This window comes from Paenibacillus oryzisoli, assembly GCF_001653565.1.
Lineage (GTDB): Bacteria > Bacillota > Bacilli > Paenibacillales > NBRC-103111 > Paenibacillus_E > Paenibacillus_E oryzisoli.
In genome coordinates, this window is record NZ_LYPB01000064.1 from 1 (window position 1) to 57,671 (window position 57,671).

Annotated in this window: 42 protein-coding genes (1 of these 42 running past the window's edge); 31 read left to right on the plus strand and 11 right to left on the minus strand. The window is 47.1% G+C overall.

Features of this window, described 5'->3' with window-relative positions; all coding sequences use genetic code 11:
• Positions 1 to 90 precede the first annotated feature (90 nt).
• Positions 91 to 306 (minus strand): hypothetical protein, encoded by a 216-nt coding sequence (locus tag A8708_RS13785; protein WP_068664288.1) that lies wholly within the window; start codon positions 304 to 306, stop codon positions 91 to 93.
• A 148-nt stretch (positions 307 to 454) separates the two neighbouring features.
• Here A8708_RS13785 and A8708_RS13790 point away from each other — a divergent pair, with 148 nt between their 5' ends.
• On the plus strand, positions 455 to 1,867 hold the full coding sequence (locus A8708_RS13790; protein ID WP_068664290.1) for a hypothetical protein: 1,413 nt from the start codon (positions 455 to 457) through the stop codon (positions 1,865 to 1,867).
• A 261-nt stretch (positions 1,868 to 2,128) separates the two neighbouring features.
• On the opposite strand, the gene A8708_RS37080 is transcribed toward A8708_RS13790, so the two are convergent.
• Both A8708_RS37080 and A8708_RS13795 read right to left on the minus strand, forming a co-directional pair.
• Entirely contained in the window at positions 2,129 to 2,284 is a 156-nt protein-coding gene (locus A8708_RS37080) for a sporulation protein Cse60 (RefSeq protein ID WP_082927498.1), read from the minus strand.
• Positions 2,285 to 2,598: 314 nt separating this feature from the next.
• Positions 2,599 to 2,970, minus strand: a complete 372-nt coding sequence (locus tag A8708_RS13795) for an iron chaperone (RefSeq protein WP_068664292.1) — start codon at positions 2,968 to 2,970, stop codon at positions 2,599 to 2,601.
• A 190-nt stretch (positions 2,971 to 3,160) separates the two neighbouring features.
• On the opposite strand from A8708_RS13795, the gene A8708_RS13800 reads away from it, so the two are divergent.
• The 3 genes from A8708_RS13800 to A8708_RS13810 all read left to right on the plus strand — a co-directional run bounded on the left by A8708_RS13800 (position 3,161) and on the right by A8708_RS13810 (position 5,113).
• Entirely contained in the window at positions 3,161 to 3,940 is a 780-nt protein-coding gene (locus tag A8708_RS13800) for a sporulation protein (RefSeq protein ID WP_068664294.1), read from the plus strand.
• A gap of 178 nt (positions 3,941 to 4,118) precedes the next feature.
• Entirely contained in the window at positions 4,119 to 4,694 is a 576-nt protein-coding gene (locus A8708_RS13805) for an NUDIX hydrolase (protein ID WP_068664296.1), read from the plus strand.
• Positions 4,695 to 4,741: 47 nt separating this feature from the next.
• Positions 4,742 to 5,113 carry a DUF1284 domain-containing protein gene (locus tag A8708_RS13810; protein WP_338044200.1) on the plus strand — a complete coding sequence of 124 codons (372 nt, stop codon included), beginning with the start codon at positions 4,742 to 4,744 and terminating at the stop codon, positions 5,111 to 5,113.
• A 31-nt stretch (positions 5,114 to 5,144) separates the two neighbouring features.
• Here A8708_RS13810 and A8708_RS13815 read toward each other — a convergent pair whose 3' ends face one another.
• Both A8708_RS13815 and A8708_RS13820 read right to left on the minus strand, forming a co-directional pair.
• The gene (locus tag A8708_RS13815; protein WP_068664300.1) at positions 5,145 to 5,792 is read right to left on the minus strand and encodes an SOS response-associated peptidase; all 648 of its coding nucleotides are present in this window, start codon (positions 5,790 to 5,792) and stop codon (positions 5,145 to 5,147) included.
• A 134-nt stretch (positions 5,793 to 5,926) separates the two neighbouring features.
• Positions 5,927 to 7,039: a GGDEF domain-containing protein gene (locus tag A8708_RS13820; RefSeq protein ID WP_068664302.1), complete on the minus strand. Its 1,113-nt coding sequence runs from the start codon at positions 7,037 to 7,039 to the stop codon at positions 5,927 to 5,929.
• A gap of 155 nt (positions 7,040 to 7,194) precedes the next feature.
• Here A8708_RS13820 and A8708_RS13825 point away from each other — a divergent pair, with 155 nt between their 5' ends.
• From A8708_RS13825 to A8708_RS13910, 19 genes are all read left to right on the plus strand, one after another.
• Positions 7,195 to 9,399, plus strand: coding sequence for an ATP-binding protein (locus A8708_RS13825; protein WP_068664304.1), 2,205 nt, complete (start codon positions 7,195 to 7,197; stop codon positions 9,397 to 9,399).
• A 230-nt stretch (positions 9,400 to 9,629) separates the two neighbouring features.
• Complete coding sequence (locus A8708_RS13830) at positions 9,630 to 10,208, plus strand: Pvc16 family protein (RefSeq protein WP_275667892.1); 579 nt, start codon at positions 9,630 to 9,632, stop codon at positions 10,206 to 10,208.
• A gap of 13 nt (positions 10,209 to 10,221) precedes the next feature.
• Positions 10,222 to 11,025 (plus strand): beta-sandwich domain-containing protein, encoded by an 804-nt coding sequence (locus A8708_RS13835; RefSeq protein ID WP_068664306.1) that lies wholly within the window; start codon positions 10,222 to 10,224, stop codon positions 11,023 to 11,025.
• Positions 11,026 to 11,151: 126 nt separating this feature from the next.
• Complete coding sequence (locus A8708_RS13840) at positions 11,152 to 12,885, plus strand: phage tail sheath family protein (protein WP_068664308.1); 1,734 nt, start codon at positions 11,152 to 11,154, stop codon at positions 12,883 to 12,885.
• Positions 12,886 to 12,926: 41 nt separating this feature from the next.
• Entirely contained in the window at positions 12,927 to 13,361 is a 435-nt protein-coding gene (locus A8708_RS13845) for a phage tail protein (protein ID WP_056612231.1), read from the plus strand.
• Between the two features lie 238 nt (positions 13,362 to 13,599).
• On the plus strand, positions 13,600 to 13,971 hold the full coding sequence (locus tag A8708_RS13850; RefSeq protein WP_068664310.1) for a hypothetical protein: 372 nt from the start codon (positions 13,600 to 13,602) through the stop codon (positions 13,969 to 13,971).
• 20 nt (positions 13,972 to 13,991) lie between these two features.
• The gene (locus A8708_RS36985; RefSeq protein WP_312886413.1) at positions 13,992 to 14,165 is read left to right on the plus strand and encodes a DUF6760 family protein; all 174 of its coding nucleotides are present in this window, start codon (positions 13,992 to 13,994) and stop codon (positions 14,163 to 14,165) included.
• A 16-nt stretch (positions 14,166 to 14,181) separates the two neighbouring features.
• Positions 14,182 to 14,631 carry a phage tail protein gene (locus tag A8708_RS13855; protein ID WP_068664312.1) on the plus strand — a complete coding sequence of 150 codons (450 nt, stop codon included), beginning with the start codon at positions 14,182 to 14,184 and terminating at the stop codon, positions 14,629 to 14,631.
• A 35-nt stretch (positions 14,632 to 14,666) separates the two neighbouring features.
• Positions 14,667 to 20,462: a hypothetical protein gene (locus A8708_RS13860; protein WP_068664315.1), complete on the plus strand. Its 5,796-nt coding sequence runs from the start codon at positions 14,667 to 14,669 to the stop codon at positions 20,460 to 20,462.
• Between the two features lie 57 nt (positions 20,463 to 20,519).
• Positions 20,520 to 21,146 carry a CIS tube protein gene (locus A8708_RS13865; protein WP_068664317.1) on the plus strand — a complete coding sequence of 209 codons (627 nt, stop codon included), beginning with the start codon at positions 20,520 to 20,522 and terminating at the stop codon, positions 21,144 to 21,146.
• 4 nt (positions 21,147 to 21,150) lie between these two features.
• Complete coding sequence (locus A8708_RS13870) at positions 21,151 to 22,239, plus strand: phage late control D family protein (RefSeq protein ID WP_068664319.1); 1,089 nt, start codon at positions 21,151 to 21,153, stop codon at positions 22,237 to 22,239.
• Positions 22,239 to 22,964 carry a phage baseplate assembly protein V gene (locus A8708_RS13875; RefSeq protein WP_057309158.1) on the plus strand — a complete coding sequence of 242 codons (726 nt, stop codon included), beginning with the start codon at positions 22,239 to 22,241 and terminating at the stop codon, positions 22,962 to 22,964. Before A8708_RS13870 ends, A8708_RS13875 begins: the two co-directional genes overlap by 1 nt.
• 26 nt (positions 22,965 to 22,990) lie before the next feature.
• Positions 22,991 to 23,392 carry a GPW/gp25 family protein gene (locus tag A8708_RS13880; RefSeq protein ID WP_068664321.1) on the plus strand — a complete coding sequence of 134 codons (402 nt, stop codon included), beginning with the start codon at positions 22,991 to 22,993 and terminating at the stop codon, positions 23,390 to 23,392.
• A gap of 50 nt (positions 23,393 to 23,442) precedes the next feature.
• The gene (locus A8708_RS13885; protein WP_068664323.1) at positions 23,443 to 26,517 is read left to right on the plus strand and encodes a baseplate J/gp47 family protein; all 3,075 of its coding nucleotides are present in this window, start codon (positions 23,443 to 23,445) and stop codon (positions 26,515 to 26,517) included.
• A gap of 84 nt (positions 26,518 to 26,601) precedes the next feature.
• Positions 26,602 to 28,809, plus strand: coding sequence for a putative baseplate assembly protein (locus tag A8708_RS13890; RefSeq protein WP_204787531.1), 2,208 nt, complete (start codon positions 26,602 to 26,604; stop codon positions 28,807 to 28,809).
• A gap of 517 nt (positions 28,810 to 29,326) precedes the next feature.
• Positions 29,327 to 31,444, plus strand: a complete 2,118-nt coding sequence (locus tag A8708_RS13895; RefSeq protein ID WP_068664327.1) for a phage tail protein — start codon at positions 29,327 to 29,329, stop codon at positions 31,442 to 31,444.
• Between the two features lie 29 nt (positions 31,445 to 31,473).
• Positions 31,474 to 33,162: a hypothetical protein gene (locus tag A8708_RS13900; protein ID WP_068664329.1), complete on the plus strand. Its 1,689-nt coding sequence runs from the start codon at positions 31,474 to 31,476 to the stop codon at positions 33,160 to 33,162.
• 161 nt (positions 33,163 to 33,323) lie between these two features.
• On the plus strand, positions 33,324 to 35,192 hold the full coding sequence (locus tag A8708_RS13905) for a StlD/DarB family beta-ketosynthase (protein ID WP_068664331.1): 1,869 nt from the start codon (positions 33,324 to 33,326) through the stop codon (positions 35,190 to 35,192).
• Positions 35,189 to 36,064, plus strand: a complete 876-nt coding sequence (locus A8708_RS13910; protein ID WP_068664333.1) for a DUF6999 family protein — start codon at positions 35,189 to 35,191, stop codon at positions 36,062 to 36,064. Before A8708_RS13905 ends, A8708_RS13910 begins: the two co-directional genes overlap by 4 nt.
• Before the next feature lie 97 nt (positions 36,065 to 36,161).
• On the opposite strand, the gene A8708_RS13915 is transcribed toward A8708_RS13910, so the two are convergent.
• The 3 genes from A8708_RS13915 to A8708_RS13925 form a co-directional block, all read right to left on the minus strand.
• Entirely contained in the window at positions 36,162 to 39,296 is a 3,135-nt protein-coding gene (locus tag A8708_RS13915; RefSeq protein WP_167355887.1) for a S8 family serine peptidase, read from the minus strand.
• Between the two features lie 108 nt (positions 39,297 to 39,404).
• Positions 39,405 to 40,805: an MFS transporter gene (locus tag A8708_RS13920; protein WP_068664337.1), complete on the minus strand. Its 1,401-nt coding sequence runs from the start codon at positions 40,803 to 40,805 to the stop codon at positions 39,405 to 39,407.
• A 63-nt stretch (positions 40,806 to 40,868) separates the two neighbouring features.
• Positions 40,869 to 41,468, minus strand: a complete 600-nt coding sequence (locus A8708_RS13925; RefSeq protein WP_068664339.1) for a TetR/AcrR family transcriptional regulator — start codon at positions 41,466 to 41,468, stop codon at positions 40,869 to 40,871.
• Positions 41,469 to 41,840: 372 nt separating this feature from the next.
• Between A8708_RS13925 and A8708_RS13930 the strand changes: the two genes are divergently transcribed.
• The 7 genes from A8708_RS13930 to A8708_RS13960 all read left to right on the plus strand — a co-directional run bounded on the left by A8708_RS13930 (position 41,841) and on the right by A8708_RS13960 (position 54,429).
• Positions 41,841 to 45,521 carry a polysaccharide lyase family 8 super-sandwich domain-containing protein gene (locus A8708_RS13930; protein ID WP_068664341.1) on the plus strand — a complete coding sequence of 1,227 codons (3,681 nt, stop codon included), beginning with the start codon at positions 41,841 to 41,843 and terminating at the stop codon, positions 45,519 to 45,521.
• A 155-nt stretch (positions 45,522 to 45,676) separates the two neighbouring features.
• A complete protein-coding gene (locus tag A8708_RS13935; protein ID WP_068664343.1) occupies positions 45,677 to 47,974 on the plus strand; it encodes an AraC family transcriptional regulator in 2,298 nt (765 codons plus the stop codon).
• Positions 47,975 to 48,176: 202 nt separating this feature from the next.
• Positions 48,177 to 49,169: an ABC transporter permease gene (locus tag A8708_RS13940; protein WP_068664345.1), complete on the plus strand. Its 993-nt coding sequence runs from the start codon at positions 48,177 to 48,179 to the stop codon at positions 49,167 to 49,169.
• Position 49,170: 1 nt separating this feature from the next.
• Positions 49,171 to 50,049, plus strand: coding sequence for a carbohydrate ABC transporter permease (locus A8708_RS13945; RefSeq protein WP_068664347.1), 879 nt, complete (start codon positions 49,171 to 49,173; stop codon positions 50,047 to 50,049).
• A gap of 96 nt (positions 50,050 to 50,145) precedes the next feature.
• Positions 50,146 to 51,693, plus strand: coding sequence for a type 2 periplasmic-binding domain-containing protein (locus A8708_RS13950; protein WP_068664349.1), 1,548 nt, complete (start codon positions 50,146 to 50,148; stop codon positions 51,691 to 51,693).
• 79 nt (positions 51,694 to 51,772) lie between these two features.
• The gene (locus A8708_RS13955) at positions 51,773 to 52,954 is read left to right on the plus strand and encodes a metallophosphoesterase family protein (RefSeq protein WP_068664351.1); all 1,182 of its coding nucleotides are present in this window, start codon (positions 51,773 to 51,775) and stop codon (positions 52,952 to 52,954) included.
• Between the two features lie 41 nt (positions 52,955 to 52,995).
• Positions 52,996 to 54,429, plus strand: a complete 1,434-nt coding sequence (locus tag A8708_RS13960) for an alpha-L-fucosidase (protein ID WP_068664353.1) — start codon at positions 52,996 to 52,998, stop codon at positions 54,427 to 54,429.
• A gap of 65 nt (positions 54,430 to 54,494) precedes the next feature.
• Here A8708_RS13960 and A8708_RS13965 read toward each other — a convergent pair whose 3' ends face one another.
• Genes A8708_RS13965 through A8708_RS13975 form a run of 3 tightly spaced genes read right to left on the minus strand, consistent with a single transcriptional unit; the run spans position 54,495 to position 57,177 of the window.
• Positions 54,495 to 55,328, minus strand: coding sequence for an alkaline phosphatase family protein (locus A8708_RS13965; protein WP_068664355.1), 834 nt, complete (start codon positions 55,326 to 55,328; stop codon positions 54,495 to 54,497).
• 17 nt (positions 55,329 to 55,345) lie between these two features.
• Positions 55,346 to 56,209: a GRP family sugar transporter gene (locus A8708_RS13970; RefSeq protein ID WP_068664357.1), complete on the minus strand. Its 864-nt coding sequence runs from the start codon at positions 56,207 to 56,209 to the stop codon at positions 55,346 to 55,348.
• 26 nt (positions 56,210 to 56,235) lie between these two features.
• On the minus strand, positions 56,236 to 57,177 hold the full coding sequence (locus A8708_RS13975) for a metallophosphoesterase family protein (protein WP_068664359.1): 942 nt from the start codon (positions 57,175 to 57,177) through the stop codon (positions 56,236 to 56,238).
• A 392-nt stretch (positions 57,178 to 57,569) separates the two neighbouring features.
• On the opposite strand from A8708_RS13975, the gene A8708_RS13980 reads away from it, so the two are divergent.
• Positions 57,570 to 57,671, plus strand: the 5' end (the start) of a protein-coding gene (locus A8708_RS13980) for a DeoR/GlpR family DNA-binding transcription regulator (protein ID WP_068664361.1). It continues 669 nt past the right edge of the window; the window shows 102 of its 771 coding nt (coding positions 1–102); its start codon is at positions 57,570 to 57,572; its stop codon lies beyond the right edge, outside the window.

Below are 57,671 nucleotides of genomic sequence, written 5' to 3' on the forward strand. Positions count from 1 at the left end.
CATCGGAAAGCCGTATGAGGGAAAACCTCACGTACGGTTTGATGAGGAGGGGCTGAAATATTTCAGCCCTTTACTCTAGAAGGGGGCAATCTACCTTCTTTTCATCTCAAAAAACTCGCAAGCCTCACGGTCATAGTAAGTCAAGTCGCTGACATGTGTTTGCACGACGACGGTCGTATCACTGAACCGAAGAACAACCGCATTGGAATCGACGATATGGTCATCTTTGAATATACGAACAACCGCTTGCCGATCAATCGCCTCCTGAAAGTCTGCATCGGTATATAAACGTTGATTTCTGGCCATGGTGAGCATTCCCCTAACGTCAAAAATATTGTTCCCTTTATTGTACCACAAGGTGGCAAAATGCCCGAATGGAGATGAACGCCTACGCCTAGCCGAGCATAGAATGTAGCACCAATTGTGCTTGGGCTGAGAGGGTGTGTGGTGCAGGATGGATATTCAACTTTTACCGATTCATTGGGTCTATTTAGTGTTTATTGGTTTTATTCTTACGCTTCTGGTTAAACGTAGAGATACGACGATGATTTGTGTGGTGGGTATTTTTACATTAGGGTTGTTAGCGACGGAAACGTTGAGCGGCTCTGTATCGGGCGTGTTTAACAGCTTTATTTATGCGACCAAAGAGTTGATGGGAACGATTATGATTATCTCGATTATCGTTGCCATGAGCCGTGTCCTGATTCGGACGGGGATTAATGAAACAATGGTGGCACCGCTGACTAAGTTTCTGAGAACGCCAGCACTCGCTTTCTGGGGAATCGGCATCATCATGATGGTGACGTCTTGGTTTTTCTGGCCTTCACCTGGCGTTGCGTTGATTGGCGCTGTGCTATTGCCAGTTGCCGTTCGCGTAGGGTTGCCGGCACTCGGCGCGGCGATGGCGATGAATCTCTTCGGACATGGGATTGCGCTGTCTGGGGATTACATTATTCAGGGGGCGCCCAAATTAACAGCGGATGCAGCCGGACTGCCGGTATCCTCTGTCATGGAAGCGAGTGTTCCACTTGTCATTGTGATGGGTCTTGTTACAACGATCACAGCTTTCTGGTTGATGCGGCGCGATATGAAGAACGGCAAATGGCGCAGCGGTCTCGTCGATAGCCGTTTAGAAGAAAGCGGCGGGCTTGTTCCTGTAGATGAAGAGAGTAAAGTGCTGATCGGGGATCGTTTGAAACGAATTCTAGCTATTGCAATTCCGATATTGTTCGCGTTGGATGTCATTGCGATGTTCGTCTTGAATTTGCAAGGCGGAGATGCAACCGCTCTCGTGGGTGGCACGGCGGTGTTTATCCTTATTGCGGTCACGTTAATCGCTCATCGCAATGCAGGCGTGGAGAAAATCACTTCCTATTTAATAGAAGGCTTTGTATTCGGCTTCAAAGTCTTCGGCCCCGTCATCCCGATAGCGGCTTTCTTCTATTTAGGTGACTCTGCGATTACGGATCTATTCGGCAAAATATTACCCGAAGGTTCACACGGCATCGTGAACGATCTAGGCGTGGCCCTTGCAGGCGTCGTGCCGTTGAATGGGGCCATCGGCGCCGTGACGCTAACCGTCGTCGGTGCGATTACCGGCCTCGACGGTTCCGGCTTCTCGGGCATTTCCTTGGCGGGCTCCATCGCGCAGCTCTTCGCGACCGCCATTGGCTCTGGCGCAGCTGTGCTGACTGCGCTAGGGCAAGTAGCCGCCATCTGGGTCGGCGGCGGCACCTTGATCCCGTGGGCGCTCATTCCAGCCGCGGCGATCTGCGGTGTGAGTCCGTTCGAGCTAGCGCGACGGAATCTGAAGCCTGTGCTTATCGGCTTAGCGGTGACAACGGTCGTGGCGATGTTTTTGGTTTAGGCAGCAGGCGCGGGAGGAAGCGCACGACAGAGAAGAGGCCCCAAGCCATGCGGCGGGGGCTTCTTTGCTATTGTAACCTTCGGCTCCTGACGGTGAACCAGAACCCGTACCAGAGAGAACCCGTACCAGAGAGAACCATACCAGAGCAAACGCAACTCTGATGTCCTCTGCTGTAACGACAACCGCTGCGCCGCTACCGTCCCTCTACCGCTACCTGAATTCGGAGACATACATGTTGCCCGAACCGTAGCCCTGCCCGAGCTATGATTTATAAGTTACTAAGATATCAAAAGTACCTTCTGCTGAGGAAAACTTAACATCAACAACTGAAGAGTCTGACAATGTCGCCAAGAATTTATTGGCATCATCTTGAACAAGCATCTTATTCGAGCTAGAAAACACCCTAACTTGAATCATTGTATTCACCTCACTTAAATGGTCGTTTGTTCCATTATACTTCGCGTAAATACCTCATGTCGAACATGCGCCTGTACCTCATGAAAAGTGCAAAAAGGCAACCTTTTTGGCTGATTTCTCCTCTATTTCTGAAATGCGTGCAAAAAGGCAACCTTTTCTGCCATAACACGGAAATTTGGTCCATTTCGGTCCAAAAGGGTGCCTTTTTGCATCAATTTGCCAATCCAGAGCCGTTTACTCTGAAAATAAGTGTATTCTCGCATTTTTGCCCCCACAGCGGAACCGGAGCGGCTTATCTAGAAAGGCATGTACGCCTATTTGCGCCAAAAAGTTGAACAATCTGCTTTTTCCGCCACATTAAAGGCAATCATTCTCTCAAGTAATGAATAGTCAACTGGACTACTCCACTTAATCCGCACCAATTCCTTGGTATGATCATAGCCGGCTTGTACAATATCATCAGCGAATTGAAGAATTCCAGCCTTTTCTGGGGCAATAGCCAAATGTGGTTTCGCTACGCTAAAGCCGATAATGAATGTGCCATGGTCGGTAAACATGGGCTGATTCCATGCGATTTTTGGCTCCAAATGCGGGAACTTCTGTGCTACCCAAGTTAAAACTTCTTCCGTTCGCTCCCGATGTTGCGGGTTATCGATACGTCCTACAAATTCTGCGAAAACCTCCATGATAGTCCCTCCAATTAGGTGATGTGCCTCACAGGCCATAAGTATTTCCTCATTACGAGAAGGATAACATGAAATTTATATAATAGCACTTGAGCCTTACGCAACGTAAGGTGGGCAACTGGTAAATATGAAACCACTTGAGCCTCATTTCGTATCATGAGTATATGAATGACAAGGAGGCAATTTACACATGTCCATGTTCAAACGAATGCTCGCAAGCGTCGGGATTGGCGCGGCCCAAGTAGATCTCATGCTCCATCAAGATATAGTGAATGCCGGGGATGAAATCAGTGGCGTTGTCCGTATTCAAGGGGGGCGTGTCGATCAGCAAATTAATGACGTATATGCCTTCGTGATGACACGTTACTTGAAGGAACAGAACGATACCAAGATGCAAGTTGAGGCTCCGGTGGCCAAATTCCAGCTTACTGGTGAATTTACCGTCCAAGCAGAGCAGATCTATGAGTTTCCAGTCTCGTTCCAGCTACCCAACATTACGCCTGCAACCCTAGGAAGAACCCCTGTATGGATACAAACAGGACTTGATATTACAGAAGCGAGAGATCCGAAGGATCAAGATCAGCTGCAAGTCAGCCCACATCCTCATTCCGAGATTATTTTGGAGGCTGTGAATGACCTTGGATTTCGACTCCGCGAGGTGACTTGTGAATACGCACCAGCTATTGGGAGGGAGAACGGATTGCCTTTCGTGCAAGAATTCGAATTCGTGCCGACGATGCAATTCCGGGGCCAACTGGATGAGTTGGAAATAATCTTTTTCCCTGACGAAGACGGTGTCGACTTACTCCTGCAGATTGATCGCAGAGCTCGCGGTCTTGCCGGTATATTTGCCGAAGCGACAGGTACGGATGAAACATTTGTAAGGATACGATTCGACCGTAGTCAACTAGATTCCGGAACAGGTTACGTTGCCGATGAACTAGCTGAGTTGATCCGTAGGTACTTATAATAAGATGTCATGTAACGCTAAGAGGCCTTTCCCGTTAGGGAGAGGCTTTTTTTCGCATCATATTCATGGGGAATCAATGGTCAGTAAACCCATTAATATAGGGTTGCCTATGTCTATCTTTCGCAGTATCCTAGCATATAGATGATTAGACGATGATTGACCAAGGGAGCTGAGGAAGATGGAAGCCAAATTTTGCATGAGCTGTGGAGCTGCCATGGAGACACGTGATGTGGATGGAACAGAGAGACGGGCCTGTACGACGTGCAGTTTTGTTCACTGGGGGAACTACAGCATCGGTGTTGGTGCACTTGTGATGAAGGATGAGAAGATATTGCTTGTGCGTAGAGCGCAAGAACCAGGAAAAGGGCGATGGACAAACCCTGGCGGCTATATAGAGCAGCATGAATTGATTCAAGATACGATTGTTCGAGAAGTTATGGAAGAATCGGGAATCGAGGCATCTGTCACGCGACTAGTTGCTGTGCGCGATCTGCCTAGAAGCATTCATAATGTGTACATAGCTTTCGAAATGACTTACATGAGTGGAATCCCTCAGCCAGACGGCGTCGAGGTAGATGCGGCAGGGTTTTACAGCCTAGAAGAAATGGCTTCCATGCCTGTGGCGGATTTTACCAAGTGGCTCATTGATGTTGCCCTGCATGCCAAAGGGGATGGTCTTATCGAGGATAAAGAACCTGTTATTCCGATGGCTGGATACGGCTTGTACCGTGTGCCCAAGGTTAGCAACATATGATTGGGCTTCGCGGACATCACTTGCTCTGTTTGTTAGGCTACCGAGGAATGGGGTATTCCCCATCGTTTTGTGAAAATATGTCGACGGTCTATGAACAACTGCGTACAGAGCCTGCAACGATGATTCGCGTCGTGCTCGGACCAGATGATCTGTGCGCGGAATATCCGAAGGATGAAGTTGCGCATTGCGAGAACCGCACGGTGTATCAACGGGATGCGGAGATTGTTGCCAAGCTTGGCTTGGAGGTAGGAATGGAGCGGGCCTGGTCCACCATTTGCAGCCAAGTTGCACTTGAAGTAAAGCCAACAGATATCAGCAATCTCTGTGCGACATGTCGTTGGGAGCCTTACGGCGTTTGCGCGGAAGGTGTAAGGATTATAGGGGAGGGTGGCGTATTGCCGCCTGTACCCAAGAAATAAAAGGACCTGCGCGTAAGCGCAAGTCCTTTTTTTATACAAAAATACTGACATCAGAGCCCATTTCCAGCTTCTCAGCCGGGGAACTGAGAATATTAGCGACCATCCGCATCTCATCAATCGGGTGTAGATAGGATCTTAACTGACGGCTATCCTTCTGATCGGGTTGCAGCCACTTCTCCATCTGTTCCTCATCCAGAATAGCTGGCATGCTTGCATGATACGGTGAGACAACGGAGTTGGATTCCGTCATAAGCATCATACATGTACGAAGCTCCTCTCCGCCTGATGGGGCTTGCCAAATGTCATACAGCCCGGCAATGCCGAACGTACCGCTCCGCATTTTGAAACGAATCCACTCCGTCTCTTTCCCCTCGGTTCGCCCCACATAGAAAGAGCTGCAAGGGATGACACAACGTTGTTTTTTGACGATGCGCTCGAACACGATATTGGAGAAAATGGAATTGCGATCACCGCATACGGCATCTTTCGCCCAGAAAGGCATTAAACCCCATCGGAATTCATCTAATAGGCGTTCCCCCTTGCGATTGATCATTACAGCCGAAACTGACTCAGTTGGACGCACCTCATACCGATTGGAACTGTAAGATAAGAGCCGATCTACGCGGAATTGCTTCATGACTTCGTGAACATCAGCCAATATGGCTATGGAATGACACATGATTAGCACCTCATTTGATTTTGGTTCTTCTCATTATTTTCCTAATGCGACTAATTCATGTATGAGTCATAACACTTTTTTCCACAGCGGCCTAAATGAAAAAACCAGAAGCACTTGGCTCCTGGTTGGGAAGATTATTCAGCTAGCGGCATTTGAATGTCGGCAGCATGGACATGTATGCGGTTCTTGCCGTTGCGTTTGGCGGTGTATAAGCATTCGTCGACAAGTTGGAACCACGCCTTTTTCATCGTATTCCGATTATAGGTGGCAAGTCCAATACTCATCGTCAGTCTCTGACCCGGCATTTCAGGAATAATCGTATCGCGTACGGATTCCATGATTTCTTCGCAAATGGCTAGCACATCTTGTTGCGATTTCCCTACGAACAACACGGCGAACTCCTCACCGCCATAGCGAAAGGACATATCATCGGGACCCAACACGTCTTTGAGAATGGTGCCGATCGTTTTGAGCACAACATCTCCAACCCAATGACCGTAATTATCATTAATGAGCTTGAAATTATCGATATCCATCAAGGCAAGCTCCAAGGGTGTATCAGGGGGCATATGTGAGATGAGATGGTCAGTATGCTCCTGAAAAGAACGATGATTGAACAATTCGGTAAGCGCATCGACCTTGGAAAGACGGTCAATCATGACATTGCGAATTAGCAGATCTTGCTCGCGTATGACGGAGTGTTTAAGCTTGGCAATTAGTTCAAGCCCACGGCCCATAATGGCAAAACAAAGCACGGAAGTAGCAGTCAAGGAGGTCAAAGAAACAATAACTTCGTAAGGGTTTGTTGTTTGTCCTTGTAGCATCGGTACAAGCATTAGAATGGCTAAATAGACAATACCCAGACTGAATGCGAAAACAACATATTTTTTATGAAAATAAATAGAGGCTAGTAAAATCGGCATGCAAAGCAGCTCATAACTGTGTGTCATTTCAGGAATACAAAGGATGAAAATACTAACCATGGTCATAGTCCATACGATCATGATAAACTCACTATAGTTCTTTAAATAGTGGATGGCCAAATAACCTAAGCCCATAAGAAGAAGCTGTAACGTCGTAGGGAGAAGTTGAAACCGGATAAAGCTATTCCACCAATTCGACGACTGCTGGGTAATTTCATAGCCTAAGGCAATCGTAGCAGCTACTTCATAAATGATGAGGATCCACCATAACGTTAGAATAAGTTTGCGATTCCAAGTTGGATCATGTGCTGGAAATTGTTCCATTAAAAGGTGGCCACTTTCCTTTCAGGGCAGAAGGTGTCGAAATGAATTGTGCCTTATCCTGATATTGTAAAGAATAACCCCCTCTTTACGCAAGCTATTAATCATGAGCTCAATTGAATTGTTTGTAAAAATATATGTAGTCATTGGGGAGGCCTATGTCAGCACTAGGGTATGTCCATGCATGGGAGCATTATAAGGATGAGCTTCAACTGCTAGATAAGAAGCTGGAACTTCTCTATAAACGCCGTCAAAAGCTTACGCCAGATCCGCAAACGGATTCATTTCGCGGAATGTTCGTATCGGAAGACGAATTTATTCGTCTCATTGGCGGGTTTGGCAGTGAAGAAGAGATGGATGAGGAAGAGCAAGATGTACTGGGTATGATAGAGTCTCTAGAAAAATCTATTGAGAGCCGCCTTGCGGAAAGCCGTACGGCAGGTGTGTTTCTGCCTTTGGCTTATTTATCTACTGTATTCGGCTTCTCTTCTATAGAAGAACGGATCGTCATGTTGGGGCTTGCCGTAGAATTAGATCGGAAATATGAGCGGATTTTTGGCTTTCTACTCGACGATCTAACTAACAAAACGCCGAATATTAGCTTGGCGCTGCAAATTGCATGCCCAAGTCCGGAGGATATGCGGGCTGCGCGTACGACCTTCATGGCACCTAACGGTAGATTGGCACGCTATGTGCTGCACCCCGATACATTGGTCAGCAGTGGCCAAACATTGTTATCCAGACCTTTGCAGCTGGACAAACGGATTGTGACTTTCTTATTGGATTCGGGCGAACTCGATCCCAAACTGGGTCCAGCCGTTCAGATCATCTATCCGGATGATGAGATCTCACCCCTGCTTGTGCAGGAAGAATTCCAGCAACGGCTGCGTGGTTTTATTACAGATGTGTATGAAGCACCGGCAGCTGAACGCAAACGCCTTGCCTTTCATATCTGGGGGAATGCCGGCGCTGGCAAAAAGCTGCAGGTGAAGCATCTCAGCCGCTCCTTCCATAAACCGCTGCTAATAGTAGATCTTGCTGATGTGCAGCTGCATGCGGCAAGCTTTGAAGACCAGATTAGCGTTATTATTCGCGAAGCGATTCTTCATCAAGCCATCCTGTGCTTCACAAGGCTGGAGGTGCTTTACCCCGCAGAGCCGGACTTGGCTGCCCAGCAGCGGCTGGGGCGATTCCATGAGGAGCTCGACGGCTATGGCGGGATGGTCTTTCTGTTGGCCGGGCGGTTCAACCGGCTGAGCTGGAAGCCCAAAGAGCGGCTGCTCCTTGAGCATGAACTTGCCGTGCCGGACGAAGGCGGGCGCGAGCGCCTTTGGCAGACATTCGCGCAGGAGATCGGCGCCGGCTCGGATGTGGACTATCGGGTGATGAGCGGCAAATTCCGCTTCACCCCGGGGCAAATACGCCGCGCGCTGTCGCTGGCGCGCGGGTATTCCTCCTGGCAGGCAGCTGCTGCTGGAGAGGGCAGTTGGGGCGCGTCGCTGCGCAGCGACGCGCTGTATAAGGCGTGCTACCAGCAGGTGCAGCACAAGCTGGAGCGCAAAGCGACGCGCATTGAGCCTCGCTATGGGTTCGGGGATGTCATCCTCCCTCCCGAGCAGAAGGATCAGCTCCGCAACGCGTGCAATCAAGTGAAGTATCGTGGCGTCGTGTACAACGATTGGGGCTTCGAGAAGAAGCTGGCCTACGGCAAGGGGCTCAGCATGCTCTTCGCCGGTCCGCCAGGCACGGGGAAGACCATGTCAGCACAGGTTGTAGCTGGCGACTTGCAGCTTGAGCTGTATAAGGTTGATCTCTCGCAGGTAATCAGTAAATACATTGGTGAAACGGAGAAGAACCTGCACGAAATCTTCGAAGAAGCACAACTTAGCAATGCGGTGCTTTTCTTCGATGAGACGGACGCGCTTTTCGGTAAACGTTCCGAGGTGAAAGATTCACATGATAAGTACGCAAACATTGAAACCGCGTATTTACTCCAAAAAATGGAGGAGTACCAAGGTATTACTGTGCTCGCTACCAATCTATTAAATAACATTGACGAGGCCTTCCTGAGGCGGATCAATTATGTCATTAAATTTCCATTCCCGGATAGTGAATATCGGGAGAAAATATGGCAGTCGATGTTTCCGCCAGCGGCTCCCCTTAGCGATGATGTTGATTTCAAATATCTCGCACAACGATACGAGATTGCGGGAGGGAACATCAAGAATGTCGTTCTTTCTTCTGCATTTTTGGCTGCGGAATCGGGTGAACCCATTCGCATGGGGCATATTATCAAATCGATTCGACACGAGCTGCAGAAATCGGGTAAAATCCTCGCGCGACAAGAGTGGGAGGATTACTAGAATAGTAAAATAATAGACAAAGGACAATCTCACATTTTGGTGAAATTGTCCTTTGTCGGTTATATACGCCGATTTTCAGGCAAAAATCGTCATTTTCCGGGAAGAAAGGATAAATAAATACAAGAATCCTATAGTCAACCCGACGGTTTACATTTATAATAGAAAAAGATACACAAAGTGACAGATTAAGCATCTTTTTTACATGATTTATAGGTATTTAGAGGTAGGAAGTGACACTCATAGGTAATTATTCTGTCATCGCTGATGTAAGTGCATCTTTACTCAAGCTACTTAGAGAAAACATGACCCCAGATCCTATTCCACAACCAGAAATGATAGGTCTTGCATCACCTGTAGATAAAGGGGATTTCTATCTCTCACTCTATCTATATAACGTTCGTGAAAGCGGCAATAATCGACAAACGCATATGATTGCTAGGGGAACGAACGAGATTCAGTTTCCTCCTATGGTAGTCGATTTAAGTTATCTGCTTACCGTACAATCGCCAGCTGAACTTTCATCCAGAGCACTAGATGAACATCGGATTCTAGGTAGAGCCATGCAGGTATTCTACGATCACTCCATCCTTCGAGGTTCGATGACAGTAGGCACATTAGCTGAGCAAGATGAAGAAGTTCGTATCATTATGGATCCTTTCAAAGGCGAAAGTATTATGAATATGTGGAATTTCTCAGACACCCCATACAGATTATCAGTCGCTTATACGGTTGGACCTGTACATATTGACTCAACACGTATCAAAACAACAAAAAGGGTTTCGGAAACCGATTTTCGCATTCAAGGTTAGGAGGATTCCACTCGTGGATCAGATACGAATATCACACTTGAGATCCCGTGTTTCCCTGGTTGTGTGTGTGATTGATGCACTCACCTCTCAAGCTCCTCTTGGCAACAAGACCACAGTTCACCTAGAAGGCACCCGTTCGAAAGCAATTCGCAAAACGAATGGTTCCTATATATTTAATGATTTAGCTCCTGGCGAATACCGATTATCGGTACATAGCGAATATTATTTTCAAGAACAAACAAACATCACGGTTAACACACACAATTTTATTGAAGTTGTTCAAATGAAACCGTTACCTTCGTACCCTTTTTCTCAAGGGGCAGGACTGATTCGCTTCATGCTTCAGAACGCAGTTGGCTCTCCGATTCGTGATGCTCACTTGCAGTCGACCGTGTTGACGGAAGATTGCGCGCGAGCGCGAGTAATGGTTGATCAAGCTGACAAAGGTGCTAGTGAAATGACATTAGGTTCATTTACAGGAGGCATCGTAGTTGGTGATGTATACCTGCTGCGCGGGAGAGGATCCCAACCAGCGGAAGAAGTCATCCGCATTTCCGAAGTGCTGGAGCACCAGAAACGGTTTCGACTAGCGAGTCCATTAACGCAGTCGTATACGCGCGGTGCTTTGCTGCTCCCCATCCAAGAAACCCGAAGTACCGAACGAGGAGAGGTCGCGATTGCTTTTCGAGGTAATCGGATCCCAACGTTTCATACCGAATTGGTAATTGCTTATGGGGCGAATAGCGAGCATACGATCAAGGATCTCGCAGTAATAGAAGGAACAACCACTAACCTTGGCACGATACTTCTCGCGTAACCCTAATTAGTAGAATGGACACGTCCATCTTCTATACAAAATGACAAGCAGAAAGGAGAGAACTGGTTTCATGTCTTTGGCCATATTTAATGAGTAAGCAGTGCCATCTGACTGAACTGGGGAACAATGGCTGACTATTTATCACCTGGAGTCTATGTGGAAGAGTTTGACAGCGGAGCACAACCGCTTGAAGGTGCAAGCACAAGTACGGCCGGGTTTATAGGGCTTGCGCAAAGAGGGGAAATTGAAGGTGTCCCTCAATTGGTTACGAGCGTAGCTGATTTCCACCGTTTATTCGGGAGCTACTTGTCCGAGAATGAATTCGGCGAATACCGTTTCCTTTCTTATGCTGTAGAGCATTTCTACTTAAACGGAGGTAATCGCTGTTTCGTCATGCGTGTAGCGCCAACTGACGCGAAAGTAGCAACGAACAAAGCGGCTTCGAATAAAGAATCGGCAATTATTGAAATTGCTTCCAAGAACCCTGGAACATGGGGGAACCAAGTTCGTATCGTTGTTGTGCCAGCTAGCAAAGCAAAGACTCAAATCTATGAAGTGCTAGGTGAATCACAATATCGTGTGAAAAACAATGCTGGCTTTAACGTTGGCGACGTAGTTGCTTATGAAGCAGCAGGTGTGAAGCAATACAGTAAAGTAGTAGCTTCCCAAGATAACATTATCTCATTGTCTGAAGCTCTTGATGGCGATGTTGTAGATAGCGGATTGCTGCCTGCTAAAGTTCTAACAACAAGTGAATTTACACTTCACGTATTCTACGGTGATGAGGCTGAAACGTATGAGCGGGTATCCCTGAACATTACGGCAGCGAATCACATTGAGAAGATCGTTTCCCGTTCGAACATTATTACGGTGAAGGATTTGACTGAAGGTCAAGATCTTGGCGCAATTGCTCCTTTCGAGGTGCTTTCTGGCGAGAACGAGTCTGTTGGCAAATTCCAAATCGCTTTGTCTGGCGGCAGCAACGGTTCCATCGCGAATGTAACGCCTGATATTTACATGGGTGTTGATCGTGGTCCTGGTAAACGTACAGGGATTCAGTCCTTCATCGATAACGATGTTGTGTCCATCATTGCGATTCCTGGTGTAACTGAGCCTACGGTTCAATTATCCCTAGTAGCGCACTGTGAAAACTTGGGCAGCCGTTTCGCGGTTCTTGATATTCCACGCGAGAAAACCAAAGTAACGGATGTTATGACACACCGCAACATCTTTGACAGCTCTTATGCAGCGATGTACAACCCATGGTTGCAAGTATTTGATCCATTAGACAAACGCAACATTTACATACCGCCATCTGGTTCTGTCATCGGTATTTACTCCCGTTCTGACCAATCCCGTGGCGTTCAAAAAGCGCCTGCGAATGAAGTTGTACGCGGTGCAGTTGGCCTGGATTGTCAATATAACAAAGGCGAGCAAGATATCCTGAACCCACAAGGCGTTAACTTGATCCGTCATTTCGCTGGACAAGGTATTCGTGTATGGGGTGCTCGTACAACATCGTCGAACGGTTTATGGAAATATGTGAACGTTAGACGTTTGTTCATCTTTATCGAGGAGTCCATCAAGAACGGCACGAACTGGGTTGTCTTCGAACCGAATGACGAACAGCTTTGGGCACGTGTACAGCGGACAATTGATGCGTTCTTAACGCGCGTGTGGAGAGATGGAGCTTTGATGGGCGGAAGTCCTTCGGAAGCGTTCTACATTAATATTGGTCGTAGCACAATGACACAAGATGACATCGATAATGGTCGATTGATCTGCGTAATCGGGGTAGCTCCGGTGAAGCCTGCCGAGTTCGTGATCTTCCGCATTACTCAGAAAACAAGAGAAGAATAGTCTAACGTTAGATATTACGCATATTAGGAAAGGGGTATACTATGGCTGGCGAACGTAGGGATCCATACCGCAATTTTAGATTTAGAATTGAAGTAGAAGGTATTCAACAAGCTGGATTCAGCGAAATCTCTGGATTTGATGCTTCCTTGTCGGTAATTGAATACAGAGAAGGAAATGAAACCATCACGCCTCGGAAGCTTCCGGGTCTTGCTAAATACGGTAACATCTCATTGAAATGGGGAGTTACAGACTCCATGGATATGTACAACTGGATGTCAGAGTCCATTCAAGGCAAAATCTCCCGCAAAACGGTCACGATTATCGCGATCAACGAAGAGGGCGGAGATGTAGCTACTTGGCAAGTGATCGAAGCATGGCCATCCAAGTACTCAGCACCAAGCTTCAAAGGGACTGGGAACGAAGTTGCGATTGAAAGCTTAGAGCTTGCACATGAAGGTATGACACGTACGAAGTAATCAAGGATAAACGAAACCGTAGTCCCATATGGACGAACGAGTTTGTCAAGGTTGATACGAAGTGAAAAGTATAAAACTATACTTCTGTTATCAACGTTAGCTAGAGTAGGTGCCGGAGCGTATGTCTCCGGTTCCTAACTCTTCTTTTTGTTAGGAGGCTAGGCTAGGGCCTCATCATCACGAGATTATGCTTATGAAGTCAGTTTTCTGGAGAAAACTTTAAGGAGGTAACAACAACATGGCTTTCAAAACAGAATATGAATTTGAACTTCCTAGAGGGTATGTCGATGACAATGGTACGCTTCACAAAAAAGGTGTTATGCGCTTAGCGACAGCTGCGGATGAAATTCTACCGATGCGTGACCAACGTGTTCAGCAAAACCCAGGCTATTTAACGATCATTTTGCTTACGCGTGTCATTACCAATTTAGGGGACCTGCGTGCGATTGATACACGTGTCGTTGAGAAGTTCTTCACAGCAGACTTAGCATTCCTGCAGAACTTCTATCGCCAAATTAACGAAATGGACGCGCCAAGGGTACATACAAGCTGTCCCAAATGTGAGCATGAGTTCGATGTGGACGTGTCTTTTTTGGACGAGATGGCGTAACGGGCTACCCCATTGACAAGATATATGAAGAAGTAGGCTTCATTGCTTATTATTTTCATTGGTCACATGATGAGATTATGTCCATGGAACACCGTGAACGCCGTACGTGGTGCGAGGAAATTTCTCGCATTAATCGTAATTTGAACGAAGAAGGTAAAAAACAGCCAGACAATCCGTTTGATGTGTTTCGGTAAGAGGGAGTAACAAACAATGGCAAAGAATTCATCCAAATTGCATAATGTAGGTGGTAATTTTCGCTTTCTCGTTGAGCTTGATGGACTAATCGTCGGAGGATTCTCCGAGGTAACGGGCATGAAGTCAGAGATCGAGGTCAAACCTTATTGGGAAGGTGGCTTGAACACCCATCCACACTACATGATTCAACATACGAAGTATCCGAACATTGTGCTCAAAAGAGGTATAAGCAATTCTAATGAATTGTGGGATTGGTACAGTAATGCGGCACAAGGCAAGATAAGTCGGAAGAATGGCTCTATTCTTTTGTACAACGTCGAGGGTAAAGAGATGTGCCGTTGGGAATTCACGAGTGCATTTCCTGTGAAATGGAACGGACCTGATCTCAATGCAGGCAACGCCAATGTGGCGATCGAGTCGGTGGAGTTAGTGCATGCGGGATTGAAGACGATTTTCAAGAAATAAGCGTAGGATTGCCAAAACTTTTAGGGGGATTGTTCATGAAATCTCGACAATCGCATAAACCCCGTGGAAGAAAGAGTAATGGATCGTTACGTTCTGCTGTAGGTAAACGCACGTCGACTGTCGGTCAGACTTCTCGTCAGGCTAAGCAATTTGCTTCTGGGATTATGGGGAAGTATGGATGGGATCGTAATAATTATTTAGGAATGTTTGCTCTTATTTTCAAAGGCAAGGGTTTACTGACTGACAAGGAATTAGCATCGATACAGAACCCGAGTGATCGGGCATGGATTCTACAATTACAGCTTCAGCTGCAAAACTTGAAACATCCAGAATCAGCACCTCTCATTACAAAGCAGCAAACAATTCAGCAAATTGAGAAGTTAGTCACACAAAGTGGCTATCAAATACCGAAGCAAGTGCTTGTAGATGAAAGTCAGAAAGAAGTAAGCAGAGTGTCCTCTGAACATACGACGGCAGCCGTTGATGTGCCAGTCAAGAAGAAGCGAGGACGTAAAGCCAAGAAGAACAAGGAATTAGCAGCCCAAGTCCTTGCTGAACAAGAAATGATTTATGCTGCTAAACATAATCTTACACAGTCTAAACAAGAAACAATTAACAACGTTAATAAACGAAACTCACCGATTATGCAGCGCTCGATGAGGCAGCTCGTTGCTTCGATAGGTATGTTAGCTCATTCTACAAGCAGCAAGATGAATCAACCTAGCCCTACGGTGAATGGCGTTCAACATACAGGTCGTACAACGAATATTAGCCAGAAAACAGTCAATTTATTATTTAAACAAGCTTTACGTGATAATAAGAACACCAGTGTAGTCCGTTCCATTGAGCAGGAAGGGCAAACAAGAGCTAGGGCGAATCATTCAAACGTTGCTCAGCATGTGGATGCAATTCAAAATGCTTCCCTTTGGCTCGAACAGTTCCAATCTGGGAAATTGAGCTTGGGACGTAATGACGATGCGGCTGTTAGTGTTCGTTTCTCTGAGCAATCCAAATTGCCGTCCAATCCTTCAGTGTTTAATGTGGCTAAACTAATCTTGCAAGAGATAACGCACACGCCAATGAGTCATAATCATCGGGGATTGCCACAACTCAGTTCATCGATCATGAATGATCATGAGGTGCCAAGAGCGAGGTTTACGGATCTTCAAGCATTCGAAAAAAGTATGCCAATGAAGCTCGGAGAGGGTCCTTTTTCAGGAAAACCATCGCCAAGCACAGTTCGTTTTATACGTAGTTTACTGAGTAAACATGCTGAGGGGCAGGATGTACAAACTGACAAACGACAACCCGTTGATCGAGATCAGCCGGAAGGTCCCTTACGAGCAAGTAGAAATGAATCTGCCATTGCGAAGGGATTTCTATCTTCCAGCCTACAGCCAATGGCGATTAATGCTGCAAGCTTAACGTCACGTTTACCTAGATCCATGCACGCTTCCGCCAATTCATCTAGTCCTAGTCGTTCTAGAATTAGAGGATTTGATGCTAGCACGACGACGATTTGGCGTAAGTTAGGTGAGCAGCCAGAAGTTGCTCAGACACAGCCAGTTTCACATGTGTTGCAAGAACAAGGGGCACTAACAGAAGTAGTTCAGCGATTACAACAAGAACGTGATGAAATAAGGCTTCAGGAAGCGGCGTCAAGTCAGTTGGAAGTGATCGAACAACTGCGTAATCAGCAGGAACAGCAAGAAGTCCAACAACGTGTACAACGCGAAGAGTTGCAGGAGCAACAAGAATCGCGACAACGCGTACAACGTGAAGAGTTGCAGGAGCAGCAAGAATCGCGACAACGCGTACAACGTGAAGAGTTGCAGGGGCAGCATGAAGCACAACAATGGGTACAACGAGCAGAGTTACAAGACCAGCAAGTAATGCAGCAACGGTTACAAAGCGAAGAACCACAAGAAACTGAGCAGGCTTCGAGCTCAGCCCATGAGCCTGAACGACAAAGCCAGAGGCTGGGTAGAGACAATTCACATGAATTGTTTGAAACACAAGTTACTCAAAGCATTAACGAGAATAGGTTACAACGTAAGCTTCAAGTAGATTTAGAGCAAGAAGTACATGATTTGCAAGCAAAGCAGCAGGTAGAACCGGTAGAGCAAAGTAAGCAAGGCCAACAAAGGCAAGATGAAGATGCTGCAGAATTCGTGATTGTGCAACAATTTGAGCAGCCTGGTAAGCGGAAAAGAGGACGTCCACGCAAACCCAGTGGAGACTTACAGACAAGGAAAGAAACAACGAAAGAAATCATTGTCGGATCTCCTGAGAGTGCACCGATTATTGCAGATGTACAATTACTAGAGAACACGACATCTGATGCTGAGACTGAGAGCACGCCAGAACAGCCCCAAACAGCCTCCAAACACGTTGACGTTGTAACAGCTCACCCCAGTCAGGTGTTTAGAAAGCCTGCGCTTATGGAAAATAGGAAAGCAAAAGCTCAGAAAATTCAGAGCAACGAGAGCTGGTTGCAGCAGCTCGTTACCATACAAAGACAACCCTCTCCTAATAACGATTCTTTCATTAGGAGTACAAATAGTGTTAACCAAGATGGCAAGCAAGTTAGAACTAATAGGGCTACTGCCCAATTATCAGTGAATGTAGTTAGGCCTGATTTAGGTACAGATGTATTGGCTAGATCAGCAAGTAAGCTAAGAGATCAGCGCAGAAAAGAATCCGTCATAGTTCCTAGGAATACTAGTCGTACTATCAACGGGGAAGAACAGCGTAGAAGTACTCGGCTACATCGTCAACAAGAGAATCGAAGTGTAGATTCTAATATCCTACCTATTCAGCAAGAGCTTGGAGTATCACACAGTAAAACGCAAAGCGTGCAAGAAGATAAGACTAGAAACGGACTAATAAAGCAGGAAGATCAGCTTCTAAGCAACAGCTTTGGTGTCAGTGAGAAGAGCCCTACTGCGAAGTTAACTCCTGAGAATGCTGCTAGAATCGCAGGAGCAAGTGTTCGATCCATAGGTACTTTACTACCATCAACTTCGATTGAGCAGAGAAGTACAATGAACAGAGAAGTTGTTCGACTATTGAGGTATACATTACGCTCTCCCGGAGTCGGGCCTAGCAACAATAAGTCAACGGTTCAACAACAACCTGGTGTCCCAGAGAACCAGGCAAGATTGGGTCCACAAGTAATGGCTCTCAGACACACCTTAGCCGCTGAAACAGCAGCAAAGGTTGCAGAAAGCAGTATGGCCTTCGTGAATTCAGGTAAAGTTGCAGGGGATGGCTCCCAGTTGCTTCAACGCAGCTTACGGCAATCAGCTAGTTTGATTCAAAAGGTTCGCAGTTTGGTTTCAACAGAAGCGGATAGGGAGAATGGGGCACACAGTGCTGCAGGAACTAGTGAGATACAAACAAGTGTCAGAGAACAATCTCTTGACAAAGTAGCAAGTGAAATAACGAATGTTGGATTTGTTCAACCAGCCAGTCGTACTCCACTTAATATGGTTAGACGAGATGAAAGTCCAACTCGGGTTGATCAGGTGAGAGAACAGCAAGCAAGAATTCAGCGAAGAATTGACTTGGGGCAATTTATTTCACGTAAACCAACGCTAAGCCCTCGTACTGACTCGATTTTAACAAATAGCGATAATGATACTACAAGATCGAGCTCAACTGGAGCAAGAGTAAGAGATCAGCTGACGCTTCGAGCTGGGCGAATCGAGAATGGCATGATACCAAGACGAGGAGTCGGTTCGAAGGATGCACCGCCATTGGAAACGCCAAGCATGGCAGAGCAAGGAAGCGTGCAGCCTGTAGCTGATGTTGAGCGGAAGGATGAGAGACAGCACGATAGTGCTGTAAGTGATGTAGAAACAAGTGAACCTGTAACTGGAGACGTTGGTGTACGAACTTCTTTGATCAGAGAGAATTTTAGTTCTAGTAGCAGAATGGACACTGTTATTGATGGGCAGAATTCTGAAGCTGCTACACTAGGCCAACTGAGTCGATTGGATAGAGAGGTGGACTCACAACTCGGTCAACCGGCAAGAGAGATTGTACGTGGGGAGATTGTACAACGGCCGTTTTTCGTTGAACATAGTAGGTCATCGAACCCGAGCAACAGAAATGAACATGCCATACAAGCTAGAAGTATAGGAAATGGCGTATTAGGAACACTTGTACAGCGCTCATTGGGGATTACGAGTGGCCTACGGGTAAGAAGAGCTGATCAATCAGATACCAACCAATCACGGAGTGCATCGGGTGAATGGATACGTAGCAATCTCGTACAAAGATCATCTGAGGATGGAATTAGGGATAAGGCAAGGCAAGTAGTTATCGGTGAGAAAGAGGGCAGGATTGACAGAAGAGTTGATTCAGAACCAGTACGTTCTGCGAAACGCGCTTCTGCAGGAACAACAAGCTCGTCACTCACTAAACGAGCTGTTGATCTAACCAACCGGAAGATACTTGGTCAGAGAACGTTGGAAGCTTCGATTGGGCTACAAGGTACAGAAGCTGCTGCTGGCCATCTGATTCAACGGGCGAGTGAGACGAGAATTAGGCAATTAATCCAACAAGTGTCTGCACCAGATATCAGGCAAGGTTTATTGCAGCGCGGAGATGGTGGAGCATCGTCAAAGCGTGAAGCAATGAAATGGAGCGGGGCGCAAGCCGAGCATCTCCAGAGACGCATAGTCGTCGATGGCAGTGAGCGCGCGCCTATGCAGGAAGTCCATGGTTCGGAGAACCGCTTGGAAGCGGAACGATTCCAAACGGATTCGGCAGAGCAAACCATCAGGGCTATGGTGAGCGCGCAGGTAGAAGAGCAGCGCGCACAAGGGCTAGAGCCTGCGGCCGCTTCGCGGGCCGCAGAGCCGGTCTCGACCGCGCGCGCAGCACGCGCGCCCAAGGCTCGCCAGAGCACGAGCATGACACCGCGTGTCATGCCGCTGCTGGCGAGCAGCGCAGGAGCGCTTCGCGCTGCTCCTGCGGGAATGGCTGCGGCTTCGCCTGCCGCAGCGGAACATCGACTGCCCGCCCGCGGGATGGGCAGTCTCGTACAGGCGGCTGCCGCAGGAGGAGCCGCCGCAGCAACAGCTGGCGCGCTGAGCGGTGCCAGCATCACGAACAGCAGCAGCCAAGGCTGGTCTGCTGCATTAACGAAGCCGCTGCCAACGCAAGTGCAGCGGCTTGCCAGACCCGTCGACGCCACGCGAGGTGGCGCCGACAGCATGCAAGGCACGCCCGCACAGAGCGTGCCCATGCAATCCCGCTCGCAGCAGCTGTCGATCGGTGCGAGCCACCAAAGCACGCCAACGCTGAGCGTGCTGCAGCAGTCCCGCACGCAGCAGCCGTCGATCGGCGCGAGCCACCAAGGCACGCCAACGCTGAGCGTGCTGCAGCAGTCTCGCTCGCAGCAGCCGTCGATCGGAGCGAGCCACCAAGGCACGCCAGCACTGAGCGTGCCGATGCAGTCCCGCACGCAGCAGCCGTCGATCGGCGCGAGCCACCAAGGCACGCCAATGCTAAGTGTGCCCATGCAAACAGCAAGCCAAGAGCACCTTGCTTCACCACTCAGCATGTTGGAGCATAAACAAGCTCCAACAAGTCAACTGGCGAACGCACCGCTGGATATGGACTGGCTGCGCACCAAAACGAGCGCAGACTCCGAACCCGCACCAGCAGCGCCAGTTGATCTGGCACCGCCAGAGCTAAGTGAAGGGCAGCTGCAAGAGTTGATCAAACAGCTTCCACAGCTGGATATCTCCAAAATCGCAGACAAAGTGTATCGCGAAATTGAGAAGAAAATGAAATTCGAACGGCAACGTCGAGGTATATAGATTTGTGAAATGACTTGATCTCCAATTGATTCAATACGGCAGAAAGGACGGATTCCTATGGCACTTAAGAAAGCTATGATTATTGTACATAAAGGCAGTAAAACAGAAAATGTACAAGTCATGTTTAACCCAGGTGAGTATACGATTGACACGAGCAATAACTACGACTGGAAAACAGTGCCGGGTCTGTCCATGCCAATTGCTCAGTTCGTGAGCGGGGGGACGACGACACTCACCATGGATTTCTTTTTCGATACCTACGAGAAAGGGACGGACGTTCGTCAGTTGACGACGAAGATTTCAGGTCTCCTCGATGTGGAGAAAGAGATCCATGCACCACCGCTATGTAGATTCGTATGGGGGTCCTTGGATTTCAAGGGAGTTGTCGTCGGTGTCAATCAGCATTTTACAATGTTCTTGGATACTGGAGTCCCAGTTCGAGCTAAACTTAAGGTGACATTTAAATCTACCCTAAGCAAGAAAGATCAGTTAAAGCAAATTCCACGTCATTCGGCAGATCGTACGAAATTGAAGATGCTGAATCAAGGGGATCAACTGTGGACAATAGCTGCCACTGAGTATGAGGATCCTACGATGTGGCGAGAAATCGCCAAAGCAAATGGGATCGATAATCCAATGAAAGTAGCCACGGGACGCCGAATTTCAGTTCCGCGGTTGGATTAAGCCGATGGCCTTAGATCTGGATACGAGCTCCTTTACCTTTGACGACCTTGCCAAGAAATACAGTGATTTTTATGCACCTTACTATGATATTAAAGTGGATGGCACGAAGCTGTCCGATGATATCGCGCTGGATAATTTACGCGTGGATACAACGATTGATGGCACGGCAGACTCTTTTTCTTTTCGAGTAGCGAATGCGTACGACATTACGAAAAATGAATTCCAATGGTTATCCACCTTCACATTAGGTAAAGCCATCGATATTGGTTTAGGTTATTTAGATAAATTTACCCCAGTTTTTACAGGTCAAATCACGTCCGTCGTTGTAGATTTTCCAGAGGGCGGAGCACCGGGTCTCGTTGTGCGTGGGATGGATATATCTTATCTCATGATGAAAGGGACGAAGTCTCGTTCTTGGAATAAGAAGAAATACAGCGAGGTCGTTGAAGAAATTGCCAAAACATATGGCTTCAAAACAAATGTAGATGCTACAACAACGGTATTTCCGGCACTTTCACAGAGTCAGATTAATGACTATCACTTCATTCAGAATTTAGCGAATTTAGTTAACTATGATTTCTTCGTTGTGGGGAAAAACTTATATTTCCGCAAGCCATTGACGGCGATGACAGCCGTGATGACATTGGAAATGGGGAAAACACTCCGCAGTTTAATGATAGATCACAATTTAGCCGAGCAAATTACAGGCGTAACCGTACGAGCTTGGGACAATAAAGAGTTAAAAGTTATCGAAGGCAAGTCAGCCAGTGTGACGAAGCTAGGTTCTAATAGCAAGACGGGCAAGGATATTCTAGGCTCCAAAGGTGACTTCATCGAGCATATGTATACGAATGTAACCTCTGTGGAGGAAGCGAAGAGCTACGCTGATGCGATATTAAACCGCCGGGCTATGAAGATGGTAAGCGGCAGCGGCGAATGCATTGGGATTCCAGAGATTCGCGCGGGGCGCTATATCAAGCTCAGTGGGGTGGGTAAGACGTTCGACCAACCGTATTATATTACGGGAGCGACTCATATTTTTGACGATGAAGGTTATACAACTCGGTTTCAATTGGGAGGGAATGCGGTCTAATGTTCAAAACTCCCGATATTACCATTGGTGGCATATCCGATTTTGCCAGTCAGAAGATAGGCGGCGTCATGGTGGCTGTGGTTACGAACAACACCGATCCTGATAAAATGGGACGTGTTAAGCTTAAGCTACCGATGCAAGAAACGGAAACAGAGACAGATTGGGTCCGTATCGCAACGTTAATGGGCGGTAAGGAAATGGGGAGTCTCTTTATCCCGGAAGTCGGCGATGAAGTATTAGTTGCTTTTCATTTGGGCGAGCTGCGGATGCCATTCGTGATTGGTATGCTGTGGAATCCGAAAAATATGCCGCCAACACCCGCAGAAAAAAATGATTTGCGAATGATTAAGACCAAATCAGGTCATGAGCTGTCTTTCAATGATAAAAGCGGTGACGAGAGTATTACAGTGAAGACGAAAAAAGGCCAGATTATTGAACTGAAGGACAAGGATCAAAGTATTTCGATTGCTGACTCCAGCGGGAACAATAAGATCTTGATTAAAGGCGGCTCGGCGAATGAAATTTCGGTTGTCAGTCAAACATCGAAGATCACTCTGAACGCCAAAGGCGAGGTCGGCATTGAAAGTACGAAGGAAATTAAAATTAAATCCACCCAAATTAACATAGAGGCTTCTGCCACAATGGCTTTGAAAGCAGGAGCGACCTTAGATTTGAAGTCAGATGGAATCATTAATATCAAAGGTAGTATGGTGAAAATTAACTAGAATCAATTCACGAGGGGAGTGGCGGGATGTCGGAAGCATTTTTGGGACGAGGATGGAAATTCCCGATTCAGGTAGATCCTGCAACGGGAAGGATCCGAATGTCCGAGTATGAGGAAGACATCGCGGAAGCGATCCGCGTTATTTTGGGCACCACGCAAGGTGAACGTGTCATGCGTCCTTCTTTTGGATGCGGCGTTCAGGAATTTATTTTCGGCCTAACCGACGATACGACTCTTCATTTGCTGCAGAGTAATATAGAAGAAGCGATCCGTAACTGGGAACCGAGGGTTCACGAGGTTGAAGTGAAAGCCATCCCAGAAGCGGATGACCCCGCCAAGGTTATGATTCATATTGCCTATCAGGTCCGTACAACGAACAATTTGTTCAACCAAGTCTATCCGTTTTATTTATTTGAAGGTTCGAAATAGAAAGAGGATGCGGAAGCGATGACGATACGTGCGGAAGAGGAGGTGGAATTGTGCAACCTCCCAAAATTGATACGAGAGACATAGGGGATCTGATCGCCCAAATGAAGGAAATGGCGCCGTATTATACGCCAGAGTGGCGCTTTACGCCTGAGAACCCGGACCCGGGTTCAGCGTTGTTCCTCATGTTTGCTGATATGTTTCATGACAACATTAAACGATTGAATCGAGTACCAACGAAGAACCTAATCTCGTTTCTGAATATGTTCGATGTCACGCTGCTTCCAGCAAGACCGGCCAGTAGTTACCTGACATTTGCATTAAATGAGGGGACGAAAGAATCTGTGTTTATTTCGGGGGGGACGCAAATTGCTGCTTCCATAGAAGCCGATACGATTCTTTATGAAACGGCACGCAGTGCGTTATTGACACCGGCTGTGCTCTCAAGCATTTATGCGACAAGTCGTAAGCAGGATATTATTGTTCGGATCTCGGATGACTTCTTACTTGCTAGTCGCCATGGGTACGCGTTCCCGAAGCAGTTATTTCGTCTTCAGGATGGGGAGAATTTACAGGAGCATGGTTTGTATTTGGAGCACAGTTCCCTTTTCACGGTAACCAACCCGGCACGGATCGAGATCGAATTCCGCAACAGTACGAAACGCTTTGAGGAGTTCGGCATGTCGAGCCAACTGGCAGATCCAGAGCTTGTGGAATGGCTGTATGCAACAGCCGAAGGTTGGAAAGCGTTTGATGCTGTTGAGTCGCAGGGCAACCGGGTTATTTTGCTTAAAAGCGTGCATGAAGAACTTGTTCTTAAAGAAGTGAATGGTGTGACCGGCCGATGGATTCAATGTCGATTAAAACCGCACCAAACCGGTCGGACCACACTTGCTGACAGCAGGCTTTCTATGGATCATATCTCTTTCAAAACCGACTATGTAGATACCCTTGAAACGGGCGGAATTGCCCCGGATCAGATGTTTTATAATGATATTGATGCGGATCCATCGGGGTTTTACCCATTTGGTGATCAATTCGCCCTGTATGGCTCCTTCTATATTGGCAGTCAGGAAGTGTTTACGAAGACGAATGGTGATATTAAGCTGAGCTTCGGGTTACAGGCATTCGAGAATCGTTTTGGAGCGGAAAATGGGGAACCCGTAGACTGGAAAATGGTCATGAAGAAGAACAGGTTCGATAAGGCACCCGTGGTGCATGTGACGGTTCTTCAAGTGGCTTGGGAATATTGGAATGGAACGACATGGGTACGACTTGATGTGGGCAAGGATGCGGAGAAGCTCTTCTACTACCCTGTGCAGCAAAAAGTTCGTAAGGAAATTCAATTCCGTTGTCCGCCAGATCTTCAGGCTACCTATGTGAATGGAAACGAAAACCGTTGGATCCGAGCTAGGATCTTACATATCGAAAATGCCTATATCGCGCAGGCTTTGTATCTATCACCTTGGATTGACGAAGTAGCGCTAACCTATCACTATGAGGATCGACTTTATCAAGCGGAACGTTGTTTGTCCTTTAATAACACGGTTTTCGAAGAAAGAACGAAGCATAGCCGTCAATTGGCAGGCGGATTTGAACCTTTCCAGCCTTTGGAGGGCAGTCATCCAGCCTTATGTTTTTCTTTTGATACACCGCCAGTGAGAGGTCCTATTTCGATATTCGTCTCGATTAAACAACAGCGATTCTCGGAGCATGACGTGCCTATGCTGGAGTGGGAGTATTTGCGAGCAGGCTTGCTTCCTGGAACGCCACCAGAGTGGGTAGTACTCAAGGTTATTGATGAAACGAAAGGCTTGACGCAAAGCGGAACGGTGCAGTTCGTGGGTCCATCTGATTTTGCCGGCGTCTCTCTATTCGGTCAAGAAGGTTACTGGATTCGGGCTACGAATCGGGATGATATTTATGATGATGTGACAGGACGTGTACAGATTCCGACAATTCAAGGCGTGTATATGAATACGGTTCGTATTCTGCAGCAGGAGACGATTACCGGTGAAGTTCCTGAGGTCAAAGGACTGGAAGAACTGGAGTATCAGCTAGCCAGACAAGGAATCGTGTCAGAAGAAGTATGGGTAGATGAGACTGAATTCATTACAGAAGAGGATATCTTGGAATACGAGTTATCTGGCACGCCTCTCATGGACATTCGTCGTGATTCAGAGGGCAATATTCTGCAGGTATGGGTTCGCTGGACATCTGTTCGCGATTTGACGTTATCGAGTAGCCGAGATCGTCACTATGTCATTGATCATACCTTTGGACGCATACGAGTTGGAGATGGTGTCCATGGGATGCACCCGCCGAAGGGCGGATTAGAGCAACTAAGGGTCACTTACCAGGTTACAATGGGCCAGATAGGTAATGTCGCTGCTCGTCAGATTAATCAGATGCAGGATTCGATTGCTTTTGTCGGTGAGGTGTATAACCCTGAGCCTGCATCGGGCGGTTGTCAAGCCGAGAAGCTGGAGTCTGCACTAGTGCGAGGGCCAGAGATGTTGAAGCACCGCAACCGAGCTGTTTCCTCCAAGGACTACGAGTGGCTGGCTAGAGAAGCCTATCCGAACATTGCGAAGGTGACGTGTATACCGAATCGAAATGCGTATATGAAGAAAGAAATCGGAGCGATGACGCTTGTTATTTTACCAAAAGAAGGTCAACAAGGCAGTTCAACGTTTCCTGAGCTCAAAAAACAAGTAGAACGATTCATTCTGGGGCGTGCCTCAAGTCTGGTTGCCTTCCCGGAGCGTTTGCAGGTGATTGAGCCGGTATACATGGAAATATCGGTTTCGGCTATTGTCGCTGTTGAAGGAATGGATACGGTCGTTCTCACGGAAATTCAAGCGATTGAGAAGTTAAATCGATTCCTTGACCCGTTAACGGGCAATTTTGATAATAAAGGTTGGGCGATTGGGGCACAGATTCATCCTTCCGTCTTTTATGCACTGTTAAAATCGATTCGGGCAATTAGCCATGTCGAAAAGCTGTATATGTCTGTCTTCAAAATTGAAGACGGCGAGCGCGTGGAGCTGGATGTTAATCGACTGCCATCGCTGCCGCATGGCATTATTGTGAGCGGAAAGCACAAGGTCGTTGTGAACGTACTTTAGGAGAAAATCAATTAGCGTACGCTTAGAAAACTTGAAGGAGGTGAGCACAAGTAAATGCTACCCATACCTAATTTAGATGATCGCATGTTCGAGCAAATGGTGATGGAGGCGCGGAAGTCGATTCCGAAGCTTTTTCCGGAATGGACAGATGAGAATGAGCATGATCCTGGGATTACGTTGCTAGAACTGATGTCTTGGATGACAGAGATGCAGCAGTACTACTTAAATCGGGTGACGGAGCGCAGTGAACGCAAGTTTCTCAAATTGTTGGGAATTCGTCCTCGCGATGCGGTATCTGCCGTATGTGATCTGACATTTACAGGCGCTACGCAGCAACTTGTGCTCCCTAAAGGGACGCCGCTGTCTGCGATGGATCTGCGGTTTGAGACGCAGGCAACCCTACAGCTAGTCCCGGCCGCTTTGGAGAAAGTGCTCGTACGTACGGAAACGGCTGCTGCTGATTATACATCGAACAATCAGGCCAAAATTGCTTATTACGCTTTCGGTGCGGATGCCCGTAAGGGAGCTCATCTGTATCTTGGTTTTGATCAAGCATTGCCACTGGACACGGAGATATCGATCTATTTTAATCTCTTTGATCGCTACCCTGTGAGGGTAAGTCATCAGGTAGAGAAGATGGCGCCGATGATTTCATCAGCCAAAGTCGCGTGGTCATTCGCAGGCGGAGATGAACAGTCTGAGAGTTGGTTGCGTATTGAGCCGAAGAGCGATACCACTGTTCATCTATCGCAAAGCGGGGAATTCAAGTTCTTCATTACATCAGAAATGAAGCCGATGTCCTTGTATCCGGCTGATGATCGTGGCCGTTATTGGCTTTGCTGTACACTGGAAGAGGACGGCTATGAACTGGCTCCCAAAATTGAAAAGATTACGCTCAATGCTGTTAAGGCCGTTGAGCAGGAAACATTCAGCGAGGTGACAGCTTTCAATTCGTCAGGAGAGCCAGATCAGAGCTTCGAGCTGTGCTCGTATCTTGCTTACAACGGCTTGCACACGATTCAGGTGCAGGATGAGCAGGGCCGTTGGCGCGACTGGCACACAGTTGCTGACCTAAGTACCTGCGGGCCATCTGATCTCTGCTGCGAGCTGCAGCAGGATTCGGCCCGTCGGACGACCCGTCTTCGCTTCGGCGACGGGGTGCACGGCAGTATCCCTCCGCAGGGCGCGAAGCGGGTACGGCTTGTTGCTTACACGGCTGCGTTTGACTACAGCCGGTATGTGGGAGGCAGCAAAGGTCTGCCTGGGCAGACCTTTGAGATCAGCCGCGGCCGCGTGTATAAACCTAGCAGCATGCTGCTGCAGGTGGGGTACCGCCCGCGTGGCGAAGACAGCTTCGTCTGGGACGACTGGACCGCCGTGGATGACTTCGATAACTCGAAGTCGATGGACCGCCACTACATCTACGACGCGGCTTCTGGCACGATCCGCTTCGGTAATAACGAAGCGGGGTTAGTGCCGCGCAAGTCAGGGGAACCGAACATACGGTTCCTGGTCTTGCAGGCAGGCGGGGGCGTACGCGGCAACGTGAAGGACGGCCTCGTGACGGGGCTCACGGCTTCGCCAGCTGCGCCGAGCGTGAGCGTGACGAATCCGTTCCCGGCGCGTGGCGGCCAGGAAGCGGAGACGCTCGCGCAAGCGAAGCTGCGCGTGCAGCGCGAACTGGCTGCGCCAACGCGCGCGGTGACCGCCGAGGACTACGAGGCGCTCGCGAAGGCGGCGCCGGGTCTCCGCGTCGCGCGGGTGAAGGCGATCCCCCTGTATAAGCCGGGGATGCGGGATTTCCCACGGGTGTCGGCGCCTGCGCAGATGACCGTGGTGGTTGTGCCTTACAGCGAGAGCGACAAGCCGAAGGCTGGCAAGGGCTTCTTGCAGACGATCAAGCTGCATCTGGATCGGCATCGGTTATTGACAACGGAGCTGCATGTTATTCCAGCGGAGTATATTAAGATCACGGTTCACGCCGTCGTGGTGATGGAGCCGAAGTATAAGAACGAGCAACGGCGCATCGCGCTCGAGCTCCGTAATCTGCTTCAGCCCATGGATCATGGGCATGGCGCGGAGGGTTGGCGTTTTGGACGGACCGTGTATAGGGGAGATATTTACGGCGTCATTTCCCGGATCAAAGGTGTCGTGTATGTGCAGGACATTTGGCTCGATGCCGAAGGCACAGGCTTCCACAAGGATGGCGCTGGGGATATTCATATCCCGCCATATGCGTTAGTCTACTCCGGCAAACATGAGATTGAGACAATCAGTCAGACGGATTTGTAGGTGTAGAAGTATGAGTATGAGTGCTTCGCCCAACTACCCGCTGCGAAGTTAATGGATGAGCAGTAGAAGTTGAAGTACAGTCATTTAAGTAGCTAACATTCAATTAACTGTAAAATCTACAGCTAATTTCCCCGTATGACCTGTGATTTTGCGATTAGATGGAAAAAGTACAGCTAATTTGAGCGAAATTGTCCGTTCGGTGGGTTTTAGCAGAAATTAACTGTAGGAAATCCATCTATTGCTCGCAAATGGCGTAAATCAGCAAAATTAGCTACATAAAATCCATTTAATTTGTTGGGAGCGGCTGCGAAGGCAAGACGGTATTGGTTTAAGTGGCAGTGGTGGTAGAAGTTTAATTGGTAGAAGTAGAAGTAGAAGTAGAAGTAGAAGTAGAAGTAGAAGTAGAAGTAGAAGTAGAAGTAGAAGTAGAAGTAGAAGTCACTTGAGTAATCAGTATCAGTATCAGTGTGCTCAACTAAGTAATGTTCCCTACAAATTTGAAAAGAGGTGACGAACGATGCAGGATGGACAAACGTTTTTCTCGCTTAACAAGAGAATGGATTGGGAAGAAGGCTTTGATGCGAATGTGCATATGCTGGAGCAGGGGTTTTCGATTCAGCAGTCGGAGAAGTATAGCATTCATCGCATCGTTCGCACGGACGAGCTGGATGGGATTCCGCCTATTTGCGATATGACGGTGGGTCCTGGGCGGAAGCTGATTTTGTTGGATGAGTCGGCAAATGTGTGGATTTACGATGACGAAAGTCGGCATAGAGAGCTACTGTTTCGTCATGGTCACGAGTTGTTCAGCTCGCAAGCGATGCTTGCCTCGATGTCGGATCTACTTGTGATTGCAGATAGTAGTGAGAGTACGGAGAGAAGGCTTGCCCTATACTCCATCTCGAATGGTCAAACCATGTGGGCGGTTCACAATTGGGAAAATTTAAGTTTATATCCCCTATCCCTGAATACGAAGCTTCAAACCGCGAATACGCTATTTATAACAGTTCCTTTGGACATTGCGGTTGGTATGAATGGAAGTCCCGAAGTCCCGAAGGACGGTCGGATTGGCATTATACAGTGGAACTCCGCCGGTGAGGTGATGCGTGTGTATGAGCATGATGCACATCGTATGCCAGAATCGATTCCGATTTCGAAGCTGCAGGATCGCTTTTATACGGCGGCGGCAGATGGGACGATTGCTCTGCTGGATAACCAACTTCGGACGGTAACGGTGTTCCATGAAGATGGGCGAGACCCGTTCCATTTCCAATTGGAGCAAGAGGGGCGATTTGCCGGTATTTCCATTGATACGAATCATAATCTCTATATAGGGGATAGCGGTTACGCGCAACAAGAAGGTGTGACGGAGCGGTTTATTTTAAAATATAGAGGCAACGGCACCACATTGGATAAGGTCACAGGCTTCCGAGGACGAACAGATAAATTAGTACTGGATGGTCGCAATCGCCTATATGTGTTTGATCGAATTAGCGGCCAGATTAGCTTGTTGGATCTTCGAGCACGAACGATGCTGCTGGAGGATACGCAATTGCCGGAGGCCGTGTACTTCTCAGCTGACCTAGATACGACAGAGACAGAGACGACGTGGCACAAAATACGTCTGGAAGCCGATATTCCAGAAGAAACGCAGATTCGGTTCTCGTATTATACTTCCGATGAAAGTGAAGGGATGGTTGATGGAGATTATGTCAATCTCACTAACTATTTCACGGATCCGGATATCTCGGTCAAAGAAAAGCTGAGAGCGACGCGTGATCTATGGTCAGAGCCGATTCTGAATCCCAAAGATGCGCTGCTGATGCATGCGAAAGGTCGATATCTCTGGTTCAAAATCGAGCTCGTCGGCAGTGAGCAGAAATCACCTTTTATTCGTAAGTTGAGAGTGTACTACCCACGCACCTCGCTGATTGCGTATTTGCCGCCGATGTATCAACAGGATGAGGAACATAGCCCGTTCTTGGAGCGATTCCTAGCGATGTTTAGTACGTTTTTTGACGATATGGAGGATACGATTGATCGAATTTCAGGTCATTTTGATCCAGATGCCGTATCGGGTCCGTACTTGGAATGGTTGGGCGGTTGGTTGGCCATTACGGAGCACGAAGCCTGGGGTGAGAGGAAGCTAAGAGAGCTCATTAAGCGGGCACCTGAGCTATATAAGTTGCGAGGGACGCGCGAAGGTTTGATGAATATGCTGCAAATTTATACGGGCGCTGAGCCATTCATATTAGAATATTTTCAATTTAAACAAATGCAAGAAACGTCGGAGCTGCGGCAACTTTTCACCCAGTTATATGGCGATAATCCGTATACCTTCTGTGTGCTGTTAAGGCCCGAAAGTGTACGTACAGATGAACAGCGCTTAGTTATTGAGCAGATTATTGAAGATCAGAAGCCGGCTTATACCGAAGGCAAACTGATTGTACTGCAGCCTTGGATGTATGCGGATATGCATACATATCTAGGTATTAATACGTACTTGTCTGAGCCTACTTTGTTAACCCTTGATCAGCGTTCGTCCATGCCTTACAACACCGTGCTGATTGATGTGGATCGTGATAAACGGATGGATATCCATACGCGCTTGGGACTAGATTCCGAAATCGAATAATAAATGGTAGAGAAGGTGAGGGTATCCCTATGAAAAAATCACGTTATTACCCGTTTGAACGCAATCGGTATTTCTATGGGAAGCTGCTGACGGTCAGAGATTTCGAGTCTGAGCAGAAGTATTTCAATGATAAACGCCGTATGATGAATCGCTTGCTGCATGGTTCTGGCGTTCTAACCGGTTTGCAAGTTGTAGCCGTCGATGAGAAGTCTGTTTCGGTCGAAATGGGTGCTGCCATTGATGCCTTGGGACGGGAAATTGTCGTGCCATCCCCGATGACGATGAAGTTGTCCATGATGGATGGTTTCAGCAATAACCAGTATGCGAAGAACGTCTACCTCTGTATTGCTTATGATGAAAAGGAAAAAGAACCCGTACACGCTGTAGCGAACTCTTCCGTCCGTTCGGACGAAATTAATGATTATAATCGAGTGTTGGAAAGCTATCGTCTGTTTATCCGCGAGGATGCGCCGGACCCATCCTCTTTGCCGCTAGCGACGTTGTCAGATCAGACGATTGTCCTGTATCAGGATAAACAGGTGCGCGTCTTGCAGACGACACCACGCTATGTGAATCCGGGACAATTGTTCGAGATGACGCTGCGTTTTGAGAAAACGCTGAAAGCTGGCAGATTGTCTTTCCAGTATGAGCTTGATGCTAGACGCGTAGAAGCGATCAACGGGACGACGATTGTGTTCCAAGAGCCGCAAGATGCGCAAGAGAGCGAGTATGAAATGAAGGTACTGCTTCGTGCAGACAGTACGGCTGCTGTGAAGGCTGTAGTCGGTGTGAAGGCAGGAACAGGAGCTTTGAAGCTGGATGATCGACAATTGGAGTTGCAAGCACAATCCATTGGCGAGATTAGCATTGTGACCGAAGCGGTGAATGAGCGGTTGATGTCGGATTTCGTGAAACAATCCTTGGAAGCTTCGCTGGAAGCTCCGTCAGAGCCGTGCATTTATTTGGCCAAAATATGTTTGATCCAAGTCGGACCGACTTATGTCATAGAAACGGTTGAGCAAGTACCGTTCGGTGAATACGTCTACAACACATCGGTCATGTATCGACTCGGTCAAGCCAGTCAATACCGAGAAGAAACGTCCGGTCAATTCGTCACGAAGTCCAAAGTAAAGACTTTGGCACCAGGGCAACCACCAGAGCTAAATGTGAATTACAACCCCTTGATCAGCGAGCTGTCGTTTGATTTGGGGATTCCAGCTGGCGGTGGCAGCGGGATTGCAGGCATTGTAAGCGGGTATGTCGACATTCCGATTGAACCTTTTACGAAAATCGCTGTGTCCCCATTCGGGAGAGCTATGAAGAGCTTCTATTCGGGTGAGATTGTACACGGACTCGGTGAGGGCAATGTGTTGATCATCACGAGCTTAGAAGAGCAAAGCGGCGATGCGTTCTCGGATATTCTTTCTAGTGGAGACCGCGTATATGGCGGGGCTTCGGAAGTGTTTAAAGGCAGCGAATTTGAGCCAGATTCACCTGAAGTGAAGATCGGAACCATCGCGTACCCGCAGAAGGGTACGTTCCGTATCGGCGTGAAAGTGCAGCAATCTGGTGAACAAGGCAATGTACGTGTACGCTGGTGGGCATACAGTGCCGAGATGGCAGGCGTCGTGCAAGGTAGTGGTGGAAGCGGAGATTCCTTGGACGAAGCGTTGTCGGCCATGAGGGAAGCGGCTTCGGCAGGTAGTGACACGCAGTAGATCGACAGGGCCGTTCTGAACAACTTCAATTGTTCGGGACGGTCTTTTTGTTTATGAGGTGGGCAGCGTTAGGGTACTAGACGAACTTAGTACTATGAAATGAGCCTGATATCGCCGAAAATGGATGATAGGACAATAATTTTCCACTAGGGAGTGATCTCATGAATTCTGTTTATATAACGAGTATCGGGAAGTTTCTGCCAGGTACACCCATTGATAACGATGAAATCGAGGAATACCTTGGGAAAATAGGTGGAAAAGGTTCGAAATCGATGCGGCGCATTCTGGAACAGAACCGAATTCAAACTCGTCATTACGCCATAGACAAAAATCAAAAGAGCCTATATTCAAATGCTGGAATGGCGAATCATGCAATTCGCGATGCGCTCGAGCGGAATCACGACGATTTATTTAATCAAGTAGATTTTCTAGCTGTTGGTACGACGCAGGGCGACCTCTTGGTGCCTGGTTTTGCCAGTATGGTTCATGCCGAAACCGGCCTGCCTGTTATGGAAATTGCATCACATCATGGCGTCTGCGGCAGCGGAATGCAAGCTATCAAAAATGCCTACCTGCAGGTGCAGACGGGCGAAAAGAAAGCCGCGATCTCTTGTGCCAGCGAGTTTCCGAGCCGCGTGTTTAAACATACGCGCTTTGAAGCGCAGGCCAAATTCATGGATCGGCCGATTCCATTTGATACGGATTTTCTTCGATTCATGTTGTCTGATGGCGCGGGTGCCGCCGTGCTGCAGCCGAAGCCAAGCGACCAGGGTTTATCCCTCAAAATTGAATGGATTGACAATAAATCGTACGCCAATCTCTACGATACTTGTATGTATGCAGGTATGAACAAAGAGGACACGAAGGGAAATCAACGAGGTTGGCTTGATTATGCTTCCATCCATGAAGCGGCAAATGACGGGGCTATTAATTTGAAACAAGATATTCGCCTCGTTAACGAAATGCCGAAGGTGGGTGTGAAACGTTTCTTTGAACTTGTCGAAGAGGGGAAAGTAGATCCTTCCTCCATTGATTGGATGGTTTGTCACTACTCTTCCCATTATTTCCGTGATGAAATTTTCCGTCTTATGCAGCTTGGCGGAATGACGATTCCGGCAGAAAAGTGGTTTACAAACCTATATACGAAAGGCAATACGGGAGCCGCCTCTATCTATATTATGCTGGAGGAACTGCTCAACGAAGGGCATCTGAAGCCAGGCGAAAAAGTGCTGTGCATGGTGCCAGAGAGCGGGAGATTTCAGACTTCGTATATGTTATTAACGGTAGTCGGTACAGGCAATGTGACGGTCACTGAGCTTATCGAGAGACAGCCAGAAGCGCCACATTTGGCATTTGATCATGCGAATCTAGTGCAGTCTCATTTGGTACGGCAGTTAGTCAACATTTGGATTGATTTTGAACAAAAGCTTGCTCACGTTCCCATTATTCATAAACTGTATAGAGGCAAATTTACGCTGGAAGATTACATGCTGCTCATGGAAAACATTCGTCAGCAAGTGATTGACGGGTCACAGTGGATTGCACGTGCAGCTTCGTACATTACGATAGATAACATCGATCTGCGGTCCATGTTTATTGCCCATGCCCGCGACGAGCATCGCGACTTTCAAATATTGGAACGCAATTACGTAGCCGTCGGAGGAAATCTTGCGGATATTCAATCCGGAGAGAAAAATATCGGCAGCGAAGCCCTGTCTGCCTATCTGTTTCAGCGGGCAAGCCGAGAGAATCCTGTGGATCTGTTGGGTGCGATGTGGATTATTGAAGGTTTGGGATGTCGAATGGCGAGGTACTGGGGAGAGGCGATTCGTGATCAACTCGGCTTGAACGACGAGCAAGTATCCTTTCTGCTCTATCATAGCGACTCTGACGAGAAACATTTCGAGCGTCTAGAAGCAGGGATCCAGCATCCAATGCTGACAATGGACATTGCTGAACGGATTATAAAAACGGCGAAAACGACAGCACGATTGTATCTATTACAATTAGAGGAGCTGGGGAATATATGAGCAAGGCCGATTATTTTAATCATATGACGCATGATAAGCAAGATCCGAATCCATTCCTTGCTATCTACCTTGATCAAAGCATTCCCTTTAACGAAGAAGCGAAAGCCTCCTATTTAAAGGACTGCTCGAGTCGATCTAGACAATTTCTGCTTCCCGTTCTAAGGCCGCTTTCTCGACTTTTAATTATTCTTTTCCAACTATATAAGATCATTATACCGAAAGCCTTTACTTCATCTAAAATGCTTCATCGTTTCTTGTACTGGGGCATGAAAACATTCGTGAGTCCAGACGCCAATTATATGATTCTTCGGCATTTTTATTTGGGATCTGAGATCCTGCAATTTATCCGCGATAATATTCCGGGTGTTCAAGTCGAGATGAATCCACTGAAGCCGACGAATCTTGAACCGATCAAAGACGATTTGTTTCTCATTCATGATCTCAATTTATACAATTTTGTCATCAATCTAAATAAACAATTACGCGAGAAAAATATGGAGGTGATGAAGCAGGAAAAGCTTAATTTCGATGCGATTACGTCAAGTCGCATTCCTATTGAGGGGATGCCTAATCGACGGTCCAATTTTCTGGATCTCATGACTGCTATCGAGTGCTTTACGCCTGTCTATCAGTTTTTTCTGACAGATAACGATTTCTGGCGAGCAACGAATTCCCTACAACTCGATGAGACGATTGGGATACTAGCGTCCAAAGTGATCGGTAGTAATGACAGGCTGGCCTTGATCAATAATAAGCACCCGATGGTTCCGCTCTCGACGCTTCGAGCCGGGTTTCGATTAGTGCTTCATGGGCTTGCGACAGAACAACTTCATGCCTTGCTTGTGGAGTTGAAGCACAAACAGGCTGCTTAATTAGCAGCCTAATCAATACTTATGCAAATCGCCCTGTCTCTTCATCCAATGGATGGAGGGACAGGGCGATTATCGTTTACGTATAAGAGAGCTTAACTCATTGTACTTTGTTCAATAGTCGGTAAATCACAACCGCTGCCTGTGCTCTAGAAGCGTTATCCGCAGGAGCGAATTGTCCTCCCATTGTTCCGCTGAGTAGACCTAAGGCAGAAGCGATTCGTACGTAGGACCTCGCCCAGGTACTAATCGAGCCTTCGTCAGCATATTTGACTTCTTGTGTGGTGACGATGTCTTCAAGCTTTTTACCTGTTGCATGCAAATAGGCATTGACCATAGTGAGGGCCATTTGTTCCCGCGTGATAGGCGCATCCGGAACGAATGTTTGCTCGCTCATACCGCTAATAATACTCGCTGAATAGGCTGCATAGACGGAATTCCGGTACCAAGCATCCGCAGATACATCTTGGAATATGGCGGCATCGCCACTTTGTTGTAATTGTAACGCTTTAGCGATGATGGTGACGAACTGTGCTCTTGTCAATGTTGCATCTGGTTGGAAGGAGTCTTGATTGATGCCATCGATAATGCCTTGGCCAGCCAAGTCCTCAATTTCTTTTTGTGCCCAATGATCTTTAATGTCCTTAAGATTTGCATCGTTCTGCTTCTCAAGAACAGCATATTTGGAGAAATGTGCAAGCGAAGCTGTCATGGTGCCATTCGAATTAAGGGTGCCGCCGATTGGTGTCCAAGCACCTTGCGTTTCATCATAGAAATAAACGCTTAGTTTATGAACATCTTTGACTTTGGAAGCATCAAAAGGAATGGACACCTTCACTGGCGATGCGAATGAACTGAGTTTAGTCCCATCCTCGGTGACAGAGAAATCATAAATAGCGGAAGCCGATGTGAAATTCGGGATGGCTGTAGTAGATTTGCTCGATGTAAACAGGATTTTGCTAGTCGAAAGCTTGATCGGCCAAGCATTAGGTGGAATCTGCATGTTGATATCATTAGCCGCGATAACGATCGGTCTTTTCATTTGCGAAGCCTTTTGAACAATATCAGCGTCCATTTCGACGGAAAGGATATCCAAGTTCTCTTTCGTTGTGGCATTCAAGGTTAAGTCTGACAAAGCTTTATTTAATTGGATTAATAAATCAACGTGTGCGGGTTTGAATTCATACACCATTTTCCCATCGGCATTGCGGGAGGGAGGTTGTTGGGAACTGCCGCCACCACCACCACCACCGCCACCGCCGCCACCGCCGCCTCGGGGTGCTGTAATCGTATATTGATAAATTACATCATTACTGAATTCATTGTTATGATACATGGCTACTTTTAAGACAGTATCTTCACTAAGTGTTAGCTCGCCACCTGATACAGGGAACGTTGAAATGTACGCTGCCTTATTCTTTTGTTCGATCTTATAGTAAATAGTTCCATTTCCGAAGGAAGAGGTGAGGGTAACCTTCTGTTGACCCGTATATGTTCCTGAAGCCAAGCTAACCTGCGGTGGGGCTGAAATGATATTAGAGCGATGCTGAACTACGCCCCCTGTTGGAGTGGGTTCTTCCCATGTCCCAAACATATAGAAGTTATATCCAGAACCTATATTGCTTATTGTAGCTGTTAACTGTTTTTGACCATTAAGTAAGGGTGCCCATGAGGGTGTAGCGACAAATGCGTATTGCAAGTCTAATTCTCGATCAATCGTAGCTTTATTATAGGCTCTGGCATTCAGATAGACCGAATAGGTAACACTCACGACGGTATCATAAACATTCAATAGTTCAAAGTTATAACTGAGAGCAGGGTTCGTAGGGAAATTAAATGCCACGGCAGGTGACATTTGCAACCTAGGTACTTCAAAGGCACGGATGCCGTTAATAAGACCGTCGCCATATGCCATCTTTTGCGAAGCATAGTTAAAGGGATAATGGTTGGATGGCTCATAAATATTCGGTTGTAAAGAAAGTAGATTCCCTGGTTGTGCCGACGTTTGAAGAATGAGCCGTATATCCTCTGCACCTAGATTTGGATTAGCTGCCTTCAATAAAGCAGCAAGTCCTGCAACAAAAGGCGTAGCCATGGATGTTCCTGACTTATAATCATAGCTGCCACCGATAACCGTACTATAGATATTAATGCCAGGTGCAACGAGATCTATTTTGCCTATATTCGAGAAGTCCGCAATAGCATAGTTTAGATCATTAAGTTGGGCAACAGCACCAACACTGATAACTTCTTCATAAGCTGCGGGGTAACTTGTGAAGTAGGCCGTGCGGTGTGTGTCCGAAGTTTCCCAAGGTTGAGTAGAGTATTGCCCAGTCTCATCCTTCGTCCAATTATTGCTGTCGTTGCCGGAGGCTGAAACAATCACAGTCCCTTGATCATGAACCTTTTTAATAATGTCGTGCAGGGCAATACTGTCTGCATAACTGCCCAAACTCATGTTGATTACATCAACTGGATGAGCGAGTACATATTGGAAAGCTTGGTACAAATAGCTCGTATCTCCACCACCATTACTATCTAGAACCTTAAGTGGCATGAGCTGGGCGCCATGAGCGACACCTACATCGGCTCCACCATAAGGTTGCGCGGCAATAATCCCTGAAACATGTGTGCCATGGCCATTATCGTCTTGGGCTTTGGTATCTTTGTTTACAAAGTCGTAACCCTGAATGATGGAATCTTGTAAGGCTGGATGTGTCATGTCAATACCGGTATCCATCACGGCCACGGTGACATTCTGATTCTTAGTAAGGTCAGAGTAGGTGCCCATATGATCAACATGAGCCGCACGTTTCCCCCAGATTTTCTTGTATGCCGAAGTTCCGGTATAGACCGATTGTGAGACAGTGGGTGCTATATCCGTAGAAACATCCGTCTCAATCAAATGCACCTTATAGACCGGCTCCGCATATTCCACATTCGGATCTTTCTGCAGTTCTGCAAGCTTGTCCGAGACAGCAAGGTCGTTGTTGAAATTAAGCGTTGTCCATGAAGAAGCCGAGCGTGCGGACAATGCCTGCATGCCGTCAGGGGCAGGTTGTTGCTTGTATTTCACGAGCACCTTCCCCGGAACAATGTCGTTCTCATTGAAGGAAGGTACCGTGGATGTATTGGCTCCATCATTCGGTTCCTGAGCGAAGCTCAAAGTTCCAAGGGAAAGATTAAAGACGGTAAAGAGTGAAACGAGAACAACAAGTAACTTTCTTTTATGCAAAACCATGGCTTCCCCCTACTAAAATGTAATATAAATACGAAAATACAGATTCATTTCATATTTTACATGTAGAGAGGGTGGAAATTTGTCGGAATATGTCGATAAGTTCTAAATATTCGATAAAACACTAGGTTGAGTCGCATTTAATCGACGCTTCTGTCTTCCGAAAGACATGTAATACAGAGCTAGAATGATAAGCTGTGAACCGACCAACACGACATAGATATTGCTAAAAATAACGCCCGATCCAAGGCCGAATAGTGGATTCCAGCTTGAAATCGAAGCCGATCCGAGATCAACGGCTTTGCTGTACAGACCGATGGCGATCCCTTGCCCAATGAAATTGGCCATCGACAACATCCCCATCCCCACACCGACCTGATCCGCCGGCAGTGTGCGAGAAACGGAATTATTCACCGCAATGACGATGAAGGACTGGCCCACATTGCCTAGAACAAGGAAAACGGCAATGAGCAGTGGTGAACTGCTAGTAAACGTAGCGAGCAGAACGAAACAGACCAGCAATAAGCTGGAAGCGATGTAGGCAACATAGGAGTTGCCTTTGGCATCAGCGAGCTTGCCGCCTCTGCGGCCGAATAGGGCCGCAGCAGCAGCGGCGGGAACCAAGACAAAGCCGATCCAGATAGAAGGAAGCTGCTGAACATCCGTTAACAGTAAGGGGCTGAGGACATAGAGTGAGCAGCAGCTTCCGCTAATTAGGAACGAAAGGGTGAGCCCGAACGTGTATTTCCTATTGTGAAATAGCTTCGGTGCAATAAATGGCTCACCCGCTGCGCGAATCCGCACGATGAACAATCCAAGTACGAGCAGTGCACTGAGCAAAAGCCAGATGCCATTCGTCACGCTGAGCAGCAATAAAGCAATGGTAACACCTAACAAACCGCCGCCAATCCAGTCGAACTTGCTTGAACTTACGGGCTGTTCATTGCCTAGATATTTGCGGTAGAAGGGAAGCGCGGCCAGCACGATGAGAGAGACAGCGAAGAGCCAACGCCATTGAAGTGTACTAATAAGTAAAGCCGCGACAACAGGCCCCAATGCGTTACCGAAGGCCAGACCGACAGCAGTCATACCGAGGGCAGCCCCTCGTCGTTCCAGTGGGAAGAACCGCAAGGGAATAATCATCGACATAGCAGGTATAACTGCAGCGCCAGAAGCTTGCAAACATCGGCCGACGAGCGCCATAGCGAACGTTTGTGAAGCCAGACCGATCACTGAGCCCAGCGCGAACACAAGGAGACCGAAGGTGACTAAATCTTTTAACCTGTAGCGATCTGCGAGCTTCCCATACGTGACTGCTCCGATCGCATATATCAAGATATAAGCGGAAGAAAGCCAGCTTACCTGAGAAATCGTTAGATGAAATTCAAGGCTAATCTTGGGGAGGGCTAGGTTGAACATAACGCCGCTCATCATCGATAAGGTCATAGTGAACATGAGCACGCGCATTAATTTGTCAGCGGTTTGGAGTGGTGCTTTGATGGTCATAAAAGAGCACTTCCTTTCTAAGAAAGACTGTCAGTACTTACTGACATATTGATGTGAAAAAAACTAGGGCCGTAAAGCCCTAGCAAATAACTGGATACTCTCTTGCACGAAGGGAGCTAAGGTGATGCCTGGATAGCTCTTCTGACTATCGAGATCATTCATGAAGGCTCCGAAATGCATAATAATGAAGGTGAAAGCATGCATTTCTGGATTCGTTGCGATGATTTTTCCTTTTGCGGCCATTTCGGTGAAATAATGGGTCAATATCTCAAGCAACTGTTGAGGATGCTTCTGGGTACGAGCGCGAAAACCGGGCAATTGGCCCTCATCTTCTTTGAGGGAGATTTGAATCATTTTACGATTCCTATTCATGATCTCATGATAGGTCGTGCTCACGAGAAGAAGATCCTTCTCCAGATCCCAGACGAGCTTCTCGGCGAACAATTTCTTCATCTCTTCCGCATAATGATAGCGATCGAAAGCCGCTTCAAGAAGTTTCTGTTTGGTGCCGAAATGGCGAAATAGGGTCTTCTCGCTGAGGCCAGCCGCGGTGGCGATTTCCAGCGTCGTTACCCCGTTGTATCCTTTTTCGGCGATTAAATGGAGTGCTGCTAATAATAGTTTATCGCTGCTTCCCATCTTGCTTCCGCTGCTGTCGTTCATGGTATCCCTCTTCCGAAATAAATGTCAGTACTCACTGACATTTATTCTAAACCGGTTAGTCGTTATAGTCAATGATGATTTCAGATGAGGCTTGCTAACGAACATCCAGTGCAGAAGAGAATGCTCATAAATGGATATGCGGGATCCTCGTAGGTTAAAAAAAGGGCATAGACTCGACGGAGAAACCAGTAACAGCGGGCTTCTCTTTTTTGTGTCACCTCCTAGAAACGAAGCAATAATTGGTCATTGTCACGGAAGAAGCGGTCAGGTACGATCGGAGTTGTGCAAGGCCGCTAGACTTAACCTACATAAGGAAAGTAAGTTGTTTCATAGTCATGATGATCGATAGCATGTGATCGGGAGGATGAATTTATGAAGAAGGTCAAAAGTAAAGTGAGTATGCTGTTAGCTGCAAGTTTGCTTTGGAGTGTGGCTGCCTCATCGGTTCCATTCTTTGAAAGCGCAACCAACAGGTTGGAAGCTGCTGCGGTGAATATGATGACGAACGGAGGCTTCGAGCAGGCGACAACAGCCACGGATGCTAATTGGAGCAGCGTGAATGCTCCCGTGGGTTGGGGGTTATGGATTCCTACTGGAAGCGGGAAGGCTCCCAACAAAACCGTCAATGTCACGCTGGATACGGCGATAGCTCATGAAGGAAGTAAGTCCATATTGATAGATGCTTTTGCAACAAGCAGAGTCTCCATTAATCAGACGGTAACACCCGTGACCGCGGGGAAATCCTATCGTTTGAAAATGTGGTTGAAAACAGAGAATGTGACGGGTACTGGAGCTTACTTCAGAACCCAATTTTATAACGCAAGTAAAGTTGGAGACGGTCCGTCGACTACCAAATTGACAGGTACGAACGATTGGACGATGCAGCAAGTTTTTATGACGATCCCAGCGAATGCGACCAAGTTGGTCATCGAACCTTTTCTGGAGACGGGCATGGGGAAAGTGTGGTTCGATGAAGTAAGTCTAGAGGAATATAACGGAGTCACAGGCATTGCTTTGGAGCCAAGCGCGATATCGATGACCAAGGATTCGACGACTACACTCACTGCGATGCTCACGCCGACGAACGCCGTGGACCGAACTATGATGTGGACGTCAAGCAATCCAAGTGCAGTCACTGTAGATAGCAATGGAAAAGTGACGGCTGTAGGGGTGGGGATGGCAACGATTACCGTTGCTACTCCGGACGGGACAATTTCAGCCCAATGTACAATTAACGTGGAAACAGCAGAAATGGCAGCAGCGTACAGTGCGCTTCGTCAGAAATGGAGCGATAAATTAACTGGCGGTGCCCTGTTCAATCCTGCTGATCCCGATATGGCTGCTAACCTCACGTCATTGGCCGACAGTGTATCCAATGCAGATCACACAGGGTTGTGGGATCGCGTGAACAAAGCCAGCAATCGCACAAATGTCTGGAGCGATATGACGAGCACAACCGATTCGAGTCAGATAAGCACCGCCTACGCTCGTTTAAAAACAATGGCATTGGCCTACAACATGCAAGGGACGCCCTTGTATCACAACGCAGCGCTGCGCGATGATATCGTAAGCGCGATGGAATGGATGTATACGAATCGATATAACGAAAACAAGAGTCCCTATGGGAACTGGTTTGACTGGGAGATCGGTGTCCCGCAAGCCTTGAATGATCTCATCGTGCTTATGTACGGGCAATTGACGCAGGGGCAGATTACCAAGTTCATCAAGCCGATTGATAAGTTTTGTCCCGATCCGAAGGCAGGTTCCGTTCTTGGTGTCAAAGGAGTCAAGATGACCGGGGCTAATCTGCTGGATAAAGCATTGGTTGCTACCGTTCGGGGTGTGATCGGAAATAACAGTGCGAGAATCATACAAGGACGCGATGCGATCGGTCCGGAATTTGTTTACGCCGATCATGGAGATGGCGTGTATCGCGATGGTTCCCTTGTTCAACACACGAATATCGCCTATACAGCGGGATACGGTGCCGTATGGCTAAGCCGGGCCGCGGATATGACATACTTGTTGAATGGCTCCCCCTGGCCAGTAACAGATCCTAACGTGAATAACGTTTACCAATGGGTGTCAGATACGTTTGAGCCGGTCATCTACAGAGGACTCTATATGGATATGGTCAATGGCAGAGGCATCTCTAGGCAAACTGCAGGCAGTGCTAGGGGAACGATTACAACCTTGCTACGCTTAGCTGAAGGGGCTCCAGCAGATGTTGCGTTATCCATTAAACGGATGGCGATGGCGTGGATTCTATCCGATACGACGTATAGCAATTATTACGACGGTTTATCTGTCTATGATTTGAGTCTTGTGAAAAATCTCTTAAACGATGCCTCTATTCAACCTAGAGGGGAATTGATCAGGAACCAGATATTTGGGGGTATGGACCGAGTGGTCCATCTGCGTGAGGGATATGGTTTCGGCATTAGTATGTTCTCCAATCGTATTTCTGCGTTCGAAAAAGGCAATACCGAGAATTTAAAAGGCTGGTATACGGGAATCGGTATGACATACCTTTACGATCAGGATCTGGGCCAATATCGCAATGATTTCTGGCCAACGGTTGATTCCTTCCGTCTGCCAGGCACGACAACGAACGGTTCTGGCAAAGGTGTAACACCCGGTGATTGGACCTCCTATATGAATGCTAAGGAATGGGTGGGGGGATCGACGATCGACGGGCTTTACGGCGCGTCCGGGATGGATTTTTCTTTGAGCAAAGTGACCGGAAGCGACCTGCAAGGCAAAAAATCATGGTTTATGTTCGATGATGAAATTGTTGCATTAGGCTCAGGTATCTCGAGCAGTAACTTGGGACCCCAGCCTGTAGAAACGATTATTGATAATCGTAAGCTGAGTGATGCGGGGGATAATATGCTGACCGTGAACGGCATAGCCAAGTCAAGTGGGCTCGGCTGGTCGGAAACGATGGGGAATGTCAAGTGGGCTCACTTGGCGGGGAATATGCCGGGAACGGACATTGGCTATTATTTCCCAGAGGCCACAAGTGTGTATGGGCTGCGCGAGGCTAGAACAGGCAAATGGAGCGATATTAACAGCGGCCAATCGGCGACGCCAATCACGCGAAATTACATGAGTCTTGCTTTTGAACATGGGGTAACGCCTTCTAATGCTGCATATTCCTATGTATTATTGCCACATAAAGACACTGAGGCTACGGAGCTTTACAGCCAATCACCTGATGTTCAAGTACTGAGCAATACGGTGGATGTACATGCAGTTAGGGAGAAGAAGCTCGGCATTACGGCTGCGAATTTCTGGAATCCGGGGACAGCTGATTTCATCACCGCAAATAATCCTTCTTCCGTCATGGTGAAGGAATCTCAATCGGAATTAACCGTTGCCGTATCCGATCCCACCCAGAAGCAAAGCACGATTACGCTTGAGTTGAATAAGACGGCATTATCGCTTGTACGCAGCGATGATACGATTACGATTGTCCAAACGTTGCCGACGTTAAAGCTCCAAGTTAACGTAGCAGGTTCCGTAGGTAAAACGCACGTCGTAACCTTTAAGAAAGATACGACAGCACCCGTTATCACGCCAACCGTATCGATGGCTGTCTATTGGACAGCTGACGGCAGCTTGAATTTCGACATTTCTGATTCTGAAAGCGGAGTGGCAGCCCAGTCGGTAGATCTGAATGGCAAAATAGTAAGCCTCCCCTACACATTCAGTCCTTTAAGTCTGTCCATCGGCGATCATCCCGTAGTCGTGACGGCAACGGATACAGCGGGGAACGAAACCAAATCCATGTATACGTTAAAAGTAATGATGGATGTAGGTCACTTGGATGAATTAGTAAGGTATGCCTATGGGCAAGGTTGGATTACCAACCAAGGCATAGCTAACAGCTTGCTAGCCATGATTGACGTTCTTCAAAAGCATTTGAATCAGACACAAGTAGAGCAAGCATTCCATGCGTTAGAAAATCATATTCGTGCGCAATCAGGTAAAAAGATCGAAGCAGCATTTGCGGAAAAGCTGTTAAACACGATTGCTTTTTTAAAGTCATAAGATAGCTAAGATCATTAGAAACAAATACAACCCGACTTCGTCTGTTAGATGAAGTCGGGTCATCCTTATTTATTGAGGAACTTGATTTTATACGATGAACCGATTAGAATGCTCAGTATTCAGTCAGCGAGGTGATTGCTCTGCGCAAATTATTCATGAATGTATGGAAGCGTTTTTTTCGAAGCAAAACGATTTTTCGCAATATGGTGACCTTATCCTTGTTTGCTGCTATTATTCCTGTACTCGTCGTTGGGATAGGTAGTTATTTATATTCAGCCTCTGCTGTACAAAGTGAAGTGAATCAATCGAACGTTCGGATCTTGAATAACGTATCCTCGACCATCGATTCTACGTTAGATCGGCTGCAGAACAATGCCATCCAAATGTTGCTGGGTACTTTTTTTAGCTCAAATTTGGTGGAATTAAAGAGCACGAATTACGCCGGTTTCTACTCCGGAATTTCACGCGAGTTATCTGCGCTGATGAATGGGAATAAAGAAGCTAGCGATGTAGCTGTGTACATACCGGATGAAGGCTATTTGATCTCTCCAATCTATGGAGGGAGACGAATTGAAGGCACCGTGGAGCGTGAAACGCTCCTGAAAGAGCTTGCCTCCAATGATCAGCTTAGGTGGGTCAGCGGGCCATACACTTTCATACCTGGCTATAACGACAATGGCATTACGTTAATTGCCAAGTTGCCACTGCTAGGTAAACAGCCGATTGGACTCATGTTTATTCGGATTAATGAAGAGCTGTTCCAGAATATTATGAAACGTTTTATAAGCTATACAGGTGAACAAATGTTCATCTTGGACGAGAAGGGCGTGCTCGTTACCTCCATGGGTGGGACTGAGGTTCCCCAAGGTCTATTCGATCGAGTAGCTCAGAAAGGTTCCGAACAGCGGTTTCAATTCGTCTTCCATGATACTGAATATATGGTGACCCCGATTACTTCATCTTTGAATCAGTGGCAATACATCAATATGGTTCCCATCGACCAATTGAATGCAAAGTCCAATGGGATCAAATTAATTACACTGATCATTGTTCTCATCTGCTTAGTGTTTGGGGCCATCATAACGTTGTGGGGCACACGTCGTGTCTATCGTCCCATACAGAATCTTGTAGCTTATGTGAAAGACGGGCAAACGGATGAAGTGGAAACCGACGAAGTGGGCTTCGTGCACAAGCGTTGGGCGGAGCTCAGTAGTACGGCGAATGACATGCAGCAGCAGCTGAGCGACCAGTTGCCGATGATTCGTGAAATTTTTGCGCTGCAACTCTTGCAGGGGCGGTTCCTTTATTATTCCGAGGATCAGCTAGCGGCCATGCTGCGCAGATATAACGTGCCTGCCCATAAAGAGAGTATCGTCATGGTCATCGCTTTTGATTTACAGTCGGAAGGCAAGGTGCGATTTCAAGAGAATGATCGTGAGCTAATCGTGTTTGCTGTGAAAAATATCGCGAGTGAACTCTTACAAACTCATGCGATGGAAGGAATCGGCATTAATCTGCTGAATGATCAGGTAGCGGTGTGGTTGTATAGAGATCCGCTGCAATCTGAGGACGAAGAATCCGACATCAAACAATTCGCCGAGCGGTTGCGGTTGCTGGTATCTGACTATTTACGCCTTCAAGTGACGATTGGATTAAGTGGCAAGAGCGAACAACTTCGCGAGTTGCCGGAATTGTATGAGGAAGCGCTGCTCGCCGTCCGTTCACGTATGATCGTTGGTGGGAATCAAGTCATTGCTCATACGAGCGGTAAAAGGAATGTAGACATGCATTATCGATATCCATTGGAGATCGAGACGCATTTTGAGAATTCGTTGCAACTAGGTGATCGTGATGAAGCCGTCAGAATGATGGACGAATTTGCGAAATCCATGGGGGCCGCGATCCAGAAGCCTGAGCTCATTCAAATGTCGTATTATCGACTGCTAACCGCTGCGATTCGGACAGCCTACATGCTCGGATTGGATACGGTGCAATTATTTGGCGAATCGAATGAGGATCCATATCTCCATATTCGCAATATGAGTACGACCTACGAACTGAATGTCTGGTTTAAAGAACAATTGGTAGAGCCGATTGTTGCTTATGTGCATGGCAAGCAGCATCAGGAGCATGAGCAGTTAATTGCCAAAGTGGTTCGGTATATGGAAGAGAACTACCACTTCGATTTGTCATTGGATCAATGTGCACAGATTTGTGGACTAAGTCCGCAATATTTAAGCAAGCTTTTCAAAAAGAAAAAGGATGTCTCTTTTATTGAATATTTGACCAAGGTAAGAATTGAGAAGTCGATTGAGTTGCTTCGTACGACAGATCTATCCGTTTCAGATGTAGCTGAACGAGTGGGGTATCAGATGAAGAACTTTATTCGCGTATTTAAAAAGCATATGGGTGTGACGCCAGGTCAGTTCCGTGGGTCAGACGAGGAAAATTAGAATGCCCAAAAATTGTTTTCAACATGTTGAACGAAGCGAAAAATGAGGAGAATAAGAGGAGAAACCCCGTAACTACGGGGTTTCTCCTTTTTTGTCTCGACCGCAAAGAGTGAATAAGAATTGGTCATTGTTCCTATGACATAGGATCGGGTACGATCGTTTCAAGCAAAACAACGAGATGCGAACGTACTAATGAGAGGTGATGACATTGTCACAAAGTCAGGTGGAACAGTTTCAGAAAGTGATCCCGAGTAGACTTGAAGAAAGCAAGACAGCGAAGAAATCATGGGTACACGAGTGGCAGGTTGCGCTCAAGCGTGACAAATATTTATATCTATTGGCAGCGCCAGGATTACTATTTTTCCTCATTTTCAAGTATGTGCCATTATGGGGATTATTGCTTGCTTTTCAAAATTACTCTCCTTATTTAGGTTTCTGGGATAGCGAATGGGTGGGATTGAAATACTTTCACGAGTTTTTCACGAATCCCGATTTCATGATGTTGTTTCGAAATACGATGGCGATCTCGCTTTTGAATATCGTATTTTTCTTCCCGATACCCATTGTGGTGTCCTTATTGCTGAATGAGGTCAAGAGTCTACCTTTTAAGAAAATCGTACAAACGGTCATCTATTTACCTCACTTCCTATCGTGGGTAATCATCGTCGGTATTTGTTTCTTAATTCTAGGGCAAAGCAGTGGCGTCATTAACCAATTAATCGTCGAGTTTGGCGGGCACAAGATTGAATTCCTTACGGAGCCTAATTATTTCTGGGCCCTGCTTACGGCTCAAAGCATTTGGAAAGAAGCGGGCTGGGGAACGATTATCTTCCTTGCCGCACTGGCTGGGATCAACTCAGAATTGTATGAAGCCGCACAAATTGATGGGGCAACAAGATGGCAGCAGATGCGCAATGTCACGATTCCTGGTATCAAAAGCACGATTATCGTTTTGTTAATTCTACGTTTAGGCCAAGTGATGGATGTAGGGTTTGAGCAAATCTTCCTTATGGCAAGCGGACCTGTCTCGCAGGTGGCTGACGTATTTGATACGTATGCCTACCGCGTCGGTATTCAACAAGGTCGGTTCAGCTATGCAACAGTTGCTGGATTATTCAAATCAGTAGTAGGTCTTATACTGGTTGTTACGGCAAATCGTGTAGCCAAGAAGTTCGGCGAGGAGGGACTGTACTAACATGGAAAATCAGATGGGTTCCAAACTATTTAATGTCCTAAACTACACGGTGTTAACGATTATTGGTCTTGTTACTTTACTGCCTTTCATTTACGTTGTGATCATTTCATTTACGGATCCAACTGAATATTTGACGAAGTCCTTAGTGCTGATTCCTGAAAAATGGAGTTTATCTGCTTATGAATACATCTTCTCTACGAATGCTTTCGTTCATGCGATGGGGATAAGCGGCATACTAGCGGTATTCGGTACCTTATTGAGTCTAATTGTGACTAGCGCCTTAGCCTATGTGCTCTCTCGCAAAAGGTTAAAAGGGAAGAAATTCTTTCTTGTCGCCATTCTGATGACGATGTTGTTCAATCCGGGCATGATTCCGAACTACTTGCTTGTCGATAGCCTTGGATTAATGGATTCGATTTGGGCACTTATTTTGCCAGCATTGACTAGTGCTTGGTATGTATTCTTGATGAAAAACTTTTATCAGGAAATTCCTGATGAACTTGAGGAAGCAGCCAAAATGGATGGTTGTTCGGATATCGGGGTGTTCTTCCGTATTATGCTGCCGATTTCTGTCTCGGCGCTTGCCGCTTTCGGGTTATTCTATGCCGTAGCGTATTGGAACACATACTTTAGTGGTGTACTTTACATCAATAGTGATAGCTTGCGTCCGTTGCAGGTACTCCTTCAAATGCTGCTCATTTCCGCAACGCAAATGGCTGATCCATCGGTTGCCGCTATGTTGGAAAGTGAACGGACTGTGCCGCCACAGGTAATCAAGATGGCTGCTGTTGTAATTTCTTCCTTACCGATTGTCATGGTCTATCCGTTCTTACAGAAATATTTTGTTAAGGGTATGATGGTTGGTTCCGTGAAGGGTTGAGCGGGGCGTACCTGAGAGGGGTGATGCTGGGAAGTACTGGACATGCAGTTTAATTATTCTGATTGTATAATAACCATATAAACGGGAGGTCTTCACATGAAACCAATGGTCAAAAAATTGGCAGTACTCTTAACAGCAACGGGTCTAGTCGCTTCTCTAGCGGCTTGTGGGAAAGCGGATGAAACAGGGACAGCAAGTTCGGCAGCGAGCACAACGGGTGCATCAGCTAAACCCGCTGCTAAACCAACCGATATTTCCATTACAACGCTTGCTTTCGCCGCCGCACCTACAGGTGAGTTGGAAGCTGTAAAACAGTTAAATGAGAAGCTCAATGTCAATCTGAAATTAAATTGGATTCCAGCAGCCCAAATTACAGAGAAATTAAATGCACTTCTTGCATCACGTGACTTACCAGACGTGTTATTCCTTGAAGATTTCAACTATACGCCTGCATTCCTTAATGCGGTTGATCAAGGTGCTTTCTGGGATTTAAGTCCATACATTAAAAATTATCCTAACCTGGCTAAATATCCAGATAACGTATACAAGAACGCATCCGTAAAAGGTAAATTGTACACCCTGCCACGGGTAAGACCATTAGATGGCCACGAGTCCATGCTGATTCGTAAAGATTGGTTGGATAAGCTTGGCTTACAGCAGCCGAAAACGATGGATGAGTTGGCGACAGTTCTCGAAGCCTTTGCATCGAAAGATCCAGATGGCAACGGAAAAGCCGACACCTATGGTGCTGTCCTTCCAGGGGCAAATGGACCTTCGAGCACCGTACTCTCCATGTTCGGTACAGGTACGAAGTGGAAAGATGAGAACGGCAGCCTGATTCCGTACTGGTATACACCACAAACCAAAGATGCGCTTGCTTTCTGGAATAAATCCTATAAAGCAGGGGGTATTTTACCGGATTTCCCTGTACTCAAGGCAGCTCAGATTAAAGATATGCTCGTTCAGAGTAAAGCAGGTGTAGCGTTCGCAAACGTGGTTGATGCTTATAAATACAATGTGGAATTGCAAAAGGTGAATCCGCAAGCCAACCTCATTGCTGTTGAAATACCAAAAGCACCAGACGGCAAATTGTATTATGAGCAAGCAAGTGGTTACTACGGACAATTCTTAATCAATAAGAAATCCGTTGATGAGGCGAAATTGAAGAAAATCCTAGAAGTTTACGATTACACGGCAACTGTTGATGGCTATAATTTGGCTACGTACGGCATCAAAGATGTGGATTTCACAGTCAAAGCTGACGGAAGCGTAGAACAAACCGAAGAAGGTAAGAAAAAAGGATACTCAGGCGATACGACAGGCCAGTGGGTAACGGGGTACTTTGATAAGTATTCAAGAGCGAAGATAGCAGGTATGCCAAACGAAATTTACCAAGCCAATGTAAAAGTCATTGATACGATTTCCTCCATTCCAGATCCAACTTACGGGTTGATGAAGTCCGCGCCATATAAGGAAAAAGGAGCAGACTGGGATAAAAAGGTGAACGATATGATGGTCAATGTCATTGTTGGTAAAAATTCTTTAGAAGATTGGGATAAACTGGTGAAACAGTTTAAAGATGATACAGCTTTCCAACAGCATATTAAAGAAACGAACGATTTCTACAAAGAGAAAGCCAAATAATAAGTCTGAAGGAATGTAAGGACCCGATCTTGCCTGTAATGGCAGGGTCGGGCTTCTTTCAGCATAAGGAGAGATAGCAATGGGGAAGAGACCAATTCTCACGTTCGTCGTCTTGACAGATACCCATATTACAGCGACTTTAGAGGGGACTGAAGCCCAGAATTGGGAACGGGCACTCAAGGATATCTTGGCAACTGCTCCAGATTGTCACGGGATCATGCATGTCGGTGATATCACGGACAATGGGGAACGAGCGGAATTTGAAGTTATGGAACAGATTTGGAGAGCTAATAAGGAGGGATTGCCGCCTATTCATTTTACTTATGGCAATCATGATGTACGTTGGAAAGATCTTGAGGGGCAGATGTCGTTATTTAGAGAACATACGGGGATTCACAATGCCTATTATGATTTATGGTTGGAAGGGTATCATTTTATATTCCTTGGCACAGAAATTGGCTTGAAAGACTGCGCGTATCTATCAGAGACCCAGCTCAAATGGCTGGATCAGAAGTTGTCCGAACATGAAGGGACAGAGAAGCCAGCATTTATTTTCGTACATGAGCCACTATTGAATACGGTTGCAGGTTCCCAAAGCGAGTTTGGTTGGAATGGGATCAGGCAGGATGCGGAATTAAAGCGGATTCTAGCTGGGCACCCGCAATCGATTGTTTTTACCGGTCACACACACTGGGAGCTAGGAGCTAAGGAGACGATGTACAACAGAAAGTATGCGACCTTGTTTAATGCGGCTTCTGTCGCCTATTTATGGACGGATGACGACGTGTTGAAAGAGGGCTCACAAGGCTTTTTCGTAGAAGTGTACGAGGATAGGGTTATTGTTAAAGGAAGGGATTTTGCCACGAAATCGTGGGTTGCTGATGCAGAATATACGGTACAACTGCCAGTGCGTATGCCAGTGGTGGATTTGACGGTAGATCCGGATTGTACACTTCGTCATCCTGCCATGTATATGAGCAAATCTGTCTTTCAGCCCCATGAACCTATTGAGGTTACCTATGTCGGTTCACTAAGAGAAGATGCCTTCGGCATTTATCTAAGAGGGGCTCAACCGAGTGAGACAGAACGCATAAGTCCTATAGTCTCCGTGCAGACCAAAATATTCGGACAGCCAGATGGCAAGTTGGTTTTCAGAGACTTAGAGCTTCCAGTGGGGAGTTACGATATGATTTATTTGGGTGAAACGCTGCATACGGAACTCACTCGGTTGCCTTTCGAAGTAGTGGCAATAGCGAAATAAGCGGAAGAAGAACATAACTACGTGTAAGGAGCAAAATAGAGATGGCAGTTTCCATTGAAGAAGCGGTACAAGTCGTTCCTTCTCCACGCCAATTGGCTTGGCAAGAGATGGAGTTTTATGCATTTATACATTTTGGAATGAATACTTTTACGGGGAGACAATGGGGCTTAGGTGACGAGGATCCTCAGTTGTTTCATCCGACAGCTTATGATGCAGCACAATGGGTCGAGTCCTGCCGTTCAGCTGGCATGACGGGGGTTATTCTGACCTGTAAGCATCATGATGGATTTTGTCTGTGGCCGAGTGAATATACAGACCATTCGGTCAAATACAGCTCATGGCAGGATGGGCAAGGCGATGTTGTCCGAGATGTAGCCGAAGCTTGCCGTGAGCAGGGATTGAAGTTTGGTGTATATCTATCACCATGGGATCGGCATGAGCCTAGTTACGGGGATTCACCCGTGTATAATGCCTATTTCCAAAATCAATTGCGAGAGCTTCTTACGCAGTATGGTGAGATTTTTTGCGTTTGGTTTGATGGGGCTTGTGGTGAAGGACCGAATGGTAAAATGCAGGTCTATGATTGGGAAGCTTCCTATCGCATTATTCGCGAACTGCAGCCGAATGCCGTCATTAACATTTGTGGACCCGATGTTCGGTGGTGCGGGAATGAAGCGGGTCACACACGCGAATCGGAATGGAGTGTAGTACCTGCGGAGCGAAGGAATATCGAGGAAATTCAAGGGGAATCGCAACAAGAGGATGATGGTGCTTTTTCACAAAAAATCAATGCGGATACGGCAGATTTGGGGAGCCGATCTGTACTGGCAGAAGCCAATCGCATGATTTGGTACCCAGCAGAGGTGGATGTCTCCATTAGACCCGAGTGGTTCTATGATCCCGGTGATGATGATAAAGTGAAAACGGTCGATGAACTGATTGAGCTGTATGAGCGTACAGTTGGCGGTAACAGTGCACTCCTGCTGAACATTCCACCAGACCCACGCGGGCTCATTCATGAGACTGATGCACGGCATTTGCGTGAATTGGGGCAGTGGCTCCGAGCTACGTACGGACAGGATCTAGCCCAAGGAGCGGACGTGTGGGCTTCCCACACTAGGGATAGTGAGGTTCATGCGGGGAATGTAACGGATGGTCAGTCCGATACGTATTGGTGTCCTCCGGAAGGGATTGAGCAAGCCGAGCTTGTGATTGATCTGGGCAAGGAGATGTTGTTTGACCGTATCGTACTGAAAGAGTTTATTCAACTGGGACAACGGATTGAACGCTTCCAGCTAACCTACAAGCAAGATGATGTGTGGGTAAGTTTGTATGGGGGCACAGTGGTGGGATATAAGAAGATTTGCAGCTTCCAACAGACGAAGGCAAGATACATTCAACTGAGAGTGACCGAATCACGTATTCATCCTACTTTAAGCAGCTTCGGTGTGTATTGTAGTGGACAAGATAAGTAAATGGATGAAATAAAGCCCGACATGCCCATTGTGGACAAAGTCGGGCTTATTAATCGTCGAGGCGATTAATAATTGGGAAATAACCCTTTAGAAAATAACCCCTCTGGCAGTTTACCCTCCCAAGAAGCGGGGGCTTCTAGTCCGAGTGCGTAGGCGACGACGGTTGCTGTGTCGACAATGTGGACATTGTCGAGTTTCGTACCAGGTGCGATGCCAGGGCCTGTGCAGCTCCAGAAAATGGTTTTGTCTAGGGGATGATCGCTGCCATGATTATAAGCGCTCTCACCACCACCGCCGTGATCGGTGACGGCGATGATGAGGCTATCTTTTAACAAATCGGCCTGTTGAAGCGCTTCTAGCATAATGCCAGTGTGCTGGTCTGACTCCTCAATGACACGATGCTGTTCTGGCATGTTATACCCGAACTTATGTCCAGCGGCGTCAGGGAGATCCAGTTGCACGTAGAGCAGCTTGAAATCGGGGTTCTCCCGTATGTAGGCAGCTATCGCTTGGGCTAGTTCATCATCAGGCATTGAAACGGTATGGACACCGATTGAGGGCTCAATAATCCCATCGTTAATAGGCTTCCAGGCGCTGAATGCTGCTAGCTTAGCCAGTGGATATGCTTCTCTTGCTACGCGGAAAATAGACGGATATGGCGAGTCGTCAGGGAAAGTTTCTACTTCTGCTCTGGTATTTGTAAGTCCATGTTTCACAGGATCAACGCCGTGCAGTAAGGTTCCCCAACACTCTGCGCTGATCGTAGGCGATGCCGTTTGTGCTTCAAGCGTAGAAGCGCCTAGTTGGAACAAACGGTCCAAATTCGGGGTATGCGCATCACGGACAAAGTTGCCGGCGCCGTCCCAACCTATAATAATGACACGATTGTAAGTGTTCATACATATTCCCTCCTTTTTTAACCCCAAAAGCTGATAATTAGAATCCCTATTAATATGAGAATAGAGCAAAGAATGCGCAATGTGCCTTGCTTCTCTTTGAGAATAAAGATGCCTAGCAAAGTGGCAAATACAGTCCCGATTTCACGTAATGGGGAAATATGGGCTACAGGTGCGTACTTCATGGCGAAGAGAAATAATAAATACGATGCTGGATTGAGAATTGCGCCGAGAACAATCGTTTTGAAGTTAATTTGCCACTCTCTACGCAGTTGTTTGGATGCGAGGACAAGCGGCGTGAGCCCTGCGACGAATCCAATATTTGTTACCTCTAGTAAGGCGATAGGCGAGATATGTGCGAGATTGAGCTTATCGACAAGTACGTAGCAAGTTGTGCAAAGCCCCACACTAAGCGCCATGAGGAAGGGCTTAACGGATTTGACAGGCGGTAGTCCAGTAGATCGTGCACGTGTGAAAATGCCGCTTAGTAACAGGAAGCCAATGACCATGCAGAGCAGCCCCGTCCATCCGAGTGGCGATAGGGATTCCCGTAGAAACAGGACACTGACAATCGGGATAAATAAAGTGTTGGTGCCTCTCATAATCGGGTAGATCTGCGAGAGATCTCCCATATTGTACGTGCGCGAGAGCAAGAGAGCATAAGCAGCTTGTAAAGCGGCGGATAGTCCAAGTAGTCCATATGCCGACATAGACAACGGAGTAAACCATAATTCTTTGATTAAGTAAGGAAGCAAGATAACGGTGGTGACCATGATGATGGACCAGAGGAAGACACCTTTGTTCAGGCTGCTTTTGGTAAACAAGCTCCAGATGGCATGGGCTAGCCCTGAGGCAATAACGAGTAAAATTGATGCAGTTAACAAGTAATCAGCTCCAAACGTAAGTGAGGTTATCGCGTTGGTTGGTGTTCGGGTTGATCACGGATGACGGTGCCGTCAGCGAGGCGAAGCCATGTTTCGAACGAGTGCTCACCTTCGCGGAGGCGAATCATTCTGGCACCACGGTGAAAGCCTTCCTGACCATAGGTGTTGTAGCCAGTTGCTCTGCCGTAACAGAGGCGAATCCCATGAAGCTCGCCCCAGTAATCGTTGATGTGGTCATGCCCACAGAAGGTCCCTACGACATTGCCCATTTCGACCATAGCAGCGAATAATCCTGAATTAACGGGAGCACAGCAGACGTTTTCGTGTTTGTTCCCATAACATGTCGCACGCTCCCACACTTGCCCGTACTCAGGAAGAGGGATATGGAAAAAAGCGAGTGCAGGCAGCTCGCGCTGCTCGTTGCGGGAATGTTCCGTATACCAACTGATTTGATCATGGCGAATCCAGTCATAGCCTGAAATTTGAGGAACAGTAGAGCGACTTCCGGAATCGAAGAAGTATAAGCTCGCTGCAGGCTGTCCGTCATGACCTTGGAGGGAGAGACGGTAGTTGCCAACGCCACTGAGCTCGGAAGGGCCAGGTTGCGTCAGGGAATAGGGATACGTGAGGACGCTGTTCATGAGTTCTTGCCTTGTGATAAGGGTCTCGGTGTCATGATTACCAAATACAACTGCCCATGGAATGCGGCGTGCTTCAGCAGCTTGCACGGCGTCACGAAAAGCTTGGAGCGGCTGCTCGCAGTGTAGTTCACCTTCGGAAACAGGGCCTGTGTAGATAACATCACCCGTAAAAACAACGAGATCAGGCTGCTCCGCATCGAGTACATCCTCCATTAAACGGAGGGTTTGTTGATCTTCCTTCCGGCCATCGATCCAGTGTAAATCTGTAAACTGCGTGATCGTAAACGTGCGATCCTCACGAAAAGTCAGCGGTTGCTGCTTGAACATGCTTATAGCCTCCGATTTAAATGATGATTGTGGATTCATGTTGAATTAATGTTAATTGTTGTTGTTTGTTGACAATTGTAATCGGGTTGGGCTTAGCTGTCAATGAGCAATTTATGCGGATGAGAGGCGGTAGATTTCCCAGATTGACACACTTAGCTCCAACATCTAAACTAGTGAAAACAACATAAAACAACAACATGTCGACAATATAAACAGCAACATATACGGCAATATATACAAATGGAAAAACATATAAACTGCAAGACATACAAACGACAAAGCATACAAACTGCTAAATATACAAACAACAGAACATATAAACAACAGAACATATAAACAACAAAATATACAGACTGCTAAATATACAAACTATTGGTCAATGGGAGGCCGTCATGTCATTAACCTATGAAGATCGCAGGATGAGGATACTGAATCATTTGGAGATGGAAGGGAAAGTCCAGGTACATCACCTGTCTGAGCTGCTTACCGTTTCA

Excerpts from the sequence above, each read along its gene's own strand:
- A8708_RS13920 (WP_068664337.1), bottom strand. The coding sequence starts at position 40,805 with ATGACCATCAAAGCACCACTCCAAACCGCTGACAAATTAATGCGCGTG.
- A8708_RS13890 (WP_204787531.1), top strand. The coding sequence starts at position 26,602 with ATGTTCGAGCAAATGGTGATGGAGGCGCGGAAGTCGATTCCGAAGCTT.
- A8708_RS13905 (WP_068664331.1), top strand. The coding sequence starts at position 33,324 with ATGAATTCTGTTTATATAACGAGTATCGGGAAGTTTCTGCCAGGTACA.
- A8708_RS13870 (WP_068664319.1), top strand. The coding sequence starts at position 21,151 with ATGGCCTTAGATCTGGATACGAGCTCCTTTACCTTTGACGACCTTGCC.
- A8708_RS13930 (WP_068664341.1), top strand. The coding sequence starts at position 41,841 with ATGAAGAAGGTCAAAAGTAAAGTGAGTATGCTGTTAGCTGCAAGTTTG.
- A8708_RS13785 (WP_068664288.1), bottom strand. The coding sequence starts at position 306 with ATGGCCAGAAATCAACGTTTATATACCGATGCAGACTTTCAGGAGGCG.
- A8708_RS13845 (WP_056612231.1), top strand. The coding sequence starts at position 12,927 with ATGGCTGGCGAACGTAGGGATCCATACCGCAATTTTAGATTTAGAATT.
- A8708_RS13900 (WP_068664329.1), top strand. The coding sequence starts at position 31,474 with ATGAAAAAATCACGTTATTACCCGTTTGAACGCAATCGGTATTTCTAT.
- A8708_RS13945 (WP_068664347.1), top strand. The coding sequence starts at position 49,171 with ATGGAAAATCAGATGGGTTCCAAACTATTTAATGTCCTAAACTACACG.
- A8708_RS37080 (WP_082927498.1), bottom strand. The coding sequence starts at position 2,284 with ATGATTCAAGTTAGGGTGTTTTCTAGCTCGAATAAGATGCTTGTTCAA.
- A8708_RS13940 (WP_068664345.1), top strand. The coding sequence starts at position 48,177 with ATGACATTGTCACAAAGTCAGGTGGAACAGTTTCAGAAAGTGATCCCG.
- A8708_RS13850 (WP_068664310.1), top strand. The coding sequence starts at position 13,600 with ATGGCTTTCAAAACAGAATATGAATTTGAACTTCCTAGAGGGTATGTC.
- A8708_RS13895 (WP_068664327.1), top strand. The coding sequence starts at position 29,327 with ATGCAGGATGGACAAACGTTTTTCTCGCTTAACAAGAGAATGGATTGG.
- A8708_RS13925 (WP_068664339.1), bottom strand. The coding sequence starts at position 41,468 with ATGAACGACAGCAGCGGAAGCAAGATGGGAAGCAGCGATAAACTATTA.
- A8708_RS13950 (WP_068664349.1), top strand. The coding sequence starts at position 50,146 with ATGAAACCAATGGTCAAAAAATTGGCAGTACTCTTAACAGCAACGGGT.
- A8708_RS13955 (WP_068664351.1), top strand. The coding sequence starts at position 51,773 with ATGGGGAAGAGACCAATTCTCACGTTCGTCGTCTTGACAGATACCCAT.
- A8708_RS13860 (WP_068664315.1), top strand. The coding sequence starts at position 14,667 with ATGAAATCTCGACAATCGCATAAACCCCGTGGAAGAAAGAGTAATGGA.
- A8708_RS13840 (WP_068664308.1), top strand. The coding sequence starts at position 11,152 with ATGGCTGACTATTTATCACCTGGAGTCTATGTGGAAGAGTTTGACAGC.
- A8708_RS13910 (WP_068664333.1), top strand. The coding sequence starts at position 35,189 with ATGAGCAAGGCCGATTATTTTAATCATATGACGCATGATAAGCAAGAT.
- A8708_RS13855 (WP_068664312.1), top strand. The coding sequence starts at position 14,182 with ATGGCAAAGAATTCATCCAAATTGCATAATGTAGGTGGTAATTTTCGC.
- A8708_RS13875 (WP_057309158.1), top strand. The coding sequence starts at position 22,239 with ATGTTCAAAACTCCCGATATTACCATTGGTGGCATATCCGATTTTGCC.
- A8708_RS13795 (WP_068664292.1), bottom strand. The coding sequence starts at position 2,970 with ATGGAGGTTTTCGCAGAATTTGTAGGACGTATCGATAACCCGCAACAT.
- A8708_RS13805 (WP_068664296.1), top strand. The coding sequence starts at position 4,119 with ATGGAAGCCAAATTTTGCATGAGCTGTGGAGCTGCCATGGAGACACGT.
- A8708_RS13960 (WP_068664353.1), top strand. The coding sequence starts at position 52,996 with ATGGCAGTTTCCATTGAAGAAGCGGTACAAGTCGTTCCTTCTCCACGC.
- A8708_RS13790 (WP_068664290.1), top strand. The coding sequence starts at position 455 with ATGGATATTCAACTTTTACCGATTCATTGGGTCTATTTAGTGTTTATT.
- A8708_RS13865 (WP_068664317.1), top strand. The coding sequence starts at position 20,520 with ATGGCACTTAAGAAAGCTATGATTATTGTACATAAAGGCAGTAAAACA.
- A8708_RS13825 (WP_068664304.1), top strand. The coding sequence starts at position 7,195 with ATGTCAGCACTAGGGTATGTCCATGCATGGGAGCATTATAAGGATGAG.
- A8708_RS13810 (WP_338044200.1), top strand. The coding sequence starts at position 4,742 with ATGGGGTATTCCCCATCGTTTTGTGAAAATATGTCGACGGTCTATGAA.
- A8708_RS13820 (WP_068664302.1), bottom strand. The coding sequence starts at position 7,039 with ATGGAACAATTTCCAGCACATGATCCAACTTGGAATCGCAAACTTATT.
- A8708_RS13975 (WP_068664359.1), bottom strand. The coding sequence starts at position 57,177 with ATGTTCAAGCAGCAACCGCTGACTTTTCGTGAGGATCGCACGTTTACG.
- A8708_RS13880 (WP_068664321.1), top strand. The coding sequence starts at position 22,991 with ATGTCGGAAGCATTTTTGGGACGAGGATGGAAATTCCCGATTCAGGTA.
- A8708_RS13935 (WP_068664343.1), top strand. The coding sequence starts at position 45,677 with ATGAATGTATGGAAGCGTTTTTTTCGAAGCAAAACGATTTTTCGCAAT.
- A8708_RS13965 (WP_068664355.1), bottom strand. The coding sequence starts at position 55,328 with ATGAACACTTACAATCGTGTCATTATTATAGGTTGGGACGGCGCCGGC.
- A8708_RS13800 (WP_068664294.1), top strand. The coding sequence starts at position 3,161 with ATGTCCATGTTCAAACGAATGCTCGCAAGCGTCGGGATTGGCGCGGCC.
- A8708_RS13815 (WP_068664300.1), bottom strand. The coding sequence starts at position 5,792 with ATGTGTCATTCCATAGCCATATTGGCTGATGTTCACGAAGTCATGAAG.